Annotated in this window: 41 protein-coding genes; 26 read left to right on the top strand and 15 right to left on the bottom strand. The window is 35.0% G+C overall.

The window, feature by feature from the left end:
• The 3 genes from EA412_04450 to EA412_04440 all read right to left on the bottom strand — a co-directional run.
• A partial coding sequence (locus tag EA412_04450) for a hypothetical protein (GenBank protein ID TVR80751.1) occupies positions 1 to 4,077 on the bottom strand: 4,077 nt, incomplete at its 3' end.
• Between the two features lie 1,263 nt (positions 4,078 to 5,340).
• A complete protein-coding gene (locus EA412_04445) occupies positions 5,341 to 6,135 on the bottom strand; it encodes a class I SAM-dependent methyltransferase (GenBank protein TVR80750.1) in 795 nt (264 codons plus the stop codon).
• Positions 6,135 to 7,739 (bottom strand): peptide chain release factor 3, encoded by a 1,605-nt coding sequence (locus EA412_04440; GenBank protein TVR80753.1) that lies wholly within the window; start codon positions 7,737 to 7,739, stop codon positions 6,135 to 6,137. Before EA412_04440 ends, EA412_04445 begins: the two co-directional genes overlap by 1 nt.
• 133 nt (positions 7,740 to 7,872) lie before the next feature.
• Between EA412_04440 and EA412_04435 the strand changes: the two genes are divergently transcribed.
• Positions 7,873 to 8,367 (top strand): asparaginase, encoded by a 495-nt coding sequence (locus EA412_04435; GenBank protein ID TVR80749.1) that lies wholly within the window; start codon positions 7,873 to 7,875, stop codon positions 8,365 to 8,367.
• A gap of 44 nt (positions 8,368 to 8,411) precedes the next feature.
• Positions 8,412 to 9,173 carry a hypothetical protein gene (locus tag EA412_04430; GenBank protein ID TVR80748.1) on the top strand — a complete coding sequence of 254 codons (762 nt, stop codon included), beginning with the start codon at positions 8,412 to 8,414 and terminating at the stop codon, positions 9,171 to 9,173.
• On the opposite strand, the gene EA412_04425 is transcribed toward EA412_04430, so the two are convergent.
• On the bottom strand, positions 9,174 to 9,908 hold the full coding sequence (locus tag EA412_04425; protein TVR80747.1) for a nitroreductase family protein: 735 nt from the start codon (positions 9,906 to 9,908) through the stop codon (positions 9,174 to 9,176). It lies immediately after the preceding gene.
• A gap of 135 nt (positions 9,909 to 10,043) precedes the next feature.
• On the opposite strand from EA412_04425, the gene EA412_04420 reads away from it, so the two are divergent.
• Positions 10,044 to 10,835 carry a hypothetical protein gene (locus tag EA412_04420; protein ID TVR80746.1) on the top strand — a complete coding sequence of 264 codons (792 nt, stop codon included), beginning with the start codon at positions 10,044 to 10,046 and terminating at the stop codon, positions 10,833 to 10,835.
• Here EA412_04420 and EA412_04415 read toward each other — a convergent pair.
• Positions 10,832 to 11,491, bottom strand: a complete 660-nt coding sequence (locus tag EA412_04415) for a hypothetical protein (protein TVR80745.1) — start codon at positions 11,489 to 11,491, stop codon at positions 10,832 to 10,834. The two genes, EA412_04420 and EA412_04415, sit on opposite strands and share 4 nt — an antisense overlap.
• A 310-nt stretch (positions 11,492 to 11,801) precedes the next feature.
• Between EA412_04415 and EA412_04410 the strand changes: the two genes are divergently transcribed.
• The 5 genes from EA412_04410 (at position 11,802) to EA412_04390 (ending at position 17,481) form a co-directional block, all read left to right on the top strand.
• Positions 11,802 to 12,149, top strand: a complete 348-nt coding sequence (locus tag EA412_04410; GenBank protein TVR80744.1) for an Hpt domain-containing protein — start codon at positions 11,802 to 11,804, stop codon at positions 12,147 to 12,149.
• Between the two features lie 76 nt (positions 12,150 to 12,225).
• Positions 12,226 to 13,584, top strand: coding sequence for a sigma-54-dependent Fis family transcriptional regulator (locus tag EA412_04405; protein TVR80743.1), 1,359 nt, complete (start codon positions 12,226 to 12,228; stop codon positions 13,582 to 13,584).
• A 106-nt stretch (positions 13,585 to 13,690) separates the two neighbouring features.
• Positions 13,691 to 14,857 carry a hypothetical protein gene (locus EA412_04400; protein TVR80742.1) on the top strand — a complete coding sequence of 389 codons (1,167 nt, stop codon included), beginning with the start codon at positions 13,691 to 13,693 and terminating at the stop codon, positions 14,855 to 14,857.
• Between the two features lie 222 nt (positions 14,858 to 15,079).
• Positions 15,080 to 16,246 (top strand): hypothetical protein, encoded by a 1,167-nt coding sequence (locus EA412_04395; protein TVR80741.1) that lies wholly within the window; start codon positions 15,080 to 15,082, stop codon positions 16,244 to 16,246.
• Positions 16,247 to 16,407: 161 nt separating this feature from the next.
• The gene (locus EA412_04390; GenBank protein TVR80740.1) at positions 16,408 to 17,481 is read left to right on the top strand and encodes a T9SS C-terminal target domain-containing protein; all 1,074 of its coding nucleotides are present in this window, start codon (positions 16,408 to 16,410) and stop codon (positions 17,479 to 17,481) included.
• A gap of 6 nt (positions 17,482 to 17,487) precedes the next feature.
• Here EA412_04390 and EA412_04385 read toward each other — a convergent pair whose 3' ends face one another.
• Positions 17,488 to 18,471, bottom strand: a complete 984-nt coding sequence (locus EA412_04385) for a pyruvate dehydrogenase complex E1 component subunit beta (protein TVR80739.1) — start codon at positions 18,469 to 18,471, stop codon at positions 17,488 to 17,490.
• Positions 18,472 to 18,573: 102 nt separating this feature from the next.
• A complete protein-coding gene (locus tag EA412_04380; protein ID TVR80738.1) occupies positions 18,574 to 19,260 on the bottom strand; it encodes an SDR family NAD(P)-dependent oxidoreductase in 687 nt (228 codons plus the stop codon).
• An 87-nt stretch (positions 19,261 to 19,347) separates the two neighbouring features.
• Between EA412_04380 and EA412_04375 the strand changes: the two genes are divergently transcribed.
• Positions 19,348 to 19,746, top strand: coding sequence for a glyoxalase (locus EA412_04375; GenBank protein TVR80737.1), 399 nt, complete (start codon positions 19,348 to 19,350; stop codon positions 19,744 to 19,746).
• Between the two features lie 292 nt (positions 19,747 to 20,038).
• Here the strand turns inward: EA412_04375 and EA412_04370 are convergent, their stop codons facing one another.
• Both EA412_04370 and EA412_04365 read right to left on the bottom strand, forming a co-directional pair.
• Positions 20,039 to 21,874, bottom strand: coding sequence for a T9SS C-terminal target domain-containing protein (locus EA412_04370; GenBank protein TVR80736.1), 1,836 nt, complete (start codon positions 21,872 to 21,874; stop codon positions 20,039 to 20,041).
• Positions 21,875 to 21,991: 117 nt separating this feature from the next.
• A complete protein-coding gene (locus EA412_04365) occupies positions 21,992 to 22,225 on the bottom strand; it encodes a hypothetical protein (protein ID TVR80735.1) in 234 nt (77 codons plus the stop codon).
• Between the two features lie 40 nt (positions 22,226 to 22,265).
• On the opposite strand from EA412_04365, the gene EA412_04360 reads away from it, so the two are divergent.
• The 9 genes from EA412_04360 (at position 22,266) to EA412_04320 (ending at position 28,420) form a co-directional block, all read left to right on the top strand.
• Positions 22,266 to 22,520 (top strand): hypothetical protein, encoded by a 255-nt coding sequence (locus tag EA412_04360; protein TVR80734.1) that lies wholly within the window; start codon positions 22,266 to 22,268, stop codon positions 22,518 to 22,520.
• A 76-nt stretch (positions 22,521 to 22,596) separates the two neighbouring features.
• Positions 22,597 to 23,004, top strand: a complete 408-nt coding sequence (locus EA412_04355; GenBank protein ID TVR80733.1) for a 6-carboxytetrahydropterin synthase — start codon at positions 22,597 to 22,599, stop codon at positions 23,002 to 23,004.
• A gap of 13 nt (positions 23,005 to 23,017) precedes the next feature.
• On the top strand, positions 23,018 to 23,617 hold the full coding sequence (gene folE, locus EA412_04350) for a GTP cyclohydrolase I FolE (GenBank protein ID TVR80732.1): 600 nt from the start codon (positions 23,018 to 23,020) through the stop codon (positions 23,615 to 23,617).
• A gap of 9 nt (positions 23,618 to 23,626) precedes the next feature.
• Positions 23,627 to 24,508 (top strand): [acyl-carrier-protein] S-malonyltransferase, encoded by an 882-nt coding sequence (fabD, locus tag EA412_04345; GenBank protein ID TVR80731.1) that lies wholly within the window; start codon positions 23,627 to 23,629, stop codon positions 24,506 to 24,508.
• A gap of 2 nt (positions 24,509 to 24,510) precedes the next feature.
• Positions 24,511 to 25,119, top strand: coding sequence for a hypothetical protein (locus EA412_04340; GenBank protein TVR80730.1), 609 nt, complete (start codon positions 24,511 to 24,513; stop codon positions 25,117 to 25,119).
• Positions 25,120 to 25,300: 181 nt separating this feature from the next.
• Positions 25,301 to 25,837 carry a DUF255 domain-containing protein gene (locus EA412_04335; protein ID TVR80752.1) on the top strand — a complete coding sequence of 179 codons (537 nt, stop codon included), beginning with the start codon at positions 25,301 to 25,303 and terminating at the stop codon, positions 25,835 to 25,837.
• A gap of 47 nt (positions 25,838 to 25,884) precedes the next feature.
• Positions 25,885 to 26,988 (top strand): hypothetical protein, encoded by a 1,104-nt coding sequence (locus EA412_04330; GenBank protein TVR80729.1) that lies wholly within the window; start codon positions 25,885 to 25,887, stop codon positions 26,986 to 26,988.
• Between the two features lie 38 nt (positions 26,989 to 27,026).
• Complete coding sequence (locus EA412_04325) at positions 27,027 to 28,112, top strand: iron-sulfur cluster carrier protein ApbC (protein ID TVR80728.1); 1,086 nt, start codon at positions 27,027 to 27,029, stop codon at positions 28,110 to 28,112.
• Positions 28,113 to 28,159: 47 nt separating this feature from the next.
• Positions 28,160 to 28,420, top strand: a complete 261-nt coding sequence (locus EA412_04320; GenBank protein ID TVR80727.1) for a NifU family protein — start codon at positions 28,160 to 28,162, stop codon at positions 28,418 to 28,420.
• A 60-nt stretch (positions 28,421 to 28,480) separates the two neighbouring features.
• Here the strand turns inward: EA412_04320 and EA412_04315 are convergent, their stop codons facing one another.
• Entirely contained in the window at positions 28,481 to 30,013 is a 1,533-nt protein-coding gene (locus EA412_04315; protein TVR80726.1) for a T9SS C-terminal target domain-containing protein, read from the bottom strand.
• A 299-nt stretch (positions 30,014 to 30,312) separates the two neighbouring features.
• On the bottom strand, positions 30,313 to 33,111 hold the full coding sequence (locus EA412_04310) for a TonB-dependent receptor (GenBank protein ID TVR80725.1): 2,799 nt from the start codon (positions 33,109 to 33,111) through the stop codon (positions 30,313 to 30,315).
• Between the two features lie 281 nt (positions 33,112 to 33,392).
• Here EA412_04310 and EA412_04305 point away from each other — a divergent pair, with 281 nt between their 5' ends.
• Together EA412_04305 and EA412_04300 are read left to right on the top strand one after the other, a co-directional pair.
• On the top strand, positions 33,393 to 35,693 hold the full coding sequence (locus EA412_04305) for a 30S ribosomal protein S1 (protein TVR80724.1): 2,301 nt from the start codon (positions 33,393 to 33,395) through the stop codon (positions 35,691 to 35,693).
• Positions 35,694 to 35,866: 173 nt separating this feature from the next.
• Positions 35,867 to 36,271: an EVE domain-containing protein gene (locus tag EA412_04300; protein TVR80723.1), complete on the top strand. Its 405-nt coding sequence runs from the start codon at positions 35,867 to 35,869 to the stop codon at positions 36,269 to 36,271.
• 84 nt (positions 36,272 to 36,355) lie between these two features.
• On the opposite strand, the gene EA412_04295 is transcribed toward EA412_04300, so the two are convergent.
• Both EA412_04295 and EA412_04290 read right to left on the bottom strand, forming a co-directional pair.
• Positions 36,356 to 37,699 carry an AarF/ABC1/UbiB kinase family protein gene (locus EA412_04295; GenBank protein ID TVR80722.1) on the bottom strand — a complete coding sequence of 448 codons (1,344 nt, stop codon included), beginning with the start codon at positions 37,697 to 37,699 and terminating at the stop codon, positions 36,356 to 36,358.
• Between the two features lie 3 nt (positions 37,700 to 37,702).
• Positions 37,703 to 38,389 (bottom strand): TetR/AcrR family transcriptional regulator, encoded by a 687-nt coding sequence (locus EA412_04290; protein ID TVR80721.1) that lies wholly within the window; start codon positions 38,387 to 38,389, stop codon positions 37,703 to 37,705.
• Positions 38,390 to 38,580: 191 nt separating this feature from the next.
• On the opposite strand from EA412_04290, the gene EA412_04285 reads away from it, so the two are divergent.
• The 5 genes from EA412_04285 (at position 38,581) to EA412_04265 (ending at position 42,045) form a co-directional block, all read left to right on the top strand.
• On the top strand, positions 38,581 to 39,201 hold the full coding sequence (locus EA412_04285) for a rhomboid family intramembrane serine protease (GenBank protein TVR80720.1): 621 nt from the start codon (positions 38,581 to 38,583) through the stop codon (positions 39,199 to 39,201).
• Positions 39,198 to 40,217: a threonine aldolase gene (locus EA412_04280; GenBank protein TVR80719.1), complete on the top strand. Its 1,020-nt coding sequence runs from the start codon at positions 39,198 to 39,200 to the stop codon at positions 40,215 to 40,217. The genes EA412_04285 and EA412_04280 overlap by 4 nt, the downstream gene beginning before the upstream one ends.
• Positions 40,218 to 40,223: 6 nt before the next feature.
• Positions 40,224 to 40,922, top strand: a complete 699-nt coding sequence (locus tag EA412_04275; GenBank protein TVR80718.1) for a hypothetical protein — start codon at positions 40,224 to 40,226, stop codon at positions 40,920 to 40,922.
• Between the two features lie 4 nt (positions 40,923 to 40,926).
• Entirely contained in the window at positions 40,927 to 41,295 is a 369-nt protein-coding gene (locus EA412_04270) for a LapA family protein (GenBank protein TVR80717.1), read from the top strand.
• Between the two features lie 243 nt (positions 41,296 to 41,538).
• Positions 41,539 to 42,045 carry a hypothetical protein gene (locus tag EA412_04265; protein ID TVR80716.1) on the top strand — a complete coding sequence of 169 codons (507 nt, stop codon included), beginning with the start codon at positions 41,539 to 41,541 and terminating at the stop codon, positions 42,043 to 42,045.
• Between the two features lie 125 nt (positions 42,046 to 42,170).
• Here the strand turns inward: EA412_04265 and EA412_04260 are convergent, their stop codons facing one another.
• Positions 42,171 to 43,193 carry an IS4 family transposase gene (locus tag EA412_04260; GenBank protein TVR80715.1) on the bottom strand — a complete coding sequence of 341 codons (1,023 nt, stop codon included), beginning with the start codon at positions 43,191 to 43,193 and terminating at the stop codon, positions 42,171 to 42,173.
• On the bottom strand, positions 43,181 to 43,390 hold the full coding sequence (locus tag EA412_04255; protein TVR80714.1) for a DUF4372 domain-containing protein: 210 nt from the start codon (positions 43,388 to 43,390) through the stop codon (positions 43,181 to 43,183). Before EA412_04255 ends, EA412_04260 begins: the two co-directional genes overlap by 13 nt.
• Before the next feature lie 465 nt (positions 43,391 to 43,855).
• Here EA412_04255 and EA412_04250 point away from each other — a divergent pair, with 465 nt between their 5' ends.
• Positions 43,856 to 44,386, top strand: coding sequence for a hypothetical protein (locus EA412_04250; protein TVR80713.1), 531 nt, complete (start codon positions 43,856 to 43,858; stop codon positions 44,384 to 44,386).
• The last annotated feature ends 159 nt before the right edge of the window (positions 44,387 to 44,545 follow it).

Below are 44,545 nucleotides of genomic sequence, written 5' to 3'. Positions count from 1 at the left end.
GTATTCGTGAGAGCCATCAAAGTCTACTTGCTTCAATCTGTAATAGTTTACTCCGTGGTAAGGATCTTCATCTTTTACTTGGTAGAAGATTTCTTCTACGCTGTTTCCGGCGGCTTCTACTATTTCTATAGCTTTATAATCTTCAGCATTAGCTGATCTTTCTACAATAAAGTGATCAGAATCTATCTCTGTAGCAGTTGCCCAGTAAACACTTACGGCAGTACCTTCCTTCACTGCATCAAATGCAATCAATTCAACCGGTAGTGGAGTTATTTGAGCCTGACCTAAAGTAAAGGCATCTCCGTCTGAGAAGTTTGTATTATTAAACTGTACTTGTCCGCTTGTTGGATTAAAGACTCCATTTGATTGGATAAATGCATTTGTAAATGTGGAATCATTATCAAAATCGTTGTTTATTAATAACACATACTCATGATCAGGTAATAATGGAATGTTTTCAACATCAAAAGTTGCTCTTACAGTACCGATATTGGCTGTTCCAAAAACGCCATTTTTAGAGGTTGATATTCTCCATACCTGCTCAATTCTTTCGCTAACTAAAGCCGGTACATCTACAGTATCGTTTGAATATCCGGAATTATCATGACCCCAAATCATAAACTCACCATCTTCAAGGTTTTGAGGCATTCCAATTGTTAAAATTGCAGATCCTCTCGCATTATTATGTAGACTGGTTTCGCTTACTCTTCCAATTCCGGCTACTTCAAAAGAATGAGAAGTTTCATACTGGAAATAGTTGTTCGGAATGGAAATGCCATATTTAGCTGATAAGTAATTTTCAACAATTCGCTTTCTGGCTTCATTAAGAGCACTTCTGAAAACTAACACCTCAGCGAGATCCATTCTGGCAAGAGTTGTGTTTCCTGTCATCTGACCAATTCTGAATGGTGCGGTTGAATTCACTATGTAAGGCTGTGAATAATTAGGATTGTTCCTGTAAGCTATTTCTGCACCATCGATACGCATTTCATTTCTATCAGCACCAACATTGGATCCTTTATAGGAAATGCTCAACATTTGTGGTGAGTTCAACTCAGAAAGATTAAATTGTTGATTAGATTCTCTTCTTTGATTATCTGAATTAAAGTCAGATACAAATCTTCTGGAGTTAAAAAACATTGAATAAGCATTTTGATTATTCCAACTAACTCTTTTCGAAACAATTGGCACCAAGTCACTCTGGTTATTTGCATTCGGTTTTACTATTGCATATATAGTAGTCTCCGTTAAAAAATCAAAAATCTGATTATTTGGTATTTCTAAAGGATTAGCAGAGCCATCAAACTCAATATAAGGCTTATCATTAAAGAACGCACCGGACGGTCTGTAAACCGGCTGATTTCCACTACTATTTATGGCAGCATTTTCGTTACCTGACTGATCTACCCATTCTGAAATTGCGTCACCATCGTTCAAATTTAAAATATCTGCTGCCAACCATACTATATTATATATTGAATCTCCTACTCCACCGGGACCGGTTATACCCCAAATATCGTCATCTATAATAGTGTATCTGTGTGTATCAATTGCGCCGATAGTTGCATACTGAGCATTATCTATTAATGAAATGTCAATCCAGCGATTCGGCTCTTCCTTTGTATTGTCAATAACTACAATTTCTTCTATAAAGGTGGTTGTGTCGCCCGGCTCAAAACGTAAGGTGCTTGCTCCTGAAATATAATAATCCAGTTTAGATCCGGTTCTTCTGGCTGAAATGTCTGATGCATACCAGTTCACTTCAATAGGAACAGAAGCTCTTCTATCCATTTTTAACTCAAACTGAGGGTTAGCCAGACATTCACATCCACTGGATGTATCTGCAACAAAACTAACTACCGGAAATGGATCATTATCATCTATTTGAATTACGTGCTTTGCAAAATCAAAGGAAGTGTTGTCTACTTTAATTCTTGCACCGGTTGATGGTGCATCTATTTTAAGTGCTAAATATTCTTCTAATTGAAAGATATCATTATCTATAATTTCAACTCTGAAATCAAAAATACTGTCTCCGGCAGGAATAGTAATAGTAGCCGTGTGTAAAAACTCACCGGCAAATGCCTGAGTGGTATAAGTATGGTCAAAATCATAATCAACTCCTAAAACTGCTGTAGTACTGTTGATTATATTGTAAATATCCATTTCTATTGGCGTATTTGAGGAAGAAGTTAAAGTAATTTCTACCTCTAAATAAGTGATATCTCCTTCCGTTACAAAAGAACTATCGGTAGTAAATTGAATTAAACGTCCTTCATCATCATCCAGAATATTGTGGGTTTGATTACCCGATACTATATTTACAGATGATGGTGAAACGCTTGTACTATCTAATGTTACATTAAAATTTCTGGTACCGTCAAAGCAGCCATTGTCCCATATGTCGACATATATATACTTAATTTTTTCACCGGGATCAAAGATTAAAGTACCTGAAGTATCTGCATAATCTTCTTTTTCTATTATAAACCCATTAAAAGCTAGTTGAACAGTATCATGTTCGCATTGAAGCTGCCATGCAGAATTTGGATCACCAAATAAAACAGGGTTATTTCCCGGGTTAGCTGTACCGGCAGTTGTAAAATAGTCAACCGTTACTTCATTAGCAGGAACATAGTTAAGAGTGACTTCAATTTGTGCAGGACCTTGATTTTCAAAAGTACTGGCAACCGGATGTGTAAAACGCATCTCCGGACGGAAAGCGCCTATAGTTACAAAATCTCCGTCTTCAAAAGAAATATCATCTGCCTGATAATAAAGACCATTACTGTCTAATGCTAATTCATATATGGTTAAATTACTATCAAAATCTCGGTTAGAAGCTACTAAAATAGAATAAGAAGTTAAGCCGGTTGGCAAAGGAGGCATTTCATCTGCTTTTACGAAAAAAGAAACAGTTCCTACACCGGTTGGATTTGTCTGACTGTTACTTTCAGTCTCATCTAATCTCCACATTCTAGTTATTCTTTTAACATCACTTTTGCCGGAGATTGAATTTATAATACTTGATTTTGGATTACCGTCATGACCCATAAGTAAATAATTGCCAACGTCTTGAGATCCAATCATTTGAGAAGGATTTCCTACTCCTAAAATGTCTGAAAACCCAAAAACATGTTTATCATTACCAGCTGCACTTTCTAATCCAATACCGGCTACATCATTTCCGAACCAGTTGCCTGTTCCAAACGCATCGTGTGCATATCTGTCTCTGCTTCCAATATTTACATCATATTTAGATGCCAAATAGTTTGTTAAAATTATTCTTTGTGTTTTATTTAAAGAATCACTAAACATTATGATTTCATAAATTTGGCCTTCAAACAATTTATATTGAGCCGTTGCACTCGAGTCCAACGCACCTATTGTCAATGGCCATTCATTTCTGGCTATGAAATTTTCATTACTTCCTTCATTACCTCTGGCAGAGAAAGAGCCATTAATCCAGTTTGTCGTCTGACTTTGACTGCCATCAAAAATAGTCCCCAGTATATAAGGAGTATCATTTATAATTGAACCTGCCGGTGTTCTATTGTTATTTCTATGTTGGTCACCGTTTATATCAGCCATATACTGACGGTTATTCCAGAATAAAAAAGCATAAGATGAACTGCTCCAGGGGTTAGAAACATTGGGGTTTCTTCTGGACAATATAGCCTGTGCATCTGCTGCAGAATTGGAGTTTTGAACATCTGTAGGAACTATCATAGTGTACATCGTCAAATTTGATATACTGTCTAAACCGGTAGAATATCCCTTATCAGGAATTACTAGATACTCCCAGATTCCCTGAAAATCAATATATGGCTTTCCGTTTCTACCACCGGTTCCTAATACCGGTCTTTGTCCGGTTATGTTTTGTATGGCATGATTTTCCCGACCGGACATATCATATAGCGTATTAATTCTTTGATCCTGAATAGTAATATCAACGTCTCCATCTGCTTTTAGCCAAAGGACATTGTTATCGGAATTACCGATACCTCCGGGACCTGTCTGTGCTGATACGCAAATTCCCAAAATGAGAAAAAGAGAAAGGTGTAAGTAACATTTCATAAGCTTGATTTTATAGTGTGTATGATGAAAAAGTTTCTTGCTTGATTAACTGTTTCCATTGCAAGATACTATCAATATTTTAACAATACAAGTTTTTTACGATATTTTATTCAGATTTATAACCACTTTTAAGATTAGTATATACAAATGTTATTAGTTGTTTTGGTTATGTAAATGCTGATGCTGTTGTATACACTTAGTCTGGCGTTTTTTTGAAAGTATTTTTAGTTTAAAAAGATATAATTGGTGGTTATTTAAAAATTACAATTTTCAATATTTTTTGTAAAATTAAAATTGGCTTGATATTTGATAGAGATTTAAAATTGATTTTTTATTTATTCAGGAATTTACAAGGGAGAAAGATTCAAGAGCCCAAATTTCAGGAAGGCCAAGGCCCAAGGAAGAAAAATGTCAAAATTATGATGGAAAATGGAAAATGGAAAATGTGAGGGGAGCTCCCTCCGGTTGGCATCGCCGTAGCCTGAGCGGCCTGTACAGAGCAGAGTCGTAGTAAGTCGAAGGCAGTACTTATTAAAGAGAAAACCGCTTTCGCTCTGCGTCTCGCGAGCGTAAGTGTTGAGCAGCCTCCGGCTGGCATTTAATGGTCTAATGCTATTTTTTAAGTTAGATTTTCATAATTTCAAGTCAGTTGACTTCGACTCCGCTCAGCCACCTATCTGCCTATCAATTAACTGTTTCGATGGCAAGTGTATTGGGAGCTTTCTGAACCCGGTCGTCACTCTTATTGCTAGTGAAGAGTAGAGTCTCCCAATTAATACGGAGATGCTTCCTGACGCCGGCATGACAGAATGGAGGAGGGGTTTTCTTATTAATAAAAGGGTTATAAGGGCATTATAAAACTTTTTGATAGCCCATGCACCTAATCAGGAGATTGTCACACTTCAAGCATGCCCGTAAAGCTCCCCTGTTGAATCTACCAATGACGGTGTGGTGTGAGGCTGTTCTCTGTCCATTTTCTTCTCATAGTCTAAGCGTTCCGGTTTTCTTGTTTTATTGGACAACTCCTCAAGGCCCGACTTACGGCACGGTAGGCTTTAGCTTTTGTATTCTAAACTCCAAGCAGAAAGACCATAAAGAAGCCGTTTTGCAGAAGGGATGCGGCATTGTTTTTATTTATCAGTTTAGGGATTCATTGATAGAGGCAGTGTGTACACTGAGCATCTTGTGTTGAAGGTAGTCAAAACAAGTAGAAGTCGAACTTAGAAAAACTTCCAAACTTAACTGCAAAAACACCTATAATCATCAATAACGCAGCGTAAAATGTTGTTTGCGTATTCCTTTTCTAAAAAATACAAGTCCAAATTTATAAATATCAATGGTTAAATTTGCTTCCGGTCTTTTTGCAATGCTTTCCCAGGCATTATACATATCCCCGGACCAGCGTATATCGTCAAAAATTATGACTGTATCTTTTTCTTTCATCAAAGGATACAATAAGTCAAAATATTTAATGATAGCTTCTCCTTTATGATTTCCGTCTATGAATACAAAGTCCGGGATAAAGTTTTTCTGATGTAAAAGTTCATGCACATTTTTTTCAAAATCACCTTCTAAAGTTTGTACATTTTCAATGTCTAAAAATTGAAAACTTTCAGCAGCTTTTCGCGCAGTTTTATTGCAGCCCTCTATGGTGATTATCTGAGCAGAACTTTTTGCCAAGGCTATATAAGCGGTGCTGATTCCTAAGGATGTCCCCAGTTCCAGTATTTTTTCCGGTTGAAAGAAATTTACTAAACGAAACAGGAGTTTGCCATATTTAGCATTACAAGCCTGATTTTGAATGACTTTTTTGGTATTTCGAATCTTTTTTTCACCGGTAAATGTCCCTGCCCCTAAATCGGTATACTCATAACTCTCATTCTTTTTTATCCATTTTTTTCTTAATAAGTCTACTTTTTCAAAGGCATAAAAGGAGCGCTTATCTTTGATAATCTCCTCTATAAACTCATAAACAAAAGGGGAATGAACATCAAATCTGGTTTTGGCAATTCGATAATATTTCAAGTACCACAATAGTTGGTTCACTTTTGATAACATTATTCCGCCAAATTAAAATTTTGAATCTCTGAAGTAAAAGCAAAATTCAAATCAGGAAAATCCTCTTTCACCACATTCAGTATCCATTGAGAAGGAGCCAGAAATACGTATTGTCCATGCTTGTCAGTTGCAATTTGACCTTTTTTTAAGCGAACAAATTCTTCGAGCTTACTTGTGTCATCAGAATCTATCCAGCAGGCTTTGTAAACATCTACATTTTCAAATTCACAAGAGGCTCCGTATTCATTTAATAATCGATGCTGTATCACTTCAAACTGTAGTTGACCGACAGCACCAATAACTTTTCTCTGGTCTAAGTGGTTTGTAAAAAGCTGAGCCACTCCTTCATCCATAAGCTGCTCTATACCTTTGTTTAATTGCTTTGTCTTGGAAGGGTCTCTGTTAACAATGCTTTTAAATAATTCAGGTGAAAAACTGGGAATTCCTTTGTAAAAGAACTTTTCACCTTCAGTTAGGGTATCTCCGATTCTGAAGTTACCCGTATCATGAAGTCCGATAATATCTCCGGGATAGGCGACATCCACAATTTCTTTATCCTGTGCTAAAAAAGCAGTGGGAGAGGAGTATTTAAATTGTTTATCTAAGCGGACATGTAAATAGTTTTTATTTCTTTCAAACATGCCTGAACAAATGCGTACAAAAGCTATTCTGTCCCGATGTTTCGGGTTCATATTGGCATGAATTTTAAAAACAAAACCACTGAATTTAGATTCTTCAGGCTTTACGAGCCGCAATCCTGTTTCGCGGGCTTGAGGTGGTGGTGCAATATCAACAAAGCAATCCAGCAACTCTTTTACACCAAAGTTATTTAAAGCACTACCAAAAAACACCGGACATATACCGGCTTCTCTATAGGCTTCTAAATCAAATTTCGGATACACTCCCTCTACCATTTCGACTTCTTCCCTTAGAAGATCGGCTTCTTTTTTCCCAATTACTTTATCTAATGCTTCGTCATGTATATTGTCAAAAGTAAGGCTGTTATCTTTCGATTGTTTTGTATGGCTTTGGAATAAGACCAGTTTATTTTCAGAAATATTATAGACCCCCTGAAATGTTTTACCGATACCAATTGGCCAGGAAAGTGGTTTTACTTTAATATTTAGCTTTTGCTCCAGTTCGTCCAGCAAATCAAACGGGTCCTGACCTTCCCGATCCATTTTATTGATAAAAGTTATAATAGGTGTATTTCTCATTCGGCACACTTCAGCTAATTTTTCAGTTTGTGGCTCTACACCTTTAACACAATCAATAACCATAATGGCACTGTCTACTGCTGTTAAAGTACGATAAGTATCTTCACTGAAATCCTGGTGACCGGGAGTGTCAAGTATGTTTACTTTTCTTTTATTATATTCAAAACCCATTACAGAGGTAGCTACGGAAATACCTCTCTGACGTTCAATTTCCATAAAATCACTGGTGGCAGCTTTATCTGTTTTTTTAGATTTTACAGCTCCGGCAATTTGGATAGCCCCTCCAAAGAGTAATAACTTTTCAGTAAGGGTGGTTTTTCCGGCATCCGGGTGACTAATAATGGCAAAAGTTCGCCTTCTGTTCAGTTCGTTAATTCTTTCTGACATTTTTCTGTCCTGATTTTTTTGCAAAGTTACGTTAAATTGGAAAGCTGTTCTTTTTTATTTAAAAAATTGTTTTGCCCCAGATAAATCTGCTCATTTACTTATTTGATTCCTTAGCTTTCAATATTTTTGCAAAATGGAACCAATCAGATTATATGTAACCGGCGGGACTTTTGATAAAGAGTATGATGAAATCAATGGTAAGCTTTATTTTAAGGATACGCATTTGCCCGAATTGCTTAAGCTCGGTAAGTGTACTTTAAATGTAGAAGTAAGAACTTTAATGATGGTTGATAGTCTGGAAATGTGTGATATGGACAGACAATTAATTGCAGAAAATTGTCAACGCGCAGAAAGAGATAAGATAATGATTACGCATGGTACTGATACTATGGTCAAAACAGCTTCCGTAATAGCTAAGTATAATATAAATAAAACAATAGTGTTAACAGGAGCGTTAATCCCTTATAAATTTGGTTCATCTGACGGATTCTTTAATTTAGGGAATGCGATGGGTTATGTTCAACTTTTACCTCCGGGAGTCTACATTGTAATGAATGGTCGTTATTTTAATTGGGATAATGTTCAGAAAAATTACAAAACAGGCGTTTTTGAAACGATTCATACTTGACTTTTATAAAAAGTTTATATATCATTGTATAATATCGATGCTTAATGAAAAATATCCTTAACAAAACGGTAGAACAGATAATTCTGGAAGATTTTACTTTTGCAGGTGTTTTACACTATTTTGGAGTCTCCTACAGTGAGCACTTGTCTGATAAAATAGAGCAATTATGCAGCGAGAAAAAGATTAATTTTTCTTTATTGGAGAAGCAGTATGAGGCAAATATTAATGTCGGAAAATTCAGTTTTACGGAACTTAGAAATAAACCTATATCCCAATTACTTGAAGTCTTAAAGCAGTCTCATTATCAATTTGTAAAAGTTCGAATTCCTTACATCAACAGCCTGATTATTCAAAATAATATAGCTGAAATTTCTAATGATGACCATTCTGAATTGCGTTATTTGTTTGATATGTTTGCAATGGACTTTATTCATCATGTACGCGAAGAAGAAGAAGTTATATTTGATCATGTAATTAATATGTGTGATGCTGCTGCGGGGAAATATGATATGCTGGCTTTACACAAATTGCTATCTAAAGTTTCTATTCAGGAAGAAGCAATAGAACATGCCAGCCCTGATGAAGATATGCGATTTATTCGGGAAATAAATGATCAGTATATATCCTCTTTACAATCCGGAAAAAAAGTGTCCATTGAATTACATGTACTTTTTTCTGAAATGAAGTCTTTTGAAAAGGATTTGAGCACACACTCAAAAATTGAGAATGAGATTTTATTTCCAAGAGCTATTAAGCTTGAGAAAAGCTTGTATAAGGAGTTGAGTTCTACAGCTTCCTTAAATTAATTATTTTACAAAGATTACTTTTTTATTATCAACTCTGAAGCGGGGGCCGTAAATGCCCTGAGGTTTTCCCAATCCAACACTTATCACCATATTGATTTCAGCTTCTTTAGGTAAATTCAAAAACTTTTTAATTCTGCTTGAATCGTGCCCTTCCATTGGACAACTGTCATAGCCTGCCGCTTTTACGGCGAGCATAAATGTTTGGGCAGCCAAAGAAATGCTTCTGTGCGCTGAAATTCTTATATCTGTATGGGTGACCTCACGAGGAGTCGGTTTTTTCATGCCTCTGAAATTTACGATGATTTTTTTTACAAAATCACTTAGAGAGCCTAATCTTCTGCTGTATAGCATTGGGATGATTTGCTCATAATATTTAAAAGCTCCGTTTTTTGCTCTTTCAGCTTTCGTTAAAGTTGGAAATTGCTTTTCCAGTTGAGATACAATTTCCTTTTGTCTGTCTTTCCACTTATCAGGCCTGCTGACAAAAACAACCATTTCTCTGGATGTTGCTGCGGCCGGTTGATTTAAACAAAAAGTAGTCATTTTCTTTTTTGCCTCCGGAGAAATAATTCGGTAAAATTCCCATAATTGTAAGTTGCTGGAATTAGGAGATAAGACTGAATTTTCCAGGCAACTTTGAATAATATCATGATCAAAAGGAGTTTCTAAATCGTAAACTCTCACAGAGCGCCGGTCATTTACTATTTCTTCAAATACTTTAAATTTATTTTCCAATTTTAATGTTATTTATTGATTCATTGCCACAAATTTACAAATCTGAGTTTGTAAAGACTTGAAAAACACAATTAATTGGAAGTTGTTTAGAAAAAATATTAAGTTCGTTCTTCAATAAATTAAAACTAGTAATAAATGTCAATTTGTATAGCAATAGCCGTTCCGGACGGCATAGCCTTAGCGGCAGATAGTCAAACTACCTGGAATCAGACAATCACTCAGGTTAAAGAAGCCGGCACCGGCAGGATAGTGTCATTAGAAAAGCCGATTCAACAACCAATATCCTGGTCTAAAATGGCCCGAAAGCTTTTTGATATAAAAATTCAGGATTCCATATTTGGAGTATGTGTAGCCGGAACCGCAATTTTAAATCATAAAACGATTTATTCTCTTTTTAAATCACTTGAAGCAAGCTATGAAGGTGAAAATAATTATGACGCAATTGTAAAGTATTTTGTACATGGTGTGCAAAAACAAATGCAGGTTCAGCTTGGAACAGAGGAGCTAAAGAATGCCACTCAGCGTTTATCCGTTGATTTTATAATAGCAGGTTATGAAAATAAAGATGTTTCAAAACCCAGAATTGAGTCTCACATGGTTTTTTCGGGAAAAATTATGATAGATAATAATCTAAATGACAGCGGTCATATAGTTAGGTGGAGAAATACTAAAGGAAGCGCACGTTTTGGAGGATGCTGGATAGGCAGAACCGAATTTATCTCTCATTTAGTAAACCAAAAATCCAATTTACCGCCAATACAGGGGCAGTATGAATTATTGTCATTGGCTGATGCAGTTGACTACACTCGATTTTTAGTTGATTTTACCTGTGATTATCAACGTTTTGCCATAATGGTGCCTGATTGTGGTAAGCCTATAATCAGCGCTAAACTTACTCCTTCAAGTTATAGTGAAGAGATAATTTAAGGCCTGATATCTAAAGTTATTTTTTCACTTTTTATTTCCTTGTTTTCTAGCATTAACTCTGCACTGAATACCACTTCGTTTTCAAAAGAGTCACCGGTTTGCATAGGTGAGGGGGGAGCCATCATTGCCGCTTCCCAGTCCCAAATCCAACGAGCTTGACGATCTCGGCCTGTCAGATGCTTGTGCTCATAAAATAAATCCCGATAGCTAAAGCGAATGAGTTCTATTTTTTCTCCGGATTGTAAGGTGACTTCTTCTTTTATACTGCTTTCCGGATATTTAATAATATTGAGAGTTAATGGAAATCTTTGAGATGAACCTTGTCCGGTTAGTGTTAAGTTTTTGAGTAAGTTTTTGGGCAAAGTAATGCTTTTTCCTGTATTGTTTACCAATTGAATGCTTAAAAAATCAGATTCATTTTCACCGGGTGAAAAATAAGTAGTACTGCTTACTACTGACAATTGAACTTCACCTAAGTTTTCTTTTATTTCTTCTACATAATCTGAGATTGTTTCAGCATCAGCTACATCTACTTCTTTAAGTTTCGGTTGATCATCAGATTCGGTGTTGGTTTTGTTTACAGATGATTCTACACTTCCGGTACATGAGACAAATTGTATAGTGGCAACTATGATTAATAATGTTATTTTTTTCATTTCTCTTATTGTTTGAGTTAAAATTAAATATTTTTTCTAAAATCAAAGTCAACTTAAATATGGATAAACTTGTTGTAAATTAACTTTCTTATGTAATAATACACGGTTAAAATACCTAAAAATTTTACATTTTGGACTAAAAATTAAATTAACTTTAAGTTTTCATTGTCTAAGAGTATATATTTGTGAGTGTCAGATGGTTTATATGAGGTATTTAAACTAATAAGGAACTCAATTTTTAAGGACGAAAGAATTCATTGTTTATAAATAAAACATATGCATATTTTATTGAAGTAGAATATTTTTAAAAATGAAAACGTGTATAGACGAAACTTTAACGGAAATAGATGATTTTTTCTCTACTTTTACAAGAAATCCACTTGTTTTTAAAGCTGAAATGCTAAGTATATTTAATGAGAGTTTTGAAATTTTCAAAAAAGAAATTAAAAGAGCAATAAGCAATGAAGATAAGAAGGCAGCTTTATTTTTGATACACAGATTTAAATCAAGTTTGCGTTCTATAGGTGTTTCTGCCTTAGTTGATATAAATAATGAATTGGAAGCCGAATTGTCCGAGAATAATTTTTCGGAAAGGTTCTCAAAGAAATTAAGCAAGCAGATGGAATGTATTGAGATTTGTCTTAAAAAGTTAAGCTAGAGGAAACTATATGACTGAGGAGTACAGTTGATTTTTTATACTTTTGTTGAATTAGTTAAAAAAAAACCAGGAGAAAATGAAGTCTGAGGAGTATTCAAAAGTAATTTTCATAGTAGAAGATGATACCGGCTACGCCAGAATGCTAAAGTATCTTTTTGAGATGAATCCCGAACATGAAGTTCATATATTTGAAAGTGGTAAGGAGTGTATAAATAATCTTCATTTAAATCCATTGGTTATTACTTTGGATTATTCTTTGCCGGACATGAAGGGGGAGGATGTACTTGAAAAAATCAATAAACACGATAAGGATATTAACGTGATAATTTTATCGGGTCAAAAAGATATTTCAGTTGCCGTAAACCTGGTAAAGCAGGGTGGTGCGTATGATTATATTACAAAAGATAGTCAGACAAAAGATCGCTTATTAAACATAATTAATAATATTTACAAAAACTCTTTATTAGTTAAGGAGTTAGAAAAGGCAAGAAGAGAGCTATCCGATAAGTATGTGTTTTCAAATACTATAATGGGAAACAGTGCGCCAATGAAAAAAGTATTTGATCTATTAGATAAAGCAGTACAGACAAATATTAATGTAACTATTTACGGAGAAACGGGAACAGGTAAAGAATTAGTTGCAAAGTCCATACACTATAATTCAAATCAGAAAAAAGGACCTTTTGTTCCGGTAAATGTTGCGGCCATACCTAATGAGCTATTGGAATCTGAGTTATTTGGTCATGAAAGAGGTGCATTTACAGGAGCTTCCTCATTAAGAATAGGTAAATTTGAAGAAGCAAATAATGGCACATTATTTCTCGATGAAATAGGTGAAATGGATTTTTCGCTTCAGGCAAAACTATTGCGAGCCATACAGGAAAGAGAGTTTTCTAGAATTGGCAGTAATAAAATTATCCCTTTTAATACCAGATTTATTGTAGCTACAAACAGAGATTTAAAAGAAGAGGTAAAAAGAGGAAATTTTCGGGAAGATTTATATTACAGATTGATGGGTTTACCGGTATACCTGCCACCATTGAGAGAGAGAGGAAATGATATTTTGCTGTTAGCACAATTTTTTCTAATTGAATTTTGCAAACAAAATAATATTGATTTACCTGTGATTAGTTCAAAGGCTAAGAAAAAATTGTTACGCTACCACTATCCCGGTAATGTAAGGGAGTTAAAGGCTATAATTGAATTGGCAGCCGTGATGATTAATGGTAAAGATATTGAACCGGAGGATATTTCATTTTCGGAAGATCATATGGTTGAAGATTTGCTCAAAGAAGAAATGACCATGAAAGAATATAGTAACCGTATTCTAAACTTTTATCTAAAAAAGTATAACGGCGACATTAAGAAAGTAGCTCAAAAATTAGAAATAGGTAAATCTACGATATATAGAATGCTCAAAGAGATGGATGTTTAATTTTATTATATTTAATATAGCCGTTTATCACAAATAGGTTTTTTTTGTATTTTTTTTGATTAACAGCAGGGTCTACTTTTGCTGTCAAATCAAAAATTATATACTCATGAAAAATTACTTATTTCTAATTTTAGTACTCAGTGTACTAGTTTCTTCCTGTAAAAAGGATAATGATGACTTGCCAAGCAGCGGTGAACCAATTGTTTTAACGGGTTGGCAAGAAGAGCCCAGAACACTTGAAAATCGTTTTTCAGATCCGAATGCGTCTGACTACATAGTAGAATCTACCTGGCTATTACGGGCTCATGTGATAGTTGAACCGGGTGTGAGAATTGAAATGTCTTCCGGAGCCAGAATTAATGTGGCAGAAGGTGGGATTTTAACAGCAGAAGGTACTGAAGACGAGCCAATACTTTTTATCGGCTCGGAGCCGGTGGCAGGATATTGGGATTACATTCGTTTTGACCACTCTAACAGTGTCAATAACATTTTATCGCATACCATAATAAGATATGGTGGTGGATATTCTACTTCTTTTACTGATGCTGCAGTTTTTGTGAATAATGATTCCCGTTTAACATTAAAAAACTCTGAAATCTCCCATAGTGCAACGAATGGCTTTAAAGTCAATTTTAGTAGTGGGATTGTTCAGGATTTTAAAAATAATACAATTAGTCATTGCCAGCAGTACCCAATTAAGCTTGCCAGCATTGCCCAGATAGCAACATTTGATGAAACCTCAATATTTGTGAGCAATAACACTTATGAAGCTATTTCTGTTGAAGGAGCTCACATTGAATCACCACTTAGTATTCCTAAAGTGAATGGTCCGATTATTTTGAACGGACTTACCTATTTAAAAGCTGCTGTAAGTGTTGATGCCGGTTCTGAATTTTTGATGGGGCCTTCTTCAAGAATTGAGGTTACTCAGGATGCATCACTCAATATGATAGGAACAGAAAACAATAGAATAACTTTTACAGGTCGTGAAGAAATGCCCGGTTATTGGGATTATATTCGCTTTAACAATTCAAATTATTCATTAAATGAATTGCAGTATGTAGATGTTTCGTATGGTGGCGGTGGCCCTTCCGGTGCATTTGCTGATGCCATTATTTTTGTAAATGGCGGAGGTTATGTTAAAATGGGAAATTCTTCTGTTAATTACAGTGAGCAATACGGAGTTAAGGTTCGTAATCAAAACGGAAACTTTGTAGATGAAGGAAACAATACTTTTACGGGAAATTTATTAGGTGACATCAGTTTGCCTTAGTTTTAAGGTTTATGTTTTTAGTTTAAAGTGGGAGCTTGTTAATTTACAGGTTCCCACTTTTTTATTGAAACTTACAAACAATATAAAGCATTTAATAAACTAATTTAGATGGTTTATGCAGGAATAAAAATTGTTTTCATCACAAATAGATAATAATGTATTTTTAGTTTACTCATTAGATTGTACCTTTGTCATTGGATTTTAAAACTAAAAACATAAAACATGAAGAATTTTTCTATTTTATTATTACTGTTAAGTGTATTATTTTTATCATGTCAAAAAGATGATGAAGATGACCTACCTACCACCGGTACGCCCATTGAATTATCAGGGACACAAGATGTTCCGCTTACATTGGACAATCGATTTCAAAGTGCAACGGCATATGATTATTATGTATCCGGTACATGGAATTTAGATGCTGCCGTAACTATTGAACCGGGAGTTCGAATTAGAATGAATGCCAGTGCAAGAATTAATGTTAGAAGTGGCGGATCACTTGCGGCAGTTGGTACATCTGATTTGCCGATTGTTTTTGATGGAGAAGCACCTACTCCGGGATATTGGGATTACATACGCTTTGATAACTCAAATAACCCCAATAACAAGCTGATACATACAATAATTCGAAATGGAGGAGGGAATTCTGCCAATGCAGGAAATGCAGCTGTATTTTTACAAGGGAACTCACAATTGGTTATGCAACATTCTGAGGTTACAAACAGTGCCCGTTATGGCATTCGTATTCGTCAGGTTGATGGAAGGTTAAATGATTTTTCAAATAATAAAATTGATAATTGCCAATTACACCCAATTAGCTTGGCTTCACTGAGACAAGTATCCGGTATTGATGGTAGTAATAATTTTGTGGGCAACAATACTTATAATTCTATTGAGGTGGGTGGTTCAAGTATTGATGTTCCCTTTACGGTAAAAAATACTGTCGGCCCGATAAACCTTAAAGGTACTACTAACATGAGTGCAGCGCTTACTATAGAGCCCGGTACTACTATACTTATGGGGCCTTCAGCCAGATTAAATATTTCAAGTAGTGGTTCTATTAGTATGATTGGTAATCCCGATAATATTATTACGGTAACCGGAGAACAGGAAGCAAAAGGTTACTGGGATTATATAAGAATTGATAACTCAAACAACCCATCAAATGAATTTCAGTATGTAGACATTTCTTATGGTGGTGGAAATTCTGCTAATGCCGGAAATGCAAATGTACACATTAATGGAAGTGGATTCCTGAAAATGGGCAACTCTACTGTCAGTAATAGTGCACGCTATGGCTTGAGAGTTAGAAATAATGATGGAGTATATGAAGATTTAGGAAATAATACCTTTTTTGGTAATGAATTAGGTGATGTAGAATTACCTTAATATAGTAAAGCTTGTTTCATTTTAATAGCGGAAGGATATCAAATTTGATGTTCTTCCGCTATTTTATTTTTTAAATTTGCTATAGTTTCATAAAGTCTGTTTGATAAACAAATATTTCTATTTTTTTGTCTATACTTGTTATTTAAAGTATTTATTAGTTAATGAGGTTTATATTTTTAATATTTATATTTTTTTCGATTGAGAGAATACAGGCACAAATAGTTATTCCTTTTGCAGCTCCGTCAGCATCTGAGGTTTTTGATTTTAAAGAAGCCGGTCAGGTGTTTGCAATTGACTATAAGGCTGCCGGACAAAATATAGTGTGGGATTTCTCAACAGTTGTTGCAGTAGATGATGTTTCTGAGGTTTACCTGAGCTCGTTTTCTGTCCCTTTTCAGTTCTATCCGGCATTTACAAATCCTATTTCTCCACCTATTTCAAATATCGCCAGAGAAAATCCGGCATTTGATTTCCCGGGACCCGGCTTTGATATTGATGATTCCTATATTTTTTATCATACTTCTAATGATGCATTTTTAGATATGGGTTTTGCTTTTTTGATAAACTCAATTCCTATAACAGCCAGATATGATAATCCTGAGGTTATACTTGAATTTCCCTTAACTTTTTCTAATCAATGGTCAAGTGAGAGCACTGCCGACGTTGATATTCCATCTTTAGCTTATTGGCAGCAGCAAAGAGAAAGTTCATCTGAAGTTGATGCCTATGGGCAGCTTATTTTACCGAATAACGTCAGTGTTGAGGTTTTAAAAGTAACAACAACAGTTTTAGTAAAAGACAGTATTTTTAATTATGTGATAGGATTTCCTTTTAGTCCGCCTGCCAGACTGGAAACTTCTTATCGATGGTATGCAGAAAGCTATAATTTACCGGTTTTTGAAGTTTTAACTCAATCAGCTCAAGCCGGTGGGAATGAACAAGTTACTTTAGTTCGATATAAGGAAATCAATGTTAATAATGTTAACAGCCCCAATGATTTCATAGATCATTTTTATGTGCATGAAAATATTGCACACATTTCATTAAAGAATACTAATGAAAAAATTAAATTAAATATCTATGATGTTAGTGGCAGAAAAGTAAAAGACTACCAAGTCTTAAATCGCTCAGATTATAAAATTGATCTCAACTCACTACAGACTTCAGGAGTTTATTATCTACATTTTCAAACGAAAAGTGGAATGCAATCAGTCAAATCTGTATTTATACCCTAAAGCGTTTTACTTTTTGATATACATTACTTCTTTAACCGCTTTCACAACTTTTTCAACATCAGGTAAAAATGCTTTCACATGAGTCGGGGCATAATGCAATGGTGTGTCTGCAGTATTAACTCTGATTAAAGGTGCATCCATATAATCAAATGCCAGTCGCTGAACGCTGTATGCAATTTCAGTAGAAACAGCTCCAAAAGGCCAGGCTTCTTCAACTACTATGATTCTGTTTGTCTTTTTTACAGATTTGAGAATCGTTTCATAATCGAGAGGACGTATTGTTCTTAAGTCTATAACTTCAGCACTTATGCCGTCTTTTTTCAGTTCTTTTGCTGCATCAAGTGCTACTTTAACCATTTTGTTAAAAGAAACAATAGTTACATCAGAACCCTCTTGCTTAATATCTGCTTTGCCAATTGGGATCAGATATTCCTCTTCAGGAATTTCGCCGGTATCAGAATACATTACCTCAGATTCCATAAAAATCACCGGGTCTTCATCTCTGATAGCAGATTTTAGAAGCCCTTTGGCATCATAAGGATTAGAAATAGAAATTACTTTAAGGCCGGGCGTATTAGCCATCCAGCTTTCAAAACTTTGGGAGTGTTGCGCGCCCAACTGACCGGCAGAACCACTGGGGCCTCTGAAAACTATGGGACACTTAAATTCACCACCCGTCATAGCCAACATTTTAGCAGCTGAGTTTACAATTTGATCAAAAGCTAAAACAGCAAAGTTAAATGTCATAAATTCAACTATCGGTCGCAATCCGTTCATTGCAGCACCAACTCCTAAACCGGCAAAACCTAATTCTGAAATTGGGGTGTCAATAATTCTTTTAGCTCCAAATTCGTCCAGCATACCTTCGCTGACTTTGTATGCACCATTATACTCAGCAACTTCTTCACCCATTAGAAATACTAACTCATCTCTGCGCATTTCTTCTTCCATTGCTTCTCTAATAGCTTCTCTTAGTCTGACTTTTTTCATTATTCGTTCTATTTGTATTGTGTACTTTAGATAAACATGAGTATCTAAATCGGCAATTAAATACTTAGTTTTTTATTTAAAATTCATGCAAATATAAATGATTTAATTGTATTTGGCAGCCATTGGGCGAATTTCGATATTAACCGGTAAAAAATTTCCCGGAGTGTTGATAAAATATAGAATCATATCGGCTACATCTTCTGGCCAAAGCATGGTGTCATTTGCTTTTACAGAATCTACATGCCTGAAAAATTCAGTATTTACAGAGCCGGGATAAATACAGCTTACTTTGATGTTGTCTTTTCTGACTTCCTTGAATAAAGATTCTGAAAAACCTCTGACCGCAAATTTTGTTGCCGAATATCCGGCACCTTCCTGAACTCCTGTGAGTCCGGCTATAGATGCAATATTGAAAATGTGTCCGCCTCCGGCTTTGCGCATGTAAGGAATTGCCGCTTTGGTGGCATAAAATATTCCATGGACATTAGTGTTAAACATTTCAAGCCATTGCTGAGAAGACATCTCTTCTGTTTTGGAGAAATAGCCTAAGCCTGCATTATTTATTAATACACTTAAGGCATCACCTAAAAATGCTTTACTGCTTTCAAGAGCTTTTAATACAGATTTTTCATCACCCATATCCGTGTCAATGTGGATGAAGTTTTTATGGTCAATTTTTGTTTTACTTCTGCTCCAGCCCGCAACTTTATATCCTTCTTTCAGGAATAATTCTGTCACTTTAAAGCCTATGCCTTTACTACTTCCGGTTACTATTGCTGTTTTAGTCATTTCGTATTTTTTTTATAACTTGAAATTAAAATCATAGGGCTAACAATCCCTGCTTGGTTTAGTTTTAAAACAAAAGAATCGTTAATTATGAACTTATCATTTACAAAAGTAAAAGAAACTTGCTTATATGTTAAAGACTTAAGCGCTACAAAAGACTTTTATCATAAAAAACTCGGACTTCCGGTGATTACTGAAGTGGAAAACAGACATATTTTTTTTCGTGCCGGAGAAAGTGTTTTACTGTGTTTTATTTCTGAAAGTACAAAAGAAGATAAGAATTTACCTCCTCATTTTGGAGAAGGTAAAATGCACTATGCATTGGAATGTAAAAAAGAAGAATATTTGCAGTGGAAAGCTTTTTTTCAAAAGAAGAATATTCCCATAATTCATGAAGAAAAATGGGGGAGAGGGTTTGAATCATTCTACTTTGAAGACCCAGAAAAACATGTAGGCGAAATTGTTATGAAAGGTATGTGGGGAGATTAATGGTTAATTTGAACAATAGAACATTTGAATGAAGAAATCAGAAATCAGAACGTTACTAAAATTAACCCGTTTCTTTCATTTTTACTTCACTATTCGATTGTTCGAATGTTCTATTATTTTAAAACCCTGATTCAGTGAATGTTTGTAGATGCATGCAGCAAATTAAAAAACTACTCCATGAAATTAAAAATTTAAAACTAGGTAACCCATTGCACAAAACAGGTGAATCATTCTACTTTGAAGACCCTGACAAACATGTAGGCGAAATTGTTAAGAAAGGTAAGTGGGGAGATTAATGGTTAATATAAATTTTCTGAACTTGCCTTTGCGCACCCTTGCTGACTCTTAAAAGATATAAACCACTACTGAGGTTTCCGGTTTCAGTTAAGGTAAAATGGCTGTTTTTATAAATTTCCCGGTGGTTTTGATGAATAATTCGCCCCTGAATATCAAACAGTTCAAATACAAGCTTTTTAGATTCAACAGTATTTATGTTTACTTTCAAAAGATTGTTTTGCACATAAGCTGTAAAATCTATGTTGTTTTCTAAATTCCGGTTATGGTTAAAAGTGAATAAAAACGGCTCTGTATAAATACTACAATTTTCACTTTGAACAATCTCTAACATATAAACGCCCTCACTTTCCGGAAGAATAAAGTTTTGTTGCGGGTTTGCAGGCAATATTTCACCGTCTAACATCCAGTTGTAAAAAGTACCGTTAATACTGGAAAACAAGGTATCGTTCTCAAAGTATAAAAAGCCACTATCGGGTTGTTCAAAAAACTCAAGTACAATCTCATTCGTGCCGGAACAACCGTTCTGGTAGGTAACTATTACCGAGATAGTGTCATTATCATATATAATTGTATTTGCCTCAGTAGAGCCAGTACTCCAAAGGTAGCTGTTATATACATTTTGCGTGCTGAGTATTATACTGTCAACGGAGCATACTGCGTTTCCGGGAATGGCATTTATGGATGGGGAAGGAGAAGGTAAAACATTAATTTGGACTTCTGAGGTATCAGAACAGCCGGCCGGGTCAGTAACTATCACAGAATAAGTACCGCTTTGATTAACGATAATAATACTGTCAGAACTTCCATTATTCCAGGAATAGGTGTATGAATCATCAGAGGCAGTACTTAATATTGCAGATTCTCCTTCACAAAAGTCAGAATCACCTGTGATTTCAATTTCAGCAGTAGCCGGATTAAGCAAACAGGAAGCATTAAAGTCTATAAAACTTTGATTTTCAATATAATCATTGAAAGTTTCCCAGGCAGTGCATTGCCCTTTTAAAAAATAGTTTAGCCAGGGTAAAATTAAATCATTTGTTCTGCTTTGTTGCACGGCTCTTGAAATCGAAGCAGAGGGGGAGCAGGTGCTTTCTCCAAATGAGCAGTTGAAATTAGAATTGGCAAATTGACAATGGCTGGCACCTTCAATGCTTACATAAAATTTACAAGCAGTCGAAAGTTCGTTGTACATAAGTATCTGATGGTCACCCGGAGGGGTTACACAATCATTGGCACCGGCAATAACCAATGAAGGGATATCTATATTTTCAGCCGCCCCAATAGCAGAAGGGTTGGTTTCAGCTGCCGCTAATGTAATTTTTGTTTTAATGGCAGAATGCCCTCCGTCAGCAGCTAAAAAAGCAGCACCTCCACCCATTGAGTGCCCCAATACGGCGGCTTTATTATTGGTTTTCCCATAAAAGAAAGAGCCCGGTGTATTGCCGGATTGTATAATCTGACCAACTAAAAAGTTAATGTCAGCACCAAAATCACCATGACTGGGAGGAGGAAAAAGGGTGTTTTCAGTTTTGGGGAAAGCAACTATATATCCTTGAGATACTAAAAACTCCCATATATTTTGGTAGGCCGACCATTCCATTGCAAATCCGTGCCCAAAAACTACCACCGGGAAAGTACCGTTCGCAAATGGAGTCTGAGTGCCGGCAGTTTGTGCAGGATAATATATTTCTGTAGGTATGCTTCTGTTATTTCTGTCCGGATCTTGATAAGTGATAGTATATCGCCCAATTTCAAAGCTATGAGCACTTACAGCAGTTAAAATAAATAGAAACAGGAAGCCGGTAGATTTAAAAAGTATATTTTTTCTCATTAAAGGTACTTAAAAGTGTATAACCGTAATTTAATCTAACTAATATAACAAAAACTTTAACAATTCTATTTCTAAAAAGTTGAAATCTATGAATTTATATACATAATTTATAATTGGTTATCTGTTCTTGTTAGAGTTGAATTTTTGGTTTTTTAGATTTAAATTTACTTTCTTCCATTTGCCATTTTCCATCATAATTTTTCCATAAACTGCAAAGCGCCTACTGCCGCTGTCTAAATTTTCTTGGAATTTGGGCTCTTGAAATTTGGGCTCTTGGGACTTGCGAAGCATATTTTCCATCATAATTTTTCCATTTCTCTCTTGGGTCTTGGTTCCGGGATAAACCCGCAAGGTTTACTTTTATAATGAATTTTATTGTTAGTGAATTCAGATGCAATTGAAAAAACAAAAACCTTGCGGGTTATTCAAGGATTATTTCATAATAACGGATTTTTTAGGTTTTCCCTTTTATGAGCCGGCTAATAAAATTGCTGCCTTTGAATTTTTGGAATTTGGGTCTTGGTCATACTTGGGTCTTGGTTCTTTCATAAGTGCCTACTGCCACTGCCTACTTTCTCCTTTGGGTCTTGCGAAGCAAATTTCCATTTTCACCCTAAATAAAAACAATGAAATCCACAGATTTTAGGATTAAAAGTAGAAGAAAAGCACTGCTTTATTAAAGAAAATGTTTTAATGCTTATCTTTGCACAAAAAAAGTGAGCATGGTTTATTTGACGAGGCGCGAAACCTTTAATGCAGCACACAAACTTTTTAATCCTAAGTGGTCAGAAGAAAAGAACAGAAGTGTTTTTGGCAAATGTGCAAACACAAACTGGCACGGTCATAATTATCAATTGTTTGTAACTGTAAAAGGAACGCCTGACCCGGACACGGGGTTTATCATAAATGTGAAAGAGTTAGGAACTCTCATAAAAGAAAAAGTGATTGATAAATTAGATCATAGAAATTTGAATATGGATGTTCCATTTTTAGATGGAATCATGCCTTCTACCGAAAATTTGGTAATCGCCATTTGGAAAGAACTGGAGCTGAATATTAAAGGCTGTTCACTACATTCCGTTAAGCTTTATGAGACAGAAAACATATATGCAGAATATTTTGGAGAATAATTAAATCAGATACATGAAAGAAAATCCCAAAAATTACAAGAAAATAGATGTTTATAATGAAGGACAAACGGATTATCTCGCTGATTTATATGAAAAAATAATTAAAAGTTTGGGAGAAGATTCTTCCAGAGACGGCCTGATTAAAACACCCGAAAGGATAGCTAAGGCCATGCAATTTCTTACTCAGGGATATCAAATGGATCCGGCCAAAATTTTAGAAAGTGCCGTTTTCGATGAAGACCATAATGAAATGGTTGTGGTAAAAGATATTGAAGTTTATTCACTTTGTGAACATCATATACTTCCTTTTTTTGGTAAGGCTCATGTGGCTTATATCCCTAATGGGAAAATAGTTGGTTTAAGTAAAATTCCTAGAGTAGTGGATGTTTTTGCAAGACGACTGCAAGTTCAGGAACGATTAACTACTCAAATTATAGAATGTATAGTAGATGTTTTAAAACCACAGGGAGCAGCTGTAGTTATTGAAGCTCAGCATCTTTGTATGATGATGCGTGGTTCTCAAAAGCAAAACTCTCAAACAACCACATCGGCCTTTAGAGGAGAGTTTATGAATCAGGCAACCCGAACCGAATTTCTTAACTTAATCAGATAAAAATTAAATATGAAAGCTTTTGTTTTCCCGGGTCAAGGGGCACAGTTTACCGGAATGGGTAAATTACTTTATGATACTTCACCGGCTTCTAAAACTATTTTTGATAAAGCCAACGAAGTACTGGGTTTTGAGTTGACGAAGGTGATGTTTGAAGGTGAGGAAAGCGCTTTAAAGCAAACAAAAATTACGCAACCTGCGGTATTTACACATTCAATTGCAGCCTATAGTTCAGTTAGTAGAAATATTAAACCGGATATGGTTGCAGGACATTCGCTGGGTGAGTTTTCTGCTTTGGTTGCGAATAAAACCTTAGAGTTTGAGGATGCTTTGAAACTAGTCTATAAAAGAGCGCTGGCCATGCAGGAAGCTTGTGAATTAGAACCTTCTACTATGGCTGCCATAATCGGACTTGACGATAATATAGTTGTTGAAGTCTGTAATTCTATCAGCGATGAAATAGTTGTGGCTGCAAATTTCAATTGCCCCGGACAGCTCGTAATCAGTGGTTCGTTAAAGGGAATCGATGCTGCCTGTGAAAAACTAAAAGAAGCCGGAGCCAGAAGAGCTATGATATTAAATGTAGGTGGTGCTTTTCACTCACCACTGATGGAACCGGCAAGAGTGAAACTGGAAGAAGCAATTCTTAAGACACATTTTTCTAAGCCTGAATGTCCCGTATATCAAAACTATACAGCTACTGCTGTTTCTGACCCTGCAGAGATTCAAAAAAACTTAATTGCTCAGTTGACTGCTCCGGTAAAATGGACACAAAGCGTTGAACAGATGCTTGCAGACGGTGCAACAGAATTTATGGAAATTGGTCCCGGAAAAGTTTTACAGGGATTAATACGAAAAGTTTCAAGAGACGTTAATGTAGGTGGGGTACAATAAAAATGAACAGAATGAATAATTCCTATGCGGTAGTTTGGTTTAGTTTCTTTATTTTTATGCTTTGGGGTTGTGAAAGTAGCGAAAGAGGCACCAGATATGCCGATTATCCAATGTATAGCATTAATGTAGATAGTGCAAAACTAAGTACTGAAAGTGTTACTTATAATCAAATTTCTATGCTTTTACCCAGATATTGGGATGATGTGGTAAGTATGGAGGATTTGAATACGGAAATGGTCAAATTTGCGGCAATTCATGAAACGTATTTATCGCCCTCAGAAAATATTTATGGGGATGAATTAAAGAATGCTTTTGTCATTATTTCAGAAGTGATAAGCGAAAGCTACCTGAATGAACTCTTGAATAATACAGAGAATCTCTTAAATCCGGATGGTGATTTATCAAATTTGCGAAAAGAGTCTTATCAGTTGAAAAGTTTTTTGATACACCATTACTTATTACAAACCCCCAGATGGGTCAATATGAAAATTTTAATTGAAAAGGGTTTGGAAAATCCTGTTCAGATAGATTTTATAATGCCTTCCTATGTTTATGTTGATGAATCAGAGATTTTGCAATCATCCATTGGTTCTCTATCTAAAATACAATAAAAGCAAGGCATTTACTTTTTATAATAAACATTTTCTAACAAAAAGTTTTTATCTTATAAAGGTTTGAATTCACTAAAAAAAACTTATATTTATCATTTATGAAGATTGGCAAACTTATTGCAATTCAATTTAGGATAAAAAAAGCATCGGCTTAGAATTAAAAATGAAAACCAAATTAATTATGCGTACATTATTTTTAGTATTTTTCTCTTTGATAGTTTGGCAACTTAATGCCTCTAATAATGAAAGTCAGGATGAATCAATAAATTGGTTGCCCATCCAGGAGGCACTTGAAAAAAATACAGCAAACCCAAAGAAAATTTTCATTGACGTTTACACGGATTGGTGCGGCTGGTGCCGTCGTATGGACCAAAATACATACTCTCATCCGTTTATTATTGAATACATAAACAAACATTTTTACCCGGTTAAAATGAACGGTGAAATGAAAGAGCCGATAACAATTGGAGATCAGGTATATCGCTTTGTAGAGAGTGGCAGAAGAGGGTATCATGAACTTCCGGCAACTTTATTACAGGGAAGAATGAGTTACCCGTCCATCGTTTTTTTAGATGAAAATAATGACCTTTTACAACCTATACCGGGTTATCGTGAACCCAATGCTCTCCATATGTTCCTTCAGTATTTTGGAGAGAATTATTATAAAACAGTTGACTGGGAAGAATTTGAAGAAAACTTTGAATCTCCAATCAAATAGTTTATCACCTGAGAGCTTTTTCAGTTTTTTAATTACATAAAAGTTATTTGGTGAAAAATAATAAACTACTGCTTTTAATCTTTTCGTTTTTTTTCTTTCTTTTAAATCTTCCTACTGAAGTCTGTGCTCAGGGAATTACAGCTTTTAAAGATGTAAGAGACCGTTTCTACATTTTTGATAATGGTGTAGTAAGGCAAATAGAACATTTACCTCCCAAAGAATACGCCGTTGGTAGAAATTATGTTGTCTATATAGATAATGCCGACCACTTAAAAATTTATTATAATGGAACTGTACAAACAATAGAACAGGACAGGCCACACTTTTTTTATGCTACCGATTTTTTAATGGTTTACAGAAGATTCAATGATATTTATGCGCTTTACAGAAATCGTATAGAAACCGTTGCCCGATGGGTAGAGTCCGATATAGTAATTACTGATAGCTTGATTGTTTTTAACGACCATCTCGGTTTCTTTCAGCTTTTTCAATATGGAATAACCAATCAGCTGGAGAGTTGGAGCGTACCGTTTTTTGATGCAAAAAATAACGTTGTTATTTACAATGATAGAAATGATTTTCTAAAGGCCGTTTACAGAGGTAATGTAATGGAACTAAACACTTATGGCAAGCCTTCTTCTTATGGGATATCTAAAAACACCGTAGCTTACATTGATTATATGGACAATTTTAATGTTTTTCATAAAGGGGAGATCACTTTATTGGAATCATTTAAACCATTGACTTTTAGTGTTGGTTTTGATATGGTTGCTTATGTAAATTCTCAGCAAAATTTTAATGTATTCTACAATGGTGAAATTTATGAACTTATGCAGTCCAGACCATCTATGATGCAATTGGAACAAAATATTATGGTTTATGCAGATCAATCTAATCATTTCAATGTTTTTTATAATGGTGAAAGCAGGACATTGGAATATTATATACCTGAGAGTTTCTATATTGACAGGGATATGTTAGTATATAAAGACCTGGATAACAAACTTATAGGATTTATTAACGGAGAGAAAAAAGTTTTATACAACCAAAATGTCACTTCTTATGAACTTTCTAACAATGTTGTTATGTTCAAAAGGATACCGCATCATTTATTAGTGTATTTTGATGGCCAGGTAATACAAGCTTTTTAAAAAAATACTTTCATAAACAGAAAGTAAAAAAAATAGAGATGAATATCACAAAAGATCAAGTTTTAGAAGCATTAAGTACTGTACACGATCCTGATTTAAAGAAAGATTTGGTCTATTTAAACATGATTGAGAAAATACAGATTGAGGGTAACAAACTTTCATTTACCGTTGTGCTGACTACTCCCGCTTGCCCGTTAAAGGAGCAGATAGAGGCAGATTGCAGGAAAGCTATTTCTACATTAATAAGTCCGGATTTGGATGTTTCTATAGAAATGACCGCCAGAGTTACTACACCGAGAAAAGATTTAAATTTATTACCGGGAGTTCGTAACATCGTTTGCGTAGCATCCGGTAAAGGCGGAGTGGGGAAGTCCACTGTAGCAGTAAATTTAGCTTTGGCACTTGCCAGAAAGGGTGCTAAAGTCGGAATTATTGACGCAGATATTCATGGCCCGTCTATACCTATTATGTTTGGACTAAAAGGGGAGCGACCTGCCATTCAGAAAATTGAGAATAAACACTATATTTTACCTATTGAAAAATGGGGCGTTAAAATTTTATCCATCGGTTTTTTAATCGATGAAAGACAGTCTGTTGTTTGGAGAGGGCCTATGGTTTCTTCAGCTTTAAGACAGTTTGTAACAGATGTAATTTGGGGCGAATTAGATTACTTATTGCTGGATCTGCCTCCCGGAACCGGTGATGTTCATTTAACCATTGCTCAAACATTACCTATAACCGGTGCTGTTATAGTGACAACCCCTCAGGATGTTGCTTTAGCAGATGCTCAGAAAGGTATCAGCATGTTCAGAATGGAATCTATTAATATTCCTGTAATTGGAGTAGTAGAAAACATGTCTTACTTTACACCTAAGGAATTACCGCAAAACAGATATTATATTTTTGGTAAAGGAGGCGGTCGAAGAATCGCCGAAGAGTTTGATACAAATTTTCTTGGAGAAATTCCGTTAGTACAATCCATCAGGGAAGGTGGAGACTTTGGAGCTCCTGTAGTTTTGGAAAAAGAAAATCCAACAGCAGAAGCTTTTATGAATTTAGGTGAAAATGTAGCCAGGTATATTTCAATTTTAAATGCTGAAAAGAAAGAAGTAAAACAAGTATAATAATCGGTTTTTTTTGATTATCTTACTTCAACGAATAATTATAAATAATGGTAGAAAATGCAGACATATTGGAACGTGTAGAACGTTCATTAGATACCATGAGACCCTATCTTAAAAAAGATGGTGGAAATGTCGAGGTATTAGAACTTACCGAAGAAAATATTCTTAAGGTTAGATTAGTAGGTGCCTGTGAAACTTGCCCGCAAAGCTATTTCACTATGAAGGCAGGTATAGAAGAAGCTGTCAAAAAAGCCGTTCCTGAAATCCATTCAGTAGTTGCTGTAAATATGACTAAGCCCAATTTGTAACATAAAAAAACCCGGAAATTTCTTCTCCGGGCTTCTTTAAAATGGTTGATAGAGTAAATCTTAGCGGAATATAAATCGTTCCGTGTGTAATCTGTTTTTATTGTCTTTTATGATTAAAAGGTACTGACCGGCAGGGAGGCTATTCCTGTTAATGGTAAACTCACTCACATTTCTGATATCATGTTCAAAAATTCTTTGCCCCTGAAAGTTATAGACACTTAAACTTGTAGCGATGTTTTTATTAAATTCAACTTGTAAATAGCTTTCTGCCGGAATTGGATATAAACTTATTTGAAATGAATTGTTTTCAGCATTTTCCATTTCAACATTTGAAATCACTTCCTCATCCAATTTATTTTCATAGTATGCTGCATTAGAAAGGTTTGATTCATCTATGTGTGTGAATGTGTTGTCATTATTTTCGTTTTGTAAATTTTTATCACTTAGGTTTTTATCATTCAAATCATCTGAAGTATAAGTAGAAAGAAACTTAAGAGAGTCAAAATGTACCACATAGGCATTGGGTAAATGGTCTTTTGAACCGGCTAACATAAAGCTTCCGTCATTTTTTTCAATAACACTTCTCAACCTTGCATCCCAGGCTTTTTCCCAGTAAAGGTCGCCATCTTTGCTTGTTTTGAAAAGAACAGAGCGGCAGCCATTTCCGGTGTTTTTATTTGCCAGAAATGCCAGCCCGCCGTCCTTAGTTAGGAGTGTTTGAAAGTAGATTCCGCCACAAGCTTCGCCATAGGTATTTTCCCAGATACTTATTCCGTAAGCATCTGTTTTCATTACTTTTATTTTATCGGTATATCCAATGCTAATGATACTGCCATCCGGAGTGATTGTCAGCCCGTAAGCATAATAGTGATTGTTATCTCCTGAAAATGTTCTCACCCATTCTTCTGAGCCATTCGCATCGATTTTTATCAGGAGTTTTTCATTTAACCCGCCGCTAACAGAAGATGTCCAGCCGGCTGCAACAAAACCGCCATCCGGAGTTTGTCTGATACTGTAAAGCTGATCATTAAGCGGACCTTCATGACGATAGTTCCACAAAATATTTCCATTTTCATCTAAAAGACTTACATAACTGTCATAAAGTGGGTTTGTACATCCGGTAAAGGTATATGTACCGGCAACTATGATTTGATTATTATCTAAAACCTGAACATCCCAAACATTATTCAGACAACTGTTAAAATAAATAGGTGTAGTCCATATTTCCTGTCCAACTAAATCGGTTTTGGTAATTACAACAGTGTCATAATTCAATCCGGCTGAATTTCCACCGGCATAAATTAAATGATTGTCGGGTGTTTTTCTTACTAATCCATTGATGTCAGAATTTTGAAAATGATGAAGAATCTCTCCTTCATTGTCAATCACAAATTGATTTGTTTGCCTCTCCGTATTAGAGTGTGGGCAAAAATCAGCTCCTGAAACCAGAAATTGGTTGTTATCAAGAGCCAGTATATCAAAAGCATCATTATAGCAAGTACTTTCGCCATAAACTTTATCAAAAATGACCTTTGCAGACATTGTTTGAGACATTAAAAGACCTGCGCTGAGTAGTGTAATAAAAAATTTCATAAAAAATGTTTTAAGTAATGTAACTTTTGGAGAGAAGTTAGCGTACAAATAAAACAGGAGAGAAGTAGTAAGCTGCAAGCGCGATAACAACTGTAAACTACAAGTGATTTTACCAAAAGTCAAGTATTTTACAAAAAAGTTTTTGCGCTTGCTTACTATTTTAAGCAAAAAAATGCCTCAAACCCTTTGTGGTATTGGAAATTCAAAAAAGAAAATCCCGGAATTAAAATTAATGGTTGTGCTTTAGAGATGGTTATCTCTTATGGTATGGTCTATCTGATTCAGCAAATAAAAGTCTACTATGCTGCACTGAAGTTTCTGAACATGTAGGAAAATGTAAGCATGAAGTAGCGATTTAACACACTGTTTTGACTTTCCTGTACATACAATTCAGAAGCAGTTCTCTGATAACTGTTATTGCTGTTGAGAATATCAAATACCCCTAATTTAACTTCTGCGGCTCCATTTCTGGCAAAACGGTATCCGATATTGGCATTTAACAATAGATAGGAATTTGTGAAATCTGCGGCAGAGGCATTATAAAAAAGGTGGTTTACTTCAGCTGAAAGATTCAATCCACTGTCAGAAACCCATTTGATATTTGCTCTTGTATTTTGTGAAAAATAATTGTTAGAAAGAGCATTAGGTGTATTATTATCAACCAGATTGTATTGTGCACTATATCCAACAAAGAAATCTAGCTGTTGGCTGATATTACTTGAAAATGAAAATCCCGAAGATAATGTCTGTCTGTTTGTGAAAAAACTATTTCCGTTAAACAGGGTAGGGGTTCTGTTGATTTGTAGGCCGGAGTTTATGCTGAAATTGCTTTTTAAAAATTTTACCGGCATAGAATAATTAACAAATATTCTGAAACTCATTTGTCCGTCCAGGTTTTGAGGTCTGCTGAGTTGCACACCGGCAGGCAGAAAAATATCACCATCAACAATGGTATCCGCATTTGCAAAAACAGTTTCATTACCTATAAAATTCTGACTTTTATTAAAGTTCATAAAAACAAAAAAGCTTCTGGATGTTTCAGGCATATTTCTATTGAAACGAAGATTTACATTATGTCTGTAGCTCTGAACCAAAGAAGGATTTCCTGCGCTAAGCAATAAAGTATTGCTGTTATCAATTACATTTTGCAGTTGATTAACTGAGGGTTCATTGGTTTGGGTACTGTAGTTTAGATTTAAATTCATATTTCTGCTCAGGCGATATCTGAAACGAACCGAAGGTAAAAAGCTTTGAAAGTCCTGGCTAACGCTTTCCAACTGAGGAAAACGCTGCTCTCCTTTTAATTGAGCCCACTGATAATTCATGCCCACACTAAAATTCCATAAAGAGTCATTAAAGCTGTAATTCACACCACCGAGATGACTTTCGTAAACACTTTCGTAAAGGTTAGTTAAGTTTGAATCTAAGGCAACGGTTTCATCTGTCTCAATATTAAAAGTTTCTTGTTCAGAATTATTCAATGAAAATCTGGGTCTGTAATTAAATTGTAATGTGCTTCTTTCTGTAATCGGCTCTGTATAGGCAAAGTTAAAACTATAGGTTTGTCTTCTGCTAAAGCTGGTATTTTCCTGATTTAAAATCACCAAACTGTCTGAATCTCCTTCGGGAATATTATAAAAATCAGTTGTTCCTTCACCGGATCTGTTGTTAAACTGCTGACTGATGTTTAATGAAAACGTTCTTCTTTCTTTTTCAAATCTGTGTCTGAAAAGTAAAGAATTATTCATGTTTAACGCATTGAATTGATTAGATCTTAAATTTTCGCTTTCACTGATCAATTCATTGTTTTGCATACTGCTGTTTTGTAAAATACTTGAGGAGTTTAAGTTTTGAAAGCTTACACCCGGACTAAAAATCAATGAACTTCTTTCAGTAATTGTATATTCAATCCGGCTATTGAATCTATGATTTAAATTATCACTTTCCGAGTTAAAAACTTCATCATAAATTAATCCTTGCCCTTCACCAAATAGGTAGTCTCTGTTAATTATTCTATTGTTTACATTATTAGTATGATTCACAAAATAACTGCCACTAACTTTGATATTATCTCCCCATCTATCGGTATAATTTACGCCTAATGAATGTATTCTTGAGTTTCCGGGAGTCGGCCCAATTCTGAAATTTCCCGAATCTCCACCTCTGCCTCTACCTCCTCTTCCGCCACGGCCACCTCTTTGGTTTTGAGATTGGGGTGAAACCACTCCGGTCAAGTCTTCACTATCAAAATTTTGCTGATTTATATTATTTGACAAGCCAATGAAAGAGATTCTTCTTTGCCCCTGAAAAATATTAGTTGTGCCACCGGCTATGTAATGGTTATCGGTGCCATAACCTCCAAAAACACGTCCAAATTGACCGGTACTCATGTCTTTACGGGTAATAATGTTTATCGTTTTTTCTTCATTTCCATCAGAAATACCTGTAAATCTCGACTGATCTGACTCTCTGTCATAAACCTGAACTCTTTCAATCATATCAGCCGGCAGATTTTGTAAAACTATAGTAGCATCATCTCCAAAAAATTCCTCTCCGTCTACTAAAACTCTCCTTACACTTTCACCCTGTGCCTGCACTTCTCCGTTTTCAATAACTATTCCCGGCATTTTTCGGATTAAATCACCGGCAGAAGCGTCTCTGTCTGATTTAAAAGCAGCAGCATTAAATTCTGTAGTATCACCCCGCATGACTTGTGGCTGTACTTCAGCTACTATTTCTATTTCACCTAATTCAAGATTTGGACTCAACGATATCTGACCTAAATTAATCTGCTGATAGTTTTGGATATCCAGTATAGTATCAAAACCTTGTAATCCCAGATAAGAAATTTCCAGTTTGTAAAGCCCGGTAGAATCAATAGAAAAGTTAAAATTTCCACTTTCGCCAGTAAGCATTGCTTTCACAACAGTTTCTTTTTCTTTATCCGATAAGATTATATGTGCGCCTATTAATTGCTCATTGTATAGTAAATGATTTACTTCTCCCTTTATTTGTATGGAGTTTTGAGCACTTAAGCTACTTGATACTGCAAAAAACAGGATTGAAAACAAAAAGGAAATTATGTGTCTTTTTTTCATATGATTGCATTTCAAGTCGTCTTGACTCTTTTAGGCGTTTAAAAAGTGCGGATTTTATTTTTAAATAGTTAAAATATTTTTTTTAAAAAAAAGCTTACAATTTCTTATAATTCAAATATAGTGCCTGTTTTCCAAGTAATTGATTTTGATACTCAAAAATAAACACGAAAATATTGAAAATAAAGCAGTTTGAGATTTTATATTTTTAAAAAAAGATGTATTTTTGTGGCCTGTTTGCTTTGATGCAAAAGATAATTATTTATTAACAAAAGGATTTAAAATTGACTGAAAAAAATTTAGAAAACCAAAACTTCGAGCAAGAAGAGTCTAACAAAGACAAAAACCCTGCTTCTGCCGAAGAGAAATCTCCAAAAAGTGATGAGAAGCAAGAGCAGGCTCATAAGGAGGATCCGGTAACAAATGATGCCGGTGAAGGGAAAAAAAGTGAAACTGAAGAAACTCCAACCGAAGACAAATCAGAAGAGCCATCAAAAGAGGTAGCTGCTGAAGAATCTTCAAAAGAAGAAAAAGTTGAAGAAACTGTTTCTGCTGAGGATTCTACAGAAGAAAAGAAAGCTGAAACTGAAGAACCTGCAGAGGTTACTGAAGAGAAAGTTGCAGTAGCTCACGACGATTATGATTGGGATGCTGAAGATGAGTCTAAGCTTGATTACACCAAAGGTGAATTCAAAAAGCTTGAGGATATGTATACCGATACACTCGTTGAAATCAATGATAACGAGATTGTAAAAGGTTCTATAGTAGGAGTTACAGAAAATGATGTTATTCTTAATATTGGTTTCAAATCAGACGGTTTAGTTTCAAAATCTGAATTCAGAGATTTAGATGAAATCAAAATTGGAACTGATGTTGACGTATATGTTGTTCGTAAGGAAGACGAGCGCGGACAACTTTTACTTTCCAGAAAAAATGCGAAACTTGTAAAAGCATGGGACACTATAGTAGAGTCTTATGAAAAAGAATTAGTAGTTGAAGGAAAAGTAATCAGTAAAACAAAAGGTGGACTTATTGTTGATGTGTTAGGAATGGAAACATTCTTACCGGGATCACAAATTGATGTGAAGCCTATTTTGGATTACGATAGTTTTGTAGGTAAGACAATGGAATTTAAAGTTGTTAAAATCAACGAAACGATTAAAAATGCCGTTGTTTCTCACAAAGCACTTATTGAAAGCGATATAGAAGAGCAAAGAGCTCAGATTATCTCAACACTTGAAAAAGGACAGGTACTTGAAGGTACGGTTAAAAACCTTACTGATTTTGGTGCCTTTATCGATTTAGGTGGAGTAGATGGTCTATTATATATCACTGATATTTCCTGGGGTAGAATTAACCACCCGAACGAAGTATTAGAGCTTAACGAAACCATTAATGTTGTTGTTCTTGATTTTGACGATGAGAAGAAAAGAATTTCTCTTGGTTTGAAGCAATTACAAGACCATCCATGGGATACTTTAGATAAAGAATTGGAAATTGGCTCAACCGTAAAAGGTAAAATAGTTAATATAGAAGACTACGGAGCTTTCCTTGAAATTATTCCGGGTGTTGAAGGTTTAGTCCATATTTCAGAAGTTTCCTGGTCATACCAGCCTGTAAACTCAAAAGAGTTTTTCAAGTTAGGCGATGCTCATGAAGCTAAAGTAATGACAATAGACAGAGAAGAGCGTAAAATGTCATTAAGCATTAAGCGTCTGAAGCCGGATCCATGGGAGAATGTTGATACGAAATTCCCTCCGGGTTCCAAGCATACCGGAGAAGTGAAGAATATCACACCTTACGGAGTATTCATTGAATTGGATGAAGGTATCGGTGGTATGGTTCATATTTCTGATTTGTCATGGACAAAGCGCTACAATCACCCTTCTGAGGTAACTAAAGTAGGTGATAAGATCGAAATTGTAGTTCTTGAAATAGATGAAGAAAACAGAAAACTATCTTTAGGACACAAGCAAATCGAAGAAGATCCATGGGATGCATTTGAAGAAGTGTTCCCTGTAGGTTCTATGCACGAAGGTTCTGTTCAGAAAAAAGATGATAAAGGTGCTATTGTCTTATTACCATACGGTTTAGAAGGCTTCTGCCCGATTAAGCATCTTAAAAAAGAAGATGGAACCACACCGGCTGATGAAGAAGTGCTAAACTTTGTTATTCTTGAATTTGACAGAAACAATAAGCGGATTTTAGTTTCTCATTCAAAATTCTGGGGCGAACAGAAAAATGAAGAGATGAAGCAAAAAGAAGTGGAAGTTCAAAAAGAGCAAAAAGTCACCAAACAAAAGGTTCAAAAAATGAACAAGCAGACTGAAAAGTCTACTTTAGGTGATCTTGAAGCATTGAATGAACTTAAGGAAAAGATGGATACTCAAAGCAAAGAAGCTGCAAAATCTAAGCTTGAAACAGCTGCCAAGAAAAAAGCGAAAGCGGCAGATGCTGAAGAAAAGGAAGCAGACGACGATGCTGAGAAAACATCTGATTCTGAAGCAGAAAAAAAGGCTGATTCGAAAGCTGAAAAAAAAGAAGATAAAAAAGAAAAAGACACTGATTCAGACGAGTCTAAGTAATTTTTAAATTCTTTATTAAGTAAAAACGGTTGTTTGAATTTTCAGACAACCGTTTTTTTATTTATAGAGTTGCTTGAGGCATCGATTGTCATTTTTTAAAATAAACTGCGCTTCGGGCTGCAAACTTTTTTTATTTTGTTATATACTTGCATTGAAAAATTAAAAGATAAATTATGAACTATTGGTTGGTAAAATCTGAACCGGGAACTTACTCTTGGGATGATTTGGTAAAGGATAAAAAAACTTTTTGGGATGGTGTGAGAAACTACCAGGCCAGAAATAATTTGAAAGAAATGAAAAAAGGTGACATGGTACTTTTTTACCATAGTGTTAAAGAAAAGCAGGTTGTCGGTGTTTCGGAAGTAGTAAAAGAAGCATATCAGGACCCAACAACCAAAGATGATCGCTGGGTAGCCGTTGACATTAAAGCAAAGGAAAAATTAAAAAATCCTGTCAGCCTTGAGATGGTTAAAAAAGATGAGCGTTTGGATGAAATTGCCCTTGTAAGACAAAGCCGTTTAAGCGTTATGCCACTGAAAGCTGAAGAGTTTGACGTAATATTGGAGTTGAGCAGATAACAAATTAAGCGGCTATTGCGAGCAGTAGCCGCTTAATTTGTTTTGATTCTTTTTATCGATGGCTGATTTTATAAAAGCCAACTATCAACCATATTGGGTATTTATTTCTTTTACCCATTTATTTTCAGTTTTGATATTTGCTTTTAGCTTACTCAGTATAGTAAATAAGCCGAAGTAGGTTCTGTTTACATACAAGGCATCTGCCGGCCCTCTGGCGCGTTTATTTTTATAAACCTCCGGAGTTTTAGACATACGCAATCCAAAGTCAGAGAGCTCATCTAAAAAGCTGTCCTCACCAAAATCAAAATGTTCGGTTTTAAAAGGCTTTGATAAAATTCTAATGGCTTCTTTTAAGCTGTTTCTAAAGAAAAATAGCTCTTTGGGTGTATCTTCTTCATACAGCATTTGAAGTTTATAAGCATAGTAATCAAATACATGATCATCATGCATAACGTCATCTTTTAGCAAACTGAAGAAATTTGTGTAAAACTCTTCGCTTATATTTTTTACGCAACCGAAATCTATAACCTGTATGGTAAAATCATCTTTTATCAAGAAATTTCCGGGATGTGGATCTGCATGAAATTTTTTCAAAACATGTATCTGAAACTCAAAGAAATCCCAAAGTCTTTGTCCAATTGAATTTCTGGTAATTTGTGGTAGATTTTCGACCTCGTCTAAGATGAGCTTTAGAGGTTTTCCGTTCATCCAGTCCATGACCAATATCTTAGAAGAAGAAACATCTTTATAATAGCTTGGAAATTCCATTCCCGGCAGGTGTTTGCAAAAATTCCCTAATTCAATTCCCTGTTTCATTTCCTGCAGGTAGTCTGTTTCTTCGAGCATTCTGTTTTTTACTTCTTCAAAGAAATCCTCAGCTTGCTTGCCTTTGATTCCAAAAATCCGGTAAGCTATAGGTTTAATTACCTGAAGGTCCGACTCCACACTTTCAGCTACACCGGGATATTGAATTTTAACAGCTAACTCTTTATTATTCAGGGCCGCTTTATGAACTTGTCCGATAGAGGCAGCGTGAACTGATTCAGGAGAAAAACTATCAAAAATATCCTCCGGATTTTTTCCGCTAACTTTTTTAAAGGTTCTTCTTACCAATGGAGCAGAAAGGGGAGGCGCCTGATATTGAGCCTCCATAAACTTTTTCGTAAACTCCTGTGGTAAAATATTTTTATCCATACTGGCAACCTGAGCAACTTTCAAGGCGGTACCTTTCAATTCTGCCAGGGAAGCATATATGTCTTCAGCATTTCGGCTGTTTAAATCGCTTTTGTCAGCCTTCCCGCCAAATGCTTTTTTGGTGTAGTGTGATAAATAATTTCTGCCTACTTTAGCACCTGCTTTGAGGAAACCGGTCGTCCGCTGGACTTTACTGACCGGAATATTATCTTTTTCTTTCATTTTATTGGATATGAATTATGATGAGAAAGAGGAAAAAAAGTTAGACTTTTTTCGAAACATAAAACGGAAAAAATCAATTGTTGAATCGACAGCACCGGGAGCCATTACATCAAAAGCCAACTTTACAGACTTTTCTACATAGGCGTCAGTATCTGTTTGTTCATGACTTTCATCTCTGATCCAAAACTGAAGCATCGTTAAATATTGATACCATAAAACATCCGGATATTTGGATGTTAGTAAAGGTCTTTCACTTAAAAGATTTTCTGATAAACCTTCATTTATCAAATTCTCACCAAATTCTTTTACAGTTTCTGCTGCACTATTTAAGTATGAAGGAATAACGGTTGACTTTGAAAGTTTACTGAGTTTAAAAAGTATAAAACTTCTGTTATCCATCCAGACTTCAAGCTGAGAAAAGCAGAATAACAGATACTTTTCATTAAAAGAATAATTTTTATAAATTTCTTGATTTTCAGCATTTTGAATGGCCTGATCTGTAAAATTTTTCCAAATAAACTTTTCTACTGAATCAAAATTGGGGAAGAGTGCGTAGAAATCCTTTTCTGAAATTTTTAAGTGTTTACAGAATTTAAATACGGACTTTGGGCTGGCTTCATGCTCCAAGGTATATTCTATGTAATAAGAACTGATTTTGTCTTTTAAATTTACCTTCGTTTCTTTTTTTGCTTTTGCAGGCATAATTATAATGTTTGCCTCTTAAACAGTTTATCTGCTTCTTTAGTTTAATAATTTTGATTATTTCATAAGTCTGTTCATTCAAACTATGATTAAGTGGATAAATTCAGGTTTAATTAAGTATTTAATTTCGGGGATTGAATGAAATGCTTTATTTTCATCATTTACTTTATGGTTCATTTTAAAAGCAATTTATGACATATACGGAGGTGATTGTGCTGATTACCTTAGTGTTTTCAATTATTTCCTTTCGTTCGAAAAAGATTTTTGAATGGGCTGTATTTATGCCTGTTTTAATTAAAAAGGAAAAATCTTATTACCGATTTCTAACCTCCGGATTTATCCATGCGAATTGGCTTCATTTAATTTTGAATGTGTACGTTTTGTATGTCTTTGGCCATGCAGTGGAAACAAATTTCAAACTTTTTTTCGGTAAATTTTCCGGTTTGTATTTTGTAATTATGTATCTCACAGCTATCATCATTTCTGAAATACCTTTATACATAAAAAATAGAAATAATCCCGAATATGCCAGTCTGGGAGCATCCGGAGCTGTTTCTGCTATTGTTTTTTCATTTATCATGTTTCAGCCAACCGGTTCAATAGGAATTATTTTACTTCCGATAACGCTGCCCTCTGTTTTGCTGGGGGTGCTTTTTTTACTATATTCTGCATATATGTCTAAATACGGAAGTGATAATATTGCGCATAGCGCTCACTTTACGGGAGCTCTTTATGGCTTTATCTTTCCGGTAATTATCAGCATAGAAGTACTTTACAGTTTTTTAACCCAAATAAACCAAATCATTAAATGATAGATTTGAGAAGCGATACCGTAACCCAACCCGGCAAGGGGATGTTGCAGGCAATGTTAACGGCAAAAACAGGAGATGATGTATTTCGTGAAGACCCAACGGTAAATGAGCTGGAGGAGTATTGTGCCGACATGTTCGGAAAAGAAGCCGGATTATTTGTGCCCTCCGGAACCATGTCAAATCAAATTGCTCTAAAAGTTTTAACCCGTCCGATGGACGAAATTATTTGCGATGAGCTTTCCCATATTTATAATTATGAAAATGGGGGATATGCCTATCATAGCGGCTTGTCAATTAAATTGATTAAAGGTGAAAATGGACTTTTTAAAGCTGAAGATTTGAAAAATGCTATACAGCCAAAAGCTGACTGGCTGCCTGAAAGCCGATTGGTTTGTATAGAAAATACATCAAATAAAGGTGGCGGCGGGTGTTATAAAATTGAAGAAATTAAGAAAATTAAAAACTTTTGCCTTGATAATCAGTTGTATCTGCATATGGACGGTGCCAGGATTTGGAATGCAATAGTTGCAAAAAAAGTTTCTCCTGCCGAATATGGAAAATATCCGGATACTATTTCTATTTGTTTTTCAAAAGGCTTAGGTGCTCCGGTGGGCTCTATGTTATTAGGAACTGAAGAACATATACAAAGAGCCCGAAAGATACGAAAAGCTATGGGTGGAGGTATGAGACAAGCCGGAATACTGGCAGCAGGGGCAATGTTTGCCATCAGACATCAAACAGACAGATTGGAAGAAGATCACCAGCATGCAAAAACTCTTGAGCGAAGCCTTGAGAATTGCAGTTATATAAAAAGTATTCTTCCGGTAGAGACCAATATTGTAATTGCAAGATTAATTGAATCTGTCGATATTGATAATTTCATTAATAATTTAAGTAATAATGGTATATTTGTTTCTAAATTCGGCTCCGATTCTTTTAGAATGGTCACGCACTTAAATATTGATTCTGAAATGATTGAAAACGTTTGTAAATTCTTTAATAAATTAAAAAACTAAATAGAAATGAAAATATTAGTACCAATAATTGTTTGCCTGTTAATGTTAACAGCAACAACTGCCTCAGCGCAAGGCGCCTATCTTATTAGAGAAACAACTTACATGCACAATGATAAGCAGCGACCTGCTATAGTGGTTACAGTTGATCCGGATGTAAGAGAGATTACAAGTGAATGGGCCAGCTATTGGAGAAGCGAATACAGAGTGAGACTGAGAGGACGCAGAGGAAGCCAAAGTGCTGAAAATGTATCCATTGAAGCTTTAAATAATAGAAATTTTGATTTATATACGGAGACAAAAAGAGAAGACGGTAAAACACGAATGTACGTTTTTGCTGCTTTTGGCTATGATATTTATTTTGGTGACAGCCAGTATCAAAATGAATTTGATTGGCTTAAAAAGCAGTTAGATAATTTTTTAAGTGGGTATCTCAGCTCATATTATCGCGACTTAATAAGAAGCAATGAAAGAGATTTGAAGCGGGTAGAGAGAGATTTAAGCCGACTGGTCAGTAATACAGAAAGAGCAGAACGAAACTTTAATAAGAATAAAAGTGATATTGAGAAATTGCAAAAAGAGAACAAAGCTTTAGAGGAGCAAATAAAGCAGGGAAGATCTGAAATCACTACTTTAGAACAACAAGTGAATACTCAGCAGAATGCTCTGAGCGAAATGGAACGTAAAAAAGAAAGTATAAAAAAATAGTATTATGAAAGAAGAAGTTAAACCGGAAAGAAATCGCCGTAAGGAAAATATTTACTTAATCGGCGGATTAGTTTTATTAGTATTGATAATTATAATTACCGTCCAAAATACGGATCCGGCAGAAGTGAAATTGTTGTTTTGGAGGTTTGAATTCCCCTTAATAATTATACTTTTGGCTATGTTTTTATTTGGATTTATTTACGGACAAATAAAGTCTTTCTTTTCTAACAGACAAATAGAAAGGGAAATAAAAGCCAGGGACAAATTAATTAAAGACTTGAGGATGGCACAATCTAAAAGTGGCGTATCTAATCAGCAATCAGATACTAACAAAAAAGATGACAATAATCGCGGATCTGCTTATAAGTATTAATAGCATTTTTATATTTGATTAATATTTGCAATATTCCGGTATAGTTTCTTGCGTCGGAATAAATTTAATCTTCAAGATTTTCAATAAGCTAACTATATACCCATGTTTGCAGGAAATAATACGGACAGTTGTTTTTTTTGAGATGGGGTGGGAGTGGGGGATGAACTCCGGATACTAAAAAACATCTTTTTTCCCTTTTTGATAATGTTATCCAGAATTTTAAAATTAAATGGCTTTTGATAAATGAGTCAATCCAATGATATAGAATTTGTTAAAATTCCGGTAGTGGAGAAGGAAAGACCATTAGCTGTAAGATTATTCAATTATAGCTTTTGGACAACTTTGATAGTACTTCTTTTGTCTTTCATTTTTATTGATGACCAAAAGAATATGTTGGGAAAATTATCTATTTTCATTATAATTTTACTTGTGGTTTGGGGATTCATGATAAAAAACCCATTCAAAATTATTGGTCATATAATTTTTAAAGATAACAAAATCCAGTTTATTTCCGATGAAAATACAATTACTTTTAATGTCAATGAACTAAAAGAAATTAAATTTGAGTATGAGGGTTACAAAGGAAGAGTAAGAATACTGCCACTGACTTTAGATTCTGGACTTGGTAATAAATTATATTTTAAATCTTTTGATGTTGAATATAATTTTGAATTATTTTTAGAAAATCATCACGTCTTACTTCTTAGAAAAATAATAAGGAATTGGAATGCAAATTACAATATAAGTTAAGAATTTTTAATATTAAAAACCACTAATAACCGACAAAAAACATTTTTGCCAGACATATTTACTACAAACAACTGTAAATCAATAATATGATAGTATTAGATTGTCATATTTCTAAACCCACCCCCTCAAAAAACAGATAATTGTATGTTAATTGGATCTTTGTTTCGCTTCTTCTTCCTTCTCTTGTATGCACGCCGCCCCTCTGTTGACAACCAATTCATATCCAAATGACTAATGAGATGCATTCTGATTAATGCAGCCACTGTTGAAAAGGCCTTTTTGCTTTTTGATATACCCCTGATAACATTAAGCAGTAGATGAGCGATTAGTGTACACCAAACTTGAGTTTTGATTCCATTTTCGGTATCCGAATAGAAATAACGAAGCTGAAAGTTCTGCTTTAATTTTTTGAAAGTTGTCTCTATAGACCAACGATGTTTGTAAATCAATGCCACCTCTTGCGGCGATATCTCCCAGTTGTTAGTGATGAACTTATAATTACGCCCCATTTCATCACGATAATAAACCAGCCTAAGACAAAGCGTCTTTTCCTGCTTATTGTCTTTGTAATTCAGATGAATGTGTTCTACTCGATAAACGCCATGTTCATCTTTTTTTATAGGGTGATCAAAAAGTACCTGTTGAACAATTGCTTTTGCATTATCTTTTAATCGGCAGACAAAGTTAACGTTCTCGTCTGACCAGTCGGCAAACTGTTTGTAATAGTTGTAAGCCTTGTCAAACACCAGCATACTGCCTTTGATTGGGTTTAGATGTTTGAGGAATTTTTTGTCGTGCATTTTTGCTTCACTAATTTTGGCAAAGACAGCTGAGTCGGCATGTACATCGGTCAGCATATGAACTTTTAAGCCTCCTTTTTTCTTTCCGTCACCTTTTGGATTACGGCCAAGACCTTTCATTACATCCGAAAACAACGAAATTGTGGTAGAGTCAAAGGCATAAAACTTCTCAAAACTGATTTTTTCTTTTCGGCTGACCGACAAAACAGGCTCAAAATGCTTCAGGAGCATAAAATAAACCTCCTTGAAAAACTCATTATTGCGATCTCTAAGGCCATCTCCTGCTGTGCTTTTCGCGGGAGAAGAATCAAGACCAAGGTAATTTAGCTTTCCGCCTAATGCGCGCATTCCATCGCAAACTTCTCACGGCTCAATATGCCAAAGAGCATTGTAGTGAGGTGCGTCCAAGAATCAAAGGTCTTGTAATAGCGGTCGGAGCTATGCTTGTTGACTAATTGGTCAAATTTATTGCGTGGAATAAGATTTAGAATTTGTTTGAAAACCGGCTGACCGACTAAATGCTTTGTGTTATCTTTACTGCTCATATTTTTTATGTTGTGGTGACACAAAAATATGAACCAAGGGGCGATGTTAAACCATCGTCCCTATTTTTCTCGGTCAGTAATGATTAAAAACAAATTTTAATTTTGGAAGATTGTCTCTCATCTATCGCAAGCGTCCGCTTCTGATACGACTATTTTGTATAAAAAATATTCCAAGTCATCAACAAACATGTAAATCTAATTCTTTTTAAAATAATTGTTCAAAAAACTACTCTAACAATTCAATTTTTCCTTTTCTGCCTGCATAATCGTATGTGTCACAGGCGGACGCCTGCGACAGAGATGAGCCTAAAAATCACTTTTCATTTAATTTTTTATTAGTTTTGTTAGATGTTTAAAAAGTTTACTAAACTTAACTTTTAATATATTGCTATCTGGAAAAATGGGTTTACTGTTTCACTGTAAAATCACATTTTTTAGTTTATCAAGCTTAATAGATTTTAAAGAATGACAACTAAAATTTTTCAACTTATATCATTACTATCAATAACCTTAATTTCTTCTTGTGATTTTAATAATTCCTCCACTGACAAGGAAAAGAATTTTGAAATAAACTTTGATATACCTGAATTGTCTGCTGAAGATATGAAATTTTCAGAATCTGAATATTTAGTTGCATGTAATATACTCGACAGTTTAAAGAATGGAAATATTGAAGGGACACTAGATTTTTTTGGCAAAGATGTTTTCCATGAAATAAACAGGGAAGAAAGCATGGCTTTATTGTATAGAATCATCCCTGTTATGCAAAAATACGAACGACCTCCCAGGGATCTCGTTAAATTTAACGTAGGGAATGCTTATTACTTTGATGAAAGACATAGTTATAAAACTTACATATTTCCCTTAAAGCAATCTACAGTAGAAGAAACCTTTCCGGATTATGAGATAGAATTCACCTTTTCTGAAAAATTAGTGAAAGATAAAGTTGTAAGTATTTCAAAAAGAAGGTTTTACCGCTCTCGCTCCAGCGAGTGAATTTGTTGAATAGCTTCCGGCTGAAATAAGTCTTCACCGTTGTGATACGGCTTCTTTGTATAAATACAACTCTATCTCATCAACAAACATGTAAATTTAATTCATTTAAAATATTTGTTCAAAAAACTACTCTAATAATTCAATATCAATATATCCTTT

It is taken from the genome of Chitinophagaceae bacterium, from assembly GCA_007695095.1.
Taxonomy (GTDB): domain Bacteria; phylum Bacteroidota; class Bacteroidia; order Chitinophagales; family REEL01; genus REEL01.
The sequence above is the reverse complement of the archived record's forward strand: the minus strand, read 5'-3'. Positions and strand labels throughout refer to the sequence as shown.

Bases quoted from the DNA above. Each gene is read 5' to 3' on its own strand.
- EA412_04445 (TVR80750.1), bottom strand. From the start codon at position 6,135: ATGTTATCAAAAGTGAACCAACTATTGTGGTACTTGAAATATTATCGA.
- EA412_04440 (TVR80753.1), bottom strand. From the start codon at position 7,739: ATGTCAGAAAGAATTAACGAACTGAACAGAAGGCGAACTTTTGCCATT.
- EA412_04435 (TVR80749.1), top strand. From the start codon at position 7,873: ATGGAACCAATCAGATTATATGTAACCGGCGGGACTTTTGATAAAGAG.
- EA412_04430 (TVR80748.1), top strand. From the start codon at position 8,412: ATGAAAAATATCCTTAACAAAACGGTAGAACAGATAATTCTGGAAGAT.
- EA412_04420 (TVR80746.1), top strand. From the start codon at position 10,044: ATGTCAATTTGTATAGCAATAGCCGTTCCGGACGGCATAGCCTTAGCG.
- EA412_04415 (TVR80745.1), bottom strand. From the start codon at position 11,491: ATGAAAAAAATAACATTATTAATCATAGTTGCCACTATACAATTTGTC.
- EA412_04410 (TVR80744.1), top strand. From the start codon at position 11,802: ATGAAAACGTGTATAGACGAAACTTTAACGGAAATAGATGATTTTTTC.
- EA412_04405 (TVR80743.1), top strand. From the start codon at position 12,226: ATGAAGTCTGAGGAGTATTCAAAAGTAATTTTCATAGTAGAAGATGAT.
- EA412_04400 (TVR80742.1), top strand. From the start codon at position 13,691: ATGAAAAATTACTTATTTCTAATTTTAGTACTCAGTGTACTAGTTTCT.
- EA412_04395 (TVR80741.1), top strand. From the start codon at position 15,080: ATGAAGAATTTTTCTATTTTATTATTACTGTTAAGTGTATTATTTTTA.
- EA412_04390 (TVR80740.1), top strand. From the start codon at position 16,408: ATGAGGTTTATATTTTTAATATTTATATTTTTTTCGATTGAGAGAATA.
- EA412_04385 (TVR80739.1), bottom strand. From the start codon at position 18,471: ATGAAAAAAGTCAGACTAAGAGAAGCTATTAGAGAAGCAATGGAAGAA.
- EA412_04380 (TVR80738.1), bottom strand. From the start codon at position 19,260: ATGACTAAAACAGCAATAGTAACCGGAAGTAGTAAAGGCATAGGCTTT.
- EA412_04375 (TVR80737.1), top strand. From the start codon at position 19,348: ATGAACTTATCATTTACAAAAGTAAAAGAAACTTGCTTATATGTTAAA.
- EA412_04370 (TVR80736.1), bottom strand. From the start codon at position 21,874: ATGAGAAAAAATATACTTTTTAAATCTACCGGCTTCCTGTTTCTATTT.
- EA412_04360 (TVR80734.1), top strand. From the start codon at position 22,266: ATGCAATTGAAAAAACAAAAACCTTGCGGGTTATTCAAGGATTATTTC.
- EA412_04355 (TVR80733.1), top strand. From the start codon at position 22,597: ATGGTTTATTTGACGAGGCGCGAAACCTTTAATGCAGCACACAAACTT.
- folE (TVR80732.1), top strand. From the start codon at position 23,018: ATGAAAGAAAATCCCAAAAATTACAAGAAAATAGATGTTTATAATGAA.
- fabD (TVR80731.1), top strand. From the start codon at position 23,627: ATGAAAGCTTTTGTTTTCCCGGGTCAAGGGGCACAGTTTACCGGAATG.
- EA412_04340 (TVR80730.1), top strand. From the start codon at position 24,511: ATGAACAGAATGAATAATTCCTATGCGGTAGTTTGGTTTAGTTTCTTT.
- EA412_04335 (TVR80752.1), top strand. From the start codon at position 25,301: ATGCGTACATTATTTTTAGTATTTTTCTCTTTGATAGTTTGGCAACTT.
- EA412_04325 (TVR80728.1), top strand. From the start codon at position 27,027: ATGAATATCACAAAAGATCAAGTTTTAGAAGCATTAAGTACTGTACAC.
- EA412_04320 (TVR80727.1), top strand. From the start codon at position 28,160: ATGGTAGAAAATGCAGACATATTGGAACGTGTAGAACGTTCATTAGAT.
- EA412_04315 (TVR80726.1), bottom strand. From the start codon at position 30,013: ATGAAATTTTTTATTACACTACTCAGCGCAGGTCTTTTAATGTCTCAA.
- EA412_04310 (TVR80725.1), bottom strand. From the start codon at position 33,111: ATGAAAAAAAGACACATAATTTCCTTTTTGTTTTCAATCCTGTTTTTT.
- EA412_04300 (TVR80723.1), top strand. From the start codon at position 35,867: ATGAACTATTGGTTGGTAAAATCTGAACCGGGAACTTACTCTTGGGAT.
- EA412_04290 (TVR80721.1), bottom strand. From the start codon at position 38,389: ATGCCTGCAAAAGCAAAAAAAGAAACGAAGGTAAATTTAAAAGACAAA.
- EA412_04285 (TVR80720.1), top strand. From the start codon at position 38,581: ATGACATATACGGAGGTGATTGTGCTGATTACCTTAGTGTTTTCAATT.
- EA412_04280 (TVR80719.1), top strand. From the start codon at position 39,198: ATGATAGATTTGAGAAGCGATACCGTAACCCAACCCGGCAAGGGGATG.
- EA412_04275 (TVR80718.1), top strand. From the start codon at position 40,224: ATGAAAATATTAGTACCAATAATTGTTTGCCTGTTAATGTTAACAGCA.
- EA412_04270 (TVR80717.1), top strand. From the start codon at position 40,927: ATGAAAGAAGAAGTTAAACCGGAAAGAAATCGCCGTAAGGAAAATATT.
- EA412_04265 (TVR80716.1), top strand. From the start codon at position 41,539: ATGAGTCAATCCAATGATATAGAATTTGTTAAAATTCCGGTAGTGGAG.
- EA412_04260 (TVR80715.1), bottom strand. From the start codon at position 43,193: ATGCGCGCATTAGGCGGAAAGCTAAATTACCTTGGTCTTGATTCTTCT.
- EA412_04255 (TVR80714.1), bottom strand. From the start codon at position 43,390: ATGAGCAGTAAAGATAACACAAAGCATTTAGTCGGTCAGCCGGTTTTC.
- EA412_04250 (TVR80713.1), top strand. From the start codon at position 43,856: ATGACAACTAAAATTTTTCAACTTATATCATTACTATCAATAACCTTA.